This is a genomic window from Pseudomonas sp. R-28-1W-6, assembly GCF_009799925.1.
Taxonomy (GTDB): domain Bacteria; phylum Pseudomonadota; class Gammaproteobacteria; order Pseudomonadales; family Pseudomonadaceae; genus Aquipseudomonas.
In genome coordinates, this window is sequence record NZ_WELK01000004.1 from 281162 (window position 1) to 336233 (window position 55072).

At 66.7% G+C, this 55072-nt stretch carries 51 protein-coding genes and 1 pseudogene (1 of these 52 only partly in view); 27 read left to right on the forward strand and 25 right to left on the reverse strand.

Annotated features, from left to right (window positions below):
• From recR to F3I62_RS11120, 3 genes and pseudogenes are all read left to right on the forward strand, one after another.
• Positions 1 to 363: the 3' portion of a recombination mediator RecR gene (gene recR / locus F3I62_RS11110; RefSeq protein ID WP_160489700.1), read on the forward strand. Its footprint begins 237 nt before the window's first position; only the last 363 of its 600 coding nucleotides appear in the window; its start codon lies off the left edge, out of view; it ends in the stop codon at positions 361 to 363.
• Between the two features lie 119 nt (positions 364 to 482).
• Positions 483 to 749 (forward strand): annotated as a pseudogene (locus tag F3I62_RS20540) (hypothetical protein); the annotation flags it as partial.
• Positions 750 to 779: 30 nt separating this feature from the next.
• Entirely contained in the window at positions 780 to 1928 is a 1149-nt protein-coding gene (locus tag F3I62_RS11120) for an acyl-CoA dehydrogenase family protein (RefSeq protein WP_160489701.1), read from the forward strand.
• A 124-nt stretch (positions 1929 to 2052) separates the two neighbouring features.
• Here F3I62_RS11120 and F3I62_RS11125 read toward each other — a convergent pair whose 3' ends face one another.
• Together F3I62_RS11125 and fnr are read right to left on the reverse strand one after the other, a co-directional pair.
• A complete protein-coding gene (locus F3I62_RS11125) occupies positions 2053 to 2601 on the reverse strand; it encodes an adenine phosphoribosyltransferase (RefSeq protein ID WP_160489702.1) in 549 nt (182 codons plus the stop codon).
• Between the two features lie 35 nt (positions 2602 to 2636).
• On the reverse strand, positions 2637 to 3371 hold the full coding sequence (gene fnr / locus F3I62_RS11130) for a fumarate/nitrate reduction transcriptional regulator Fnr (protein ID WP_160079415.1): 735 nt from the start codon (positions 3369 to 3371) through the stop codon (positions 2637 to 2639).
• Positions 3372 to 3645: 274 nt separating this feature from the next.
• Between fnr and F3I62_RS11135 the strand changes: the two genes are divergently transcribed.
• The gene (locus tag F3I62_RS11135) at positions 3646 to 4047 is read left to right on the forward strand and encodes an Ig domain-containing protein (protein ID WP_160489703.1); all 402 of its coding nucleotides are present in this window, start codon (positions 3646 to 3648) and stop codon (positions 4045 to 4047) included.
• A gap of 53 nt (positions 4048 to 4100) precedes the next feature.
• Here the strand turns inward: F3I62_RS11135 and hemN are convergent, their stop codons facing one another.
• The 13 genes from hemN to ccoN (F3I62_RS11200) all read right to left on the reverse strand — a co-directional run bounded on the left by hemN (position 4101) and on the right by ccoN (F3I62_RS11200) (position 17678).
• Positions 4101 to 5483, reverse strand: a complete 1383-nt coding sequence (gene hemN, locus F3I62_RS11140; RefSeq protein WP_160489704.1) for an oxygen-independent coproporphyrinogen III oxidase — start codon at positions 5481 to 5483, stop codon at positions 4101 to 4103.
• A 150-nt stretch (positions 5484 to 5633) separates the two neighbouring features.
• Positions 5634 to 6317 (reverse strand): sulfite exporter TauE/SafE family protein, encoded by a 684-nt coding sequence (locus F3I62_RS11145; protein ID WP_160489705.1) that lies wholly within the window; start codon positions 6315 to 6317, stop codon positions 5634 to 5636.
• On the reverse strand, positions 6310 to 6516 hold the full coding sequence (gene ccoS, locus F3I62_RS11150) for a cbb3-type cytochrome oxidase assembly protein CcoS (protein ID WP_160489706.1): 207 nt from the start codon (positions 6514 to 6516) through the stop codon (positions 6310 to 6312). The genes F3I62_RS11145 and ccoS overlap by 8 nt, the downstream gene beginning before the upstream one ends.
• Positions 6517 to 6532: 16 nt before the next feature.
• A complete protein-coding gene (locus F3I62_RS11155) occupies positions 6533 to 8947 on the reverse strand; it encodes a heavy metal translocating P-type ATPase (protein ID WP_160489707.1) in 2415 nt (804 codons plus the stop codon).
• Between the two features lie 13 nt (positions 8948 to 8960).
• Entirely contained in the window at positions 8961 to 9461 is a 501-nt protein-coding gene (locus F3I62_RS11160; protein WP_160489708.1) for a FixH family protein, read from the reverse strand.
• A 13-nt stretch (positions 9462 to 9474) separates the two neighbouring features.
• The gene (ccoG, locus tag F3I62_RS11165) at positions 9475 to 10884 is read right to left on the reverse strand and encodes a cytochrome c oxidase accessory protein CcoG (protein WP_160489709.1); all 1410 of its coding nucleotides are present in this window, start codon (positions 10882 to 10884) and stop codon (positions 9475 to 9477) included.
• 141 nt (positions 10885 to 11025) lie between these two features.
• Entirely contained in the window at positions 11026 to 12003 is a 978-nt protein-coding gene (gene ccoP / locus F3I62_RS11170; protein WP_160489710.1) for a cytochrome-c oxidase, cbb3-type subunit III, read from the reverse strand.
• Positions 12000 to 12185, reverse strand: a complete 186-nt coding sequence (locus F3I62_RS11175) for a cbb3-type cytochrome c oxidase subunit 3 (RefSeq protein WP_160083272.1) — start codon at positions 12183 to 12185, stop codon at positions 12000 to 12002. Before F3I62_RS11175 ends, ccoP (F3I62_RS11170) begins: the two co-directional genes overlap by 4 nt.
• 6 nt (positions 12186 to 12191) lie before the next feature.
• Entirely contained in the window at positions 12192 to 12803 is a 612-nt protein-coding gene (ccoO, locus tag F3I62_RS11180) for a cytochrome-c oxidase, cbb3-type subunit II (protein ID WP_160489711.1), read from the reverse strand.
• Positions 12803 to 14245, reverse strand: coding sequence for a cytochrome-c oxidase, cbb3-type subunit I (gene ccoN / locus F3I62_RS11185; RefSeq protein WP_160079425.1), 1443 nt, complete (start codon positions 14243 to 14245; stop codon positions 12803 to 12805). Before ccoN (F3I62_RS11185) ends, ccoO (F3I62_RS11180) begins: the two co-directional genes overlap by 1 nt.
• 396 nt (positions 14246 to 14641) lie before the next feature.
• Positions 14642 to 15580, reverse strand: a complete 939-nt coding sequence (gene ccoP, locus F3I62_RS11190; RefSeq protein WP_160489712.1) for a cytochrome-c oxidase, cbb3-type subunit III — start codon at positions 15578 to 15580, stop codon at positions 14642 to 14644.
• A gap of 47 nt (positions 15581 to 15627) precedes the next feature.
• Complete coding sequence (ccoO, locus tag F3I62_RS11195) at positions 15628 to 16242, reverse strand: cytochrome-c oxidase, cbb3-type subunit II (RefSeq protein ID WP_160489713.1); 615 nt, start codon at positions 16240 to 16242, stop codon at positions 15628 to 15630.
• Positions 16242 to 17678, reverse strand: coding sequence for a cytochrome-c oxidase, cbb3-type subunit I (gene ccoN / locus F3I62_RS11200; protein WP_160489714.1), 1437 nt, complete (start codon positions 17676 to 17678; stop codon positions 16242 to 16244). Before ccoN (F3I62_RS11200) ends, ccoO (F3I62_RS11195) begins: the two co-directional genes overlap by 1 nt.
• Before the next feature lie 42 nt (positions 17679 to 17720).
• Between ccoN (F3I62_RS11200) and F3I62_RS11205 the strand changes: the two genes are divergently transcribed.
• Positions 17721 to 18395: an alpha/beta family hydrolase gene (locus tag F3I62_RS11205; RefSeq protein ID WP_256667742.1), complete on the forward strand. Its 675-nt coding sequence runs from the start codon at positions 17721 to 17723 to the stop codon at positions 18393 to 18395.
• Between the two features lie 173 nt (positions 18396 to 18568).
• On the opposite strand, the gene F3I62_RS11210 is transcribed toward F3I62_RS11205, so the two are convergent.
• The gene (locus F3I62_RS11210; RefSeq protein ID WP_160489715.1) at positions 18569 to 20134 is read right to left on the reverse strand and encodes a PAS domain-containing methyl-accepting chemotaxis protein; all 1566 of its coding nucleotides are present in this window, start codon (positions 20132 to 20134) and stop codon (positions 18569 to 18571) included.
• Between the two features lie 686 nt (positions 20135 to 20820).
• On the opposite strand from F3I62_RS11210, the gene F3I62_RS11215 reads away from it, so the two are divergent.
• The 12 genes from F3I62_RS11215 (at position 20821) to F3I62_RS11270 (ending at position 36811) form a co-directional block, all read left to right on the forward strand.
• A complete protein-coding gene (locus F3I62_RS11215; RefSeq protein ID WP_160489716.1) occupies positions 20821 to 22131 on the forward strand; it encodes a nucleotide sugar dehydrogenase in 1311 nt (436 codons plus the stop codon).
• Between the two features lie 91 nt (positions 22132 to 22222).
• Positions 22223 to 23704: a glycosyltransferase family 2 protein gene (locus F3I62_RS11220; RefSeq protein ID WP_160489717.1), complete on the forward strand. Its 1482-nt coding sequence runs from the start codon at positions 22223 to 22225 to the stop codon at positions 23702 to 23704.
• A gap of 78 nt (positions 23705 to 23782) precedes the next feature.
• Positions 23783 to 24937, forward strand: a complete 1155-nt coding sequence (locus tag F3I62_RS11225) for a PilZ domain-containing protein (protein ID WP_160489718.1) — start codon at positions 23783 to 23785, stop codon at positions 24935 to 24937.
• Positions 24934 to 26310, forward strand: coding sequence for a sel1 repeat family protein (locus F3I62_RS11230; RefSeq protein ID WP_160489719.1), 1377 nt, complete (start codon positions 24934 to 24936; stop codon positions 26308 to 26310). Before F3I62_RS11225 ends, F3I62_RS11230 begins: the two co-directional genes overlap by 4 nt.
• Positions 26307 to 27740 carry an alginate export family protein gene (locus F3I62_RS11235; RefSeq protein WP_160489720.1) on the forward strand — a complete coding sequence of 478 codons (1434 nt, stop codon included), beginning with the start codon at positions 26307 to 26309 and terminating at the stop codon, positions 27738 to 27740. The genes F3I62_RS11230 and F3I62_RS11235 overlap by 4 nt, the downstream gene beginning before the upstream one ends.
• Before the next feature lie 32 nt (positions 27741 to 27772).
• The gene (gene algG, locus F3I62_RS11240) at positions 27773 to 29320 is read left to right on the forward strand and encodes a mannuronan 5-epimerase AlgG (protein WP_178122509.1); all 1548 of its coding nucleotides are present in this window, start codon (positions 27773 to 27775) and stop codon (positions 29318 to 29320) included.
• Positions 29321 to 29330: 10 nt separating this feature from the next.
• A complete protein-coding gene (locus tag F3I62_RS11245) occupies positions 29331 to 30752 on the forward strand; it encodes an alginate biosynthesis protein AlgX (RefSeq protein ID WP_160489721.1) in 1422 nt (473 codons plus the stop codon).
• A gap of 87 nt (positions 30753 to 30839) precedes the next feature.
• Entirely contained in the window at positions 30840 to 32312 is a 1473-nt protein-coding gene (locus F3I62_RS11250) for an MBOAT family protein (protein WP_160489722.1), read from the forward strand.
• Between the two features lie 12 nt (positions 32313 to 32324).
• Positions 32325 to 33476 carry an alginate O-acetyltransferase gene (locus F3I62_RS11255; RefSeq protein ID WP_160489723.1) on the forward strand — a complete coding sequence of 384 codons (1152 nt, stop codon included), beginning with the start codon at positions 32325 to 32327 and terminating at the stop codon, positions 33474 to 33476.
• A gap of 27 nt (positions 33477 to 33503) precedes the next feature.
• Complete coding sequence (locus F3I62_RS11260) at positions 33504 to 34151, forward strand: alginate O-acetyltransferase AlgF (RefSeq protein WP_160489724.1); 648 nt, start codon at positions 33504 to 33506, stop codon at positions 34149 to 34151.
• 3 nt (positions 34152 to 34154) lie between these two features.
• Positions 34155 to 35276: a mannuronate-specific alginate lyase gene (locus F3I62_RS11265; RefSeq protein ID WP_372240116.1), complete on the forward strand. Its 1122-nt coding sequence runs from the start codon at positions 34155 to 34157 to the stop codon at positions 35274 to 35276.
• Positions 35277 to 35371: 95 nt separating this feature from the next.
• The gene (locus F3I62_RS11270) at positions 35372 to 36811 is read left to right on the forward strand and encodes a mannose-1-phosphate guanylyltransferase/mannose-6-phosphate isomerase (RefSeq protein WP_160489726.1); all 1440 of its coding nucleotides are present in this window, start codon (positions 35372 to 35374) and stop codon (positions 36809 to 36811) included.
• Positions 36812 to 36892: 81 nt separating this feature from the next.
• Here F3I62_RS11270 and acnA read toward each other — a convergent pair whose 3' ends face one another.
• The gene (gene acnA / locus F3I62_RS11275; RefSeq protein WP_160489727.1) at positions 36893 to 39568 is read right to left on the reverse strand and encodes an aconitate hydratase AcnA; all 2676 of its coding nucleotides are present in this window, start codon (positions 39566 to 39568) and stop codon (positions 36893 to 36895) included.
• 146 nt (positions 39569 to 39714) lie between these two features.
• Between acnA and rlmM the strand changes: the two genes are divergently transcribed.
• On the forward strand, positions 39715 to 40764 hold the full coding sequence (gene rlmM, locus F3I62_RS11280; protein ID WP_160489728.1) for a 23S rRNA (cytidine(2498)-2'-O)-methyltransferase RlmM: 1050 nt from the start codon (positions 39715 to 39717) through the stop codon (positions 40762 to 40764).
• On the opposite strand, the gene F3I62_RS11285 is transcribed toward rlmM, so the two are convergent.
• On the reverse strand, positions 40739 to 40918 hold the full coding sequence (locus tag F3I62_RS11285) for a hypothetical protein (RefSeq protein WP_160489729.1): 180 nt from the start codon (positions 40916 to 40918) through the stop codon (positions 40739 to 40741). The genes rlmM and F3I62_RS11285 overlap by 26 nt on opposite strands.
• A 78-nt stretch (positions 40919 to 40996) precedes the next feature.
• On the opposite strand from F3I62_RS11285, the gene tusA reads away from it, so the two are divergent.
• The gene (tusA, locus tag F3I62_RS11290; RefSeq protein WP_160489730.1) at positions 40997 to 41236 is read left to right on the forward strand and encodes a sulfurtransferase TusA; all 240 of its coding nucleotides are present in this window, start codon (positions 40997 to 40999) and stop codon (positions 41234 to 41236) included.
• Complete coding sequence (locus tag F3I62_RS11295) at positions 41236 to 41688, forward strand: gamma-glutamylcyclotransferase family protein (RefSeq protein ID WP_160489731.1); 453 nt, start codon at positions 41236 to 41238, stop codon at positions 41686 to 41688. Before tusA ends, F3I62_RS11295 begins: the two co-directional genes overlap by 1 nt.
• Here F3I62_RS11295 and F3I62_RS11300 read toward each other — a convergent pair.
• The 3 genes from F3I62_RS11300 to amrB all read right to left on the reverse strand — a co-directional run bounded on the left by F3I62_RS11300 (position 41646) and on the right by amrB (position 45666).
• A complete protein-coding gene (locus tag F3I62_RS11300) occupies positions 41646 to 43052 on the reverse strand; it encodes an MATE family efflux transporter (protein WP_160489732.1) in 1407 nt (468 codons plus the stop codon). The two genes, F3I62_RS11295 and F3I62_RS11300, sit on opposite strands and share 43 nt — an antisense overlap.
• Positions 43053 to 43220: 168 nt before the next feature.
• Positions 43221 to 44309, reverse strand: coding sequence for an AmmeMemoRadiSam system radical SAM enzyme (amrS, locus tag F3I62_RS11305; RefSeq protein ID WP_160489733.1), 1089 nt, complete (start codon positions 44307 to 44309; stop codon positions 43221 to 43223).
• Positions 44302 to 45666, reverse strand: a complete 1365-nt coding sequence (gene amrB, locus F3I62_RS11310) for an AmmeMemoRadiSam system protein B (RefSeq protein ID WP_160489734.1) — start codon at positions 45664 to 45666, stop codon at positions 44302 to 44304. The genes amrS and amrB overlap by 8 nt, the downstream gene beginning before the upstream one ends.
• A 142-nt stretch (positions 45667 to 45808) precedes the next feature.
• On the opposite strand from amrB, the gene pdxB reads away from it, so the two are divergent.
• A complete protein-coding gene (gene pdxB, locus F3I62_RS11315; protein WP_160489735.1) occupies positions 45809 to 46939 on the forward strand; it encodes a 4-phosphoerythronate dehydrogenase PdxB in 1131 nt (376 codons plus the stop codon).
• Between the two features lie 65 nt (positions 46940 to 47004).
• Here pdxB and F3I62_RS20160 read toward each other — a convergent pair whose 3' ends face one another.
• A complete protein-coding gene (locus F3I62_RS20160) occupies positions 47005 to 47181 on the reverse strand; it encodes a PA1571 family protein (RefSeq protein WP_178122510.1) in 177 nt (58 codons plus the stop codon).
• A 183-nt stretch (positions 47182 to 47364) separates the two neighbouring features.
• On the opposite strand from F3I62_RS20160, the gene F3I62_RS11320 reads away from it, so the two are divergent.
• From F3I62_RS11320 to F3I62_RS11345, 6 genes are read left to right on the forward strand one after another with little or no spacing between them, the layout of a single operon-like run.
• Positions 47365 to 48507: an ATP-NAD kinase family protein gene (locus F3I62_RS11320; protein ID WP_160489736.1), complete on the forward strand. Its 1143-nt coding sequence runs from the start codon at positions 47365 to 47367 to the stop codon at positions 48505 to 48507.
• Positions 48508 to 49134, forward strand: a complete 627-nt coding sequence (locus F3I62_RS11325) for a DUF1287 domain-containing protein (RefSeq protein ID WP_160489737.1) — start codon at positions 48508 to 48510, stop codon at positions 49132 to 49134.
• A gap of 39 nt (positions 49135 to 49173) precedes the next feature.
• A complete protein-coding gene (locus F3I62_RS11330; protein WP_160489738.1) occupies positions 49174 to 49608 on the forward strand; it encodes a thiol-disulfide oxidoreductase DCC family protein in 435 nt (144 codons plus the stop codon).
• Complete coding sequence (locus F3I62_RS11335; protein WP_160489739.1) at positions 49601 to 50002, forward strand: DoxX-like family protein; 402 nt, start codon at positions 49601 to 49603, stop codon at positions 50000 to 50002. The genes F3I62_RS11330 and F3I62_RS11335 overlap by 8 nt, the downstream gene beginning before the upstream one ends.
• A gap of 32 nt (positions 50003 to 50034) precedes the next feature.
• Positions 50035 to 51813 (forward strand): ABC transporter transmembrane domain-containing protein, encoded by a 1779-nt coding sequence (locus tag F3I62_RS11340; RefSeq protein ID WP_160489740.1) that lies wholly within the window; start codon positions 50035 to 50037, stop codon positions 51811 to 51813.
• Positions 51814 to 51829: 16 nt separating this feature from the next.
• Positions 51830 to 52948 (forward strand): saccharopine dehydrogenase family protein, encoded by a 1119-nt coding sequence (locus tag F3I62_RS11345; protein WP_372240117.1) that lies wholly within the window; start codon positions 51830 to 51832, stop codon positions 52946 to 52948.
• Between the two features lie 28 nt (positions 52949 to 52976).
• On the opposite strand, the gene rhtA is transcribed toward F3I62_RS11345, so the two are convergent.
• The 3 genes from rhtA to F3I62_RS11360 all read right to left on the reverse strand — a co-directional run bounded on the left by rhtA (position 52977) and on the right by F3I62_RS11360 (position 54947).
• Positions 52977 to 53861 carry a threonine/homoserine exporter RhtA gene (rhtA, locus tag F3I62_RS11350; protein WP_160489742.1) on the reverse strand — a complete coding sequence of 295 codons (885 nt, stop codon included), beginning with the start codon at positions 53859 to 53861 and terminating at the stop codon, positions 52977 to 52979.
• Positions 53862 to 53945: 84 nt separating this feature from the next.
• Positions 53946 to 54227 carry a pyrimidine/purine nucleoside phosphorylase gene (locus F3I62_RS11355; RefSeq protein ID WP_160081084.1) on the reverse strand — a complete coding sequence of 94 codons (282 nt, stop codon included), beginning with the start codon at positions 54225 to 54227 and terminating at the stop codon, positions 53946 to 53948.
• 177 nt (positions 54228 to 54404) lie between these two features.
• Positions 54405 to 54947, reverse strand: a complete 543-nt coding sequence (locus F3I62_RS11360) for an exonuclease domain-containing protein (RefSeq protein ID WP_160489743.1) — start codon at positions 54945 to 54947, stop codon at positions 54405 to 54407.
• Between the last annotated feature and the right edge of the window lie 125 nt (positions 54948 to 55072).

Consider the following 55072-nt stretch of genomic DNA (forward strand, 5'->3'; position numbering starts at 1 on the left):
AGCCTGCTGTGCGTGGTCGAGGGGCCGCTGGATGTGTTCGCCGTCGAGCAGACCGGCTATCGCGGGCGCTACTTCGTGCTCAAGGGCCATCTGTCGCCACTCGACGGCCTGGGCCCGGAGGCTATCGGCATCCCCGAGCTGCTGGCGCGGATCGAGGCAGGCAGCTTCGGCGAAGTGATCCTGGCCACCAACCCGACGGTAGAGGGGGAGGCCACCGCCCACTACATTGCCCAGCTGCTCGACGGCAAGGGCATCATTCTGTCGCGTATCGCCCATGGCGTACCGCTGGGAGGCGAGCTGGAACTGGTGGACGGCGGCACCCTGGCCCATGCCTTTGCCGGACGGCGGCCGATCGCCCACTGAGCCTCCGCCGGGGTACCGCACCGGCCACGTGGGAGCGGCTTCCGCCGCGAATGGCGCGGCGCAAAGCGCTCCCGTCAGCGCGGACTCTGTGCACCGGGGCGATGACGCTGGCATACATAGCCTGGGTCTTCGTGGATGGCGAGGATGGCCGTGTGCTCGGTCGCGAGATACCCGGCGTCGGCACTGCGGGCGAGCGTTTCTATCAGCTGCAGCTACCGATCCATGGCGGGCGTATCCTCGGTTCCCCCGGGTGGATGCCGATTGCCGTGCTCAGCGTCACCGGCGCAAGCAACGGGCGCGGCGCTTCGCCACCCGGCAGCGGGCAACGCAATCGTCGCCTGGCTTGGCCGATACGTCTTCTTGAAACCAAGCAAGCGCTCGGTTAAGGTCGATGCAACCTTATCCGGAGCTGCCTCATGACCGCCTTCCAGGACTATTTCGACGACTCCCATCAACTGGTTCGCGATTCGGTGCGCCGTTTCGTCGAGCGCGAAGTGCTGCCCCACGTGGCGGACTGGGAGGAGGCCGAGGAGTTTCCCCGCGAGCTGTACCGCAAAGCCGGTGCCGCCGGCATCCTCGGCATCGGCTACCCGGAACAGTTCGGCGGCAGCCACGAGGGCGACCTGTTCGCCAAGGTGGCGGTCAGCGAGGAGCTGATGCGCTGTGGCTCCGGCGGCCTGGTGGCCGGGCTCGGCTCGCTGGATATCGGCCTGCCGCCGGTGCTCAAATGGGCTTGCCCGCAAGTGCGCGAGCGCGTGGTGCCGCAGGTGCTGGCCGGCGAGAAGATCATGGCCCTGGCGGTGACCGAGCCGTCCGGTGGTTCTGATGTGGCCAATCTCAAGACCCGCGCCGTACGTGATGGCGATTTCTATCGTGTCACCGGCAGCAAGACCTTCATCACCAGCGGCGTGCGCGCCGACTACTACACGGTGGCGGTGCGCACCGGTGGCGAGGGGTTCGGCGGCGTCAGCCTGCTGCTGATCGAGAAGGGCACGCCGGGTTTCACCGTCGGCCGCTCGCTGAAGAAGATGGGCTGGTGGGCGTCCGATACCGCCGAGCTGTTCTTCGACGACTGCAAGGTGCCGCTGGGTAACCTGATCGGCGCCGAGAACATGGGCTTTGCCGGGATCATGGCCAACTTCCAGAGCGAGCGCCTGTCGCTGGCGATCATGGCCAACATGACCTCGCAGCTGGCCCTGGAGGAGACGCTGAAATGGGCTAATGATCGCCAGGCCTTCGGCAAGCCGATCGGCAAGTTCCAGGTGCTCAAGCACCGCCTGGCCGAGATGGCCACCCAGCTGGAGGTGTCACGCGAGTTCACCTACCGCCAGGCCGCCAAGATGGCCGCCGGCAAGAGCGTGATCAAGGAGATCTCCATGGCCAAGAACTTCGCCACCGACGTCTCCGACCGCATCACCTACGACGCCACGCAGATCCTCGGCGGCATGGGTTTCATGCGCGAGTCGCTGGTCGAGCGCCTGTACCGCGACAACCGCATCCTCTCGATCGGCGGTGGCACGCGCGAAGTGATGAACGAGATCATCAGCAAGCAGATGGGGCTCTGAGCCCCAGCCAGGCTGGCGCTTGTCGGCGAGTGGTCGTGCTGCTCTGCCGGCAGCTCCCGGCAGATGGGCACCGCGGCGGGTGCCTTTGCGTCGGTCGGTCTACGGGGCCTGGTGAAGGGGCGGCTTAACCTTCGTCGAGCTCGAAGGCGGTCAGGCAGAATACGGCGATGCCGCTGTCTTGCAGCTTCTGCGAGCCGCCCAGTTCGGGCAGGTCGATGATCGCCGCGGCTTCGTGAACCCTGGCGCCCATGCGCCGGACCAGGCGGGCGGCGGCGAGCAGGGTGCCGCCGGTGGCGATCAGGTCATCGAAGATCAGCACCGAGTCGCCTTCGCACAGGCTGTCGGCCTGCACTTCCAGCAGCGCCTCGCCGTACTCGGTCTGGTAGCTCTCGCTCAGTACCTCGGTCGGCAGCTTGCCCTGCTTGCGAAACAGGATCAGCGGCTTGTTCAGTTCGTAGGCGATGATCGAGCCGATCAGGAAGCCGCGCGCATCCATGGCCGCGATGTGGCTGAAGTCGTTTTCCACATAGCGCTGGATGAAGCTGTCGGCGACCATGCGCAGGGCGCGCGGCGACTGGAAAATCGGGGTGATGTCGCGAAACACCACGCCCGGCTTGGGGAAGTCCGGCACCGGACGGATCAGGGATTTGATAGTGAATTCGTCGAAGATCATCGTCAGATTCCTGTCGGCCGGTTCTGTGCAGGCTGTCAGCTGTCCACGTTGCCGCCCGCCAGGGCGCACAGCTCGATCGGGTCGAGGATGTGCACTTCCTTGCCTTCGGCGGCGAGCAGGCCGTTCTGCTGGAAGCGGGTGAACACCCGCGAGACGGTTTCCACCGCCAGGCCCAGGTAGTTGCCGACCTCGTTGCGCGACATGGCCAGGCGGAACTGGTTGGGCGAGAAGCCGCGGGCGCGGAAGCGAGCAGAGAGGTTGACCAGGAAGGTGGCGATGCGCTCGTCGGCGGTCTTCTTCGACAGCAGCATCATCATCTGCTGGTCGTCGCGGATTTCCCGGCTCATCACCCGCATCAGCTGGCGGCGCAGTTGCGGCAGCTGCACGGACAGTTCGTCCAGGCGCTCGAAGGGGATTTCACAGACCGAGGTGGTTTCCAGCGCCTGGGCGGAGACCGGGTACAGCTCGGTGTCCATGCCGGACAGGCCGACCAGCTCGCTGGGCAGGTGGAAGCCGGTGATCTGCTCCTCGCCGCCGTCGCTCAGGCTGAAGGTCTTCAGCGCACCGGCGCGCACCGCGAATACCGAGGCGAAGGCATCGCCCTGGCGGAACAGGAACTCGCCCTTCTTCAGCGGGCGGCCGCGTTTGACGATCTCGTCGAGGGCATCCATGTCCTCCAGGTTCAGTGACAGCGGGAGGCACAGCGCCGCCAGACTGCAATCCTTGCAATGGGCCTGGTGCGGGGTGTGCACCTTGATGGTCTCGGGCATCACGGGGGTTCCTGCTGGCTAAACACGCATAGGTGGCAAGGGTAACGCATGCCCGGTCCATCTAGCCAGCCTAGAACGGTGGCCTGACAGTTCGTTCAGGTTTCGACCGCTAAGGCCGTCGGACCCGGTCCGGCGAGAGCGACGGCGGTTGGCGTGCAGTACGAGGCCGCGCGTGCCGGTTGCACCCAGGCCGCGGCGGGTGAAAGATGGGCGCACCGTTGTGCGCTTTAGCCGCAGCGGCATTTTGCCCACCCCGCACAGGCCAAGGATCGGCATGCCCCAGAAACTCTTCGCGTTACTCGGTTGTACCCTGCTGCTGGCAGGTTGTGAGGTACTGTTCGTGGCCAACACCCTGGTCGGCTGCGCCATGCGCCCGGAGATGGATATCCTGCCGCGGGAGCTGCCGGCGGCGCGAGCGGGTGAGCCTTATTGGGTGCGCATCGAGGTGGTCGACACCAGCTCGCCGCTGACCGGCATCCATGTCAGCCCCAGGCAGCCGCTGCCGGCCGGCCTGACGCTGGAGCATGCGGAGCGTGCCGCGCATGGCGTGATTGCCGGTACGCCACTGACCCCCGGGGTGTATCCGCTGCGGGTCTATGCCGGTAGCTACGGTACCCAATGCGTGGGCAAGAAAGCCGAGCGGTCGTACCGGCTGGAGGTGCTGGCGGCGCATTGAACCTGCTCGGCGGCTGGCCTGGCGCGCCCCCCGCGCACCGGGCCTGCCGCCGCTCAGATTACCCGGGAGAAACGCTGCTGGTTCTGTTGTTCCAGGTAGCGATCGAACAGCATGCACACCGAGCGCACCAGCAGGCGGCCGGCCGGGCGCACATCGATGCCCTTGTCGCTCAGCTCGATCAGGCCGTCGCGCGCCAGCTGTTGCAGCTGCGGCCAGAGGCTGGAGAAGTAGCCGCGGAAATCGATGTTGAAGCGGTCTTCGATCTGCTGGAAGTCCAGCTGGAATTCGCAGATCAACTGCTGGATCACCGCGCGGCGGATGCGGTCGTCTGCATTGCACACCAGGCCGCGCAGGGTGGCGAGCTGGCCGTTGTCGATGCTCTGCTGGTAGTTGCCCAGGTCGCTGCTGTTCTGGCAGTAGAGGTCGCCGATCTGGCTGATGGAGGACACGCCGAGGCCGATCAGGTCGCAGTGGCCGTGGGTGGTGTAGCCCTGGAAGTTGCGCTGCAGGGTGCCGTCTTCCTGGGCCGTGGCCAGCTCGTCGTCGGGCAGGGCGAAGTGGTCCATGCCGATGTAGCGGTAACCGGCGGCGGTCAGCTGCTCGATGCTGCCTTGCAGCATGGCCAGCTTGTCGGCCGGGCAGGGCAGCTCTTCGCTGTTGATCCGCCGCTGCGGCAGGAAGCGTTCCGGCAGGTGCGCGTAGTTGAACACCGACAGGCGATCCGGTTGCAGGGCGATGACTTCGGCCACGGTGCGGGCGAAGCTTTCCGGGGTCTGCTTGGGCAGGCCGTAGATCAGGTCGATGTTCACCGAGCGGAATTGCAGGGTCCGCGCCGCTTCGACGATGGCACGGGTCTCTTCCAGGCTCTGCAGGCGGTTGATCGCCCGCTGCACGGCCGGATCGAGGTCCTGTACGCCGAGGCTGACGCGGTTGAAGCCCAGCTCGCGGAGCAGGCCCATGGTCGACCAGTCGGCCTCGCGCGGGTCGATCTCGATGCCGTAGTCGCCGGAGTCGTCGTCCAGCAGGCTGAAGTGCTCGCGCAGATGGGCCATCAGCCGGCGCAGTTCGTCATGGCTGAGGAAGGTCGGGGTGCCGCCGCCGAAGTGCAGCTGCTCGACCACCTGCTGGCGGTCCAGGTGGCAGGCGATGCTGGCGATTTCCTTTTCCAGGCGCTCGACATAGGGCAGGGCGCGGCCGCGATCCTTGGTGATCACCTTGTTGCAGGCGCAGTAGTAGCAGATGTTGGCGCAGAACGGCACGTGCACGTACAGGGACAGCGGACGCAGGGCCTTGCGGCTGTCGCGCAGGGCATGCAGCAGGTCGAAAGAGCCGACATCGCTGTGGAACTGCACGGCGGTCGGGTAGGAGGTGTAGCGCGGGCCCGGCAGATCGTAGCGGCGAATCAGGTCGGTGTCCCAGCGGATGGCGTCGAGCATGCGGTTGTCCCTGCAAAGGCAAGCAATGGTTGCGAGTCTAGGCAGCGCGCGGCAGAAGGGTCTTGACCTGGATCAGGGTGGCGGTGGCTGACGGCTTCGGCGGCTCGGCGCGCTGCGCAACTGTGCGCTGTTTAACGCCGGGGTCGCCGCTCAGTGCCCCATCAGCCAGTGCTGGTGAGGGCCGGGCAGGGTCCACAGGCCGAACAGGATGACCACCAGGCCGCCGGCCATGCGTACGCCGCGCCGGCGCAGCAGGGCGGTCAGGCGTTCGGCGGCCATGCCGGTGGCCAGCAGCACCGGCCAGGTGCCGAGGCCGAAGGCCAGCATCAGCAGGCCGCTGTCCAGGGCCGAGCCCTGGCTGGCCGCCCACAGCAGGGTGCTGTAGACCAGGCCGCAGGGCAGCCAGCCCCAGATCGCGCCGAGCAGCAGGGCGCGCGGCACGCTGCTGATCGGCATCAGGCGGCTGGCGATCGGCTGCAGATGGCGCCAGAGATGGCGGCCGAGGCCTTCGATGCGGGTCAGGCCGCTCCACCAGCCGGCCAGGTACAGGCCCATGGCGATCAGCAGCCCGGCGGCGATGACCCGCAGGACCATGGCCGCCGGACTGCTGGCCACGGCCCAGCCGGCCAGGCCGATCAGCACGCCGGCAGCCGCGTAGCTGAGGATGCGGCCGAGGTTGTAGGCCAGCAGCAGGCGCAGGCGCCGGGCGCGCTGCTCGGCGGGGATGGCCAGGGTCAGGGCACCCATCAGGCCGCCGCACATGCCCAGGCAATGGCCGCCGCCGAGCAGGCCGAGGATCAGCGCGGAAACCAGCAGCGGCGCCAGTTCAAGCACGGGGCTCGTCCTGCTCCGCGGGCTTGTCGGCTTCGGCGATGCCGGCCTTGTGCTGCGGGTCTTCGTCGTCGAACAGGATGCTGTGCGCCGGGCTGTCGAGGTCGTCGTACTGGCCGTTGTCCACGGCCCAGACGAACAGCCAGATGGCGAAACCGACCAGGGCCACGGCAACCGGAATCAGGATATACAGCGCGGACATGGTGGCTCCGATGGGCTTAGGGGCGAGTCGCCGGGGTGCGGGTCAGGCGCAGGGCGTTGAGTACCACCAGCAGCGAGCTGACCGACATGCCGAAGGCGGCCCACAGCGGAGTGACCAGGCCTGCGGCGGCGAACGGCAGTACCAGACCATTGTACAGGCTGGCCCAGGCCAGGTTCTCGACAATGATGCGCCGCGTACGGCGAGCCATGGCGAAGGCCTGCACCAGGCTGCCCAGGCGATTGGACAGCAGCACGGCGTCGGCGCTGGTCTTGGCCAGGTCGGTGGCGCTGCCCATGGCCACGCTGATGTCGGCGCCGGCCAGCACCGGTACGTCGTTGACCCCGTCGCCGAGCATCAGCACGCGGTGGCCGTCTTGGTGCAGCTGCTGCAAGACGGCCAGCTTGGCATCCGGGGTCAGGCCGCCGCGGGCGTCGCTGATGCCCAGCTGGCGCGCCACTTCGCCGACCATCGGCGAGCTGTCGCCGGACAGCAGGATGATGTTCCAGTGCTGGGCGCGGCAGGCGGCGAGCAGCTGCGCGGCATCGGCGCGCAGGCGATCATCGAGGACGAACCAGGCCAGCGGGCCGCGTTCATCGCCGAGCAGCAGCCACTGGCCGTGCTCGCCGGGAATCGGCGGGGCGCTGCGCGCGGCCAGCGCGGCCACGTAGGCGGGCTGACCGATGCGCAGGCGGCGGCCGTCGACCAGGCCTTCCAGGCCCTGGCCGGGTTCGCTGCGCAGCTGCTCGGCGCCTTGCTGGCTGTGGCCGAAGGCGCGGGCGATGGGGTGTTCGGAGCCGTGTTCGAGGGCGGCGGCCAGGGCCAGGCAGGCGTCGCTGTCGAACTCGCGCAGGGTGAGGATGCGGTCCAGGGTCAGGCGGCCCTCGGTGAGGGTGCCGGTCTTGTCGAAGATCACCGTATCGATCTGCTTCAGCCCCTCCAGCACGTGGCCGCGGGTGAGCAGCAGGCCGAGCTTGTGCAGGCTGCCGGTGGCGGTGGTCAACGCAGTCGGGGTGGCCAGGGAAAGGGCGCAGGGGCAGGTGGCGACCAGCAGCGCGAGGACGATCCAGAACGCGCGCTGCGGGTCGATCTGCCACCAGACCAGGCCGACCACGGCCGCCACGCCGAGCACGATCAGCAGGAACCACTGCGCCACGCGGTCGGCCAGCTCGGCGATGCGCGGTTTGTCGGCCTGGGCGCGTTCCAGCAGGCGGACGATGGCGGACAGCCGGGTATCGGCGCCGAGGGCCTGGACTTCGACGGTCAGCGGGCTCTCCACGTTGAGGGTGCCGGCTGTCACAGTATCTCCTTCCGCGCGGGGTAGCGGCAGGTACTCGCCGGTGAGCAGCGACTCGTCGACGCTGGACTGGCCGCTGTGGATGCGCCCGTCCGCCGGCAGCAGGCCGCCGGGCGGCACCAGCACGCGGTCGCCGACGCGCAGTTCGCGCAGCAGGATGCGCTGGCTCTGGCCGGCCTGATCCAGGCGCAGGCAGGAGGCTGGCAACAGGTTGACCAGCTGCGCGGTGGCCGCCGCCGTGCGCTCGCGGGCGCGCCGTTCCAGGTAGCGGCCGGCCAGCAGGAACAGGGCGAACATGCCGACCGCATCGAAGTACAGCTCGCCAATGCCGGTGACCGTGGACCAGATGCCGGCCACGTAGGCGCCGCCGATGGCCAGCGACACCGACACGTCCATGGTCAGGTGGCGGGTGCGCAGGTCGCGCAGGGCGCCGCGGAAGAACTGGCCGCAGCAGTAGAAGACGATGGGCGTGGTGAGGAACAGGCTGGTCCAGCGCAGGATCTTGTCCAGCTCGGGCGACAGGTCGATGTTGAACTCCGGCCAGGTGGCCATCGCCGCCATCATCACCTGCATCCACAGCAGGCCGGCGACGCCGATCTGGCGCAGGGCCTTGCGGTTCTCCTCGGCCAGGCGTGCGCTGGCGGCGTCGGCCTGCCAGGGGTGGCCGGCGTAGCCGATCTTGCGCAGTTCCTTGAGCAGCTGGCTGAGCGGCAGCTGGCTGTCGGCCCAGCGCACCTGCAGGCGCTGGCTGGACAGGTTGAGGCTGGCTTCGGCGACGCCGTGCAGGGTGCGCAGGTGTTTCTCGATCAGCCAGCCGCAGGCCGCGCAGCTGATGCCTTCGATCAGCAGCACGGTTTCGCTGAGTTCGCCCTGGTGCTGGACGAAGGGCTGTTGCACTTCGCTGCGGTCGTACAGCTCCAGCTCGTCGCTGAGGGCCTTGGGCAGGGCCTGCGGGTTGATCGCGCTGTCGCTGCGGTGGCGGTAGTAGTTTTCCAAACCGCCGGCGACGATGGCCTCGGCCACCGCCTGGCAGCCCGGACAGCACAAGGCCCGCGTCTCGCCGAGTACACGGGCCTCGAAGCGGCTGCCGGCGGGAACCGGCAAGCCACAGTGGTAACAGGGGAGGGGACTGCTCATGGGCGCGGATCGGTTACTCGCCGAGCTGGACCGACTGGCCGCTGGCCAATTGCTCTTCCTCGAACAGGCGCCAGTCCTGGCCGCCTTCCTGGCCGATCAGCTCGACGAAGCGGCGGCCCTCGACCAGATCCGGCATCTGCCCGAAGTAGCTGCCATCGCCCTGCAGTTGCAGGATCACCCGGCGATCACGCTCGGGCTGGGTCGGCGAGATCAGGTTGAGCACCAGCTGCGGCGGGTTGCTGTAGCCCTGCAGCTGCAGGTTGGCGGTACCCTTGTCGTTGTCCAGTACCAGGCTGGCCTTGAGCTTGAGGCGGCTGGCCAGGTTCTCGCGTTCCAGCGAGGTGTTGATGCCCTTGCCGACGTCGTAATAGTTGTCGGCGATCAGGCCCGGCGGGTTCTTGGTCGCGATCACCAGCATGGTGGTGCCGAGAATCACGGACATGCCGAGAATGCCGAGGATGAACCAGACCCAGAATTCTTTGTACCAGGGTCTGACGAGGCTATCGGGTTGCATGCAATTTCCTTGGTTAGCGGACGCTGGGGCCGATAAAGCGGCTGACAGAGTCGCTCTGGATGGTCGGGTCTTCGACCGCCTGGATCTTGAAGCGGATCTCGTTGGTGCTCGACGGCAGTTTCTCCGGCGGGATGGACAGCTCCACGGGTACCGAGAGTACCTCGCCTTCGGCGGCCTTGAGTTCGCGCTTGCCTTCGTAGACCAGGCCGTCGAGGCCTTCGGCGCTGACCATGAAGGTCAGGTCGCGCTGGGCCTTGTTCATCAGCTTGAGGGTGTAGACGTTCTCGATGAAGCCCTGTTCGTTCTCGCGGAACAGCACGCGGTCCTTGAGCACGTCGAGCTCGACCAGCGAGCGGTGGGCGACGGTCCAGCCGAACAGGCCGATCATCGCGATCAGGGCGATGGCGTAGCCGATCAGGCGCGGGCGCAGCAGGTGGGTCTGCTGGCCGGACAGGTTGTGCTCGGTGGTGTAGCTGATCAGGCCTTTCGGGTAGTTCATCTTCTCCATGATGCTGTCGCAGGCGTCGACGCAGGCGGCGCAACCGATGCACTCGATCTGCAGGCCGTCACGGATGTCGATGCCGGTCGGGCAGACCTGCACGCACAGGGTGCAGTCGATGCAGTCGCCGAGGCCTTCGGCCTTGTAGTCGGCGGTCTTCTTGCGCGGGCCACGGGTTTCGCCACGGCGCGGGTCGTAGGAGACGATCAGGGTGTCCTTGTCGAACATCACGCTCTGGAAGCGTGCATAGGGGCACATGTAGATGCACACCTGCTCGCGCAGCCAGCCGGCGTTGCCGTAGGTGGCCAGGGTGAAGAAACCGACCCAGAAATAGGCCCAGCCGTCGGCGCTGCCGTCGAGCAGGCCCGGCACCAGGTCGCGGATCGGCGAGAAGTAGCCGACGAAGGTCAGACCGGTGACCAGGCCGATCAGAATCCACAGCGAGTGCTTGGCGGCCTTGCGCAGGAATTTCTGGCCGCTCATGGGCTGCTTGTCCAGCTTCATGCGCTGGTTGCGGTCGCCTTCGGTGACCTTCTCGCACCACATGAAGACCCAGGTCCATACGCTCTGCGGGCAGGTGTAGCCGCACCAGACTCGCCCGGCGAACACGGTGATGAAGAACAGGCCGAAGGCGCAGATGATCAGCAGCCAGGACAGCAGGGCGAAGTCCTGCGGCCAGAAGGTGGCGCCAAAGATGTAGAACTTGCGCTCGGGCAGATCCCACCAGACTGCTTGCCGGTCATTCCAGCTGAGCCAGGCGGTACCGAAATAGAGGATGAAGAGGAGGGCCCCGCCACCTACTCGAAGGTTGCGGAACAGGCCGGTAAAGGCGCGGGTGTAGATTTTCTCACGGCTGGCGTACAGGTCGACGCTGCCTTTGGCATGTTGCGGGGTGAGATTCTTGACGGGAATTTGTTCGCTCATCGGCTCGTACCACGGCGGTAGGTGATTGCTCCGGTCAGTACCTGCCGACTGGAGTCAGGGCGTCACGCATGCCTATATAGTACGCCGAAACGAGCTTTGTCCGGGTGCGACCTTGGGTCGCGCACCCGGACAAATGGCGGTTTACTTCTCGACTGTTTCCGGCTTTGCGCCGTGCGACAGGCTGTACACGTAAGCGGCCAACAGGTGCACCTTGTCTTCGCTACCCACGTACTGCAGCTGCGCCGGCATGTTGCCGTTGCGGCCGTAGCGGATGGTCTGCTGCAGCTGGGCATAGCTGCTGCCGTAGATGAAGGCGCTCGGGTTGGTCAGGTTCGGTGCACCCATGCTCGGGGTGCCCTTGCCGTCCGCGCCGTGGCAGGCGAAGCAGGTGCTGGAGAAGATCTTGCGACCGGCTTCGATGTCGGCGGTCACGCCTTCCGGCAGCTTGCGCCCGGCCAGTTCGGTGAGCACATAGGCAGCGGCGTTGCGCACGCCATCTTCGCCGATGGTCGGAGCCTGGGCAGGCATCATGCCGTGACGGCCGGCAGTGATGGTCTGCTTGATGTCGGCCGGAGTACCGCCCCAGCGCCACTCGTTGTCGGTCAGGTTGGGGAAGCCGTAGGCCCCCTTGGCGTCGGAGCCGTGGCAGACCGAGCAGTTGGAGGCGAACAGGCGGCCCCCCATCTTCAGGGCTTTCTCGTCCTTGGCCACTTCCTCGATCGGCATCTTGGCGTACTGGGCGTAGATCGGCGCGTACTGCTTGTCAGCGCGCAGCATCTCCTTTTCCCACTGGTGCACGCCGGTCCAGCCTGGCTCGCCGTTGGCGAACGGCTTGCCGTCGCCCACTTCGTTGTAGCCCGGCAGCAGGCCTTTCCAGGTACCCAGGCCCGGGTAGAGCACCAGGTAGCCGAGGGCGAAGACGATGGTGCCGATGAACAGCATGAACCACCACTTCGGCAACGGGTTGTCGTATTCGGCGATGCCGTCGAACTCGTGGCCGAGGGTTTCTTCCGTGGCTTCCTGGCGTTGCCCCTTGCGCACGCTGAAGATCAGCACGGTAAGGGCGACGATGGTGCCCAGGCTCAGCACGGTGATGTACAGACTCCAGAAGGTAGTCATTCTTTATTGCTCCCAGAAGCTTGTTCGTCACGCTTTTTGGCGGGGGCGTCGTCGGCGAAGGGCAGGTTGGCGGCTTCGTCGAAGCTGTCCTTGCGTCTGCTGCTGTAAGCCCAGAGCACCACGCCAATGAAAGCGATGAAAACCACGGCGGTGCCAATACCGCGAAGCGTCCCGATATCCATCATGCGTTACCGTTTGTTCTTGATTGAGGTGCCCAGACCTTGCAGGTAGGCGACCAGCGCCTCCATCTCGGTCTTGCCTTTCACGGCTTCTGCCGCACCGGCGATATCGGCGTCGGTGTAGGGCACGCCCATGGAGCGCATGGCTTCGAGCTTGGTGGCGGTGTTTTTGCCATCCAGCTTGTTCTCGACCAGCCATGGGTAAGCCGGCATCTTCGACTCCGGTACCACGTTGCGCGGGTTGTACAGGTGCGCACGGTGCCATTCATCGGAGTAGCGGCCGCCGACGCGGGCCAGGTCCGGGCCGGTACGCTTGGAACCCCACAGGAACGGGTGGTCCCAGACGCTTTCACCGGCGACCGAGTAGTGGCCGTAGCGTTCGGTTTCGGCGCGGAACGGACGGATCATCTGCGAGTGGCAGCCGACGCAGCCTTCGCGGATGTAGATGTCGCGACCTTCGAGTTCCAGGGCGGTACGCGGCTTCATGCCCTCGACCGGGGTGTTGGTGACATCCTGGAAGAACAGCGGAACGATCTGGGTCAGGCCGCCGATGCTGACGGCGATGACCATGAACAGAGCCAGCAGGCCGATGTTCTTCTCGACTATTTCGTGGCTTTTCATCAGTGAGCGACCTCGGCAGGGATGCGGGCGGCGGCTTCGTATTCAGCCGGTTTGGCCGCGCGCACGGTGCGGTAGGTGTTGTAGGCCATCAGCAGCATGCCGGCGACGAAGAAGGCACCGCCGATAGCGCGGACCAAGAAGCCGGGGTGGCTGGCTTCGAGGGCTTCAACGAAGGAGTAGGTGAGGGTGCCGTCTTCGTTGACTGCACGCCACATCAGGCCCTGGGTGATGCCGTTGACCCACATGGAAGCGATGTACAGCACGGTGCCGATGGTCGCCAGCCAGAAGTGGGCGTTGATCAGGCCGACGCTGTGCATCTGCTCGCGACCGAAGACTTTCGGGATCAGGTGGTACAGCGAGCCGATGGAGATCATCGCCACCCAGCCGAGGGCGCCGGCGTGCACGTGGCCGATGGTCCAGTCGGTGTAGTGGGACAGGGCGTTGACGGTCTTGATGGCCATCATCGGGCCTTCGAAGGTGGACATGCCGTAGAAAGCCAGGGATACCACCAGGAAGCGCAGGATGGGGTCGCTGCGCAGCTTATGCCAGGCGCCCGACAGGCTCATCATGCCGTTGATCATGCCACCCCAGCTCGGAGCCAGCAGAATCAGGGACATGGCCATGCCCAGGGACTGGGCCCAGTCCGGCAGGGCGGTGTAGTGCAGGTGGTGCGGACCGGCCCAGATGTACAGGGTGATCAGCGCCCAGAAGTGCACGATGGACAGGCGGTACGAGTAGATCGGGCGACCGGCCTGCTTGGGTACGAAGTAGTACATCATCCCCAGGAAGCCGGTGGTCAGGAAGAAGCCCACGGCGTTGTGGCCGTACCACCATTGCACCATGGCATCGGTCGCGCCGGCGTACAGCGAGTACGACTTGAACAGGCTGACCGGCATTTCCATGCTGTTGATGATGTGCAGCATGGCAGTGACCAGGATGAAGGCACCGAAGAACCAGTTGCCCACATAGATGTGCTTGCTCTTGCGCTTCATCACGGTGCCGAAGAACACCACGGCATAGGTGACCCAGACCAGACCCAGGAGGATGTCGATCGGCCATTCCAGCTCGGCGTATTCCTTGGAGCTGGTGTAACCCAGCGGCAGGGTGATCACGGCCAGCACGATCACGGCTTGCCAACCCCAGAAGGTGAAGGCGGCCAGACCGTCGGAAACCAGGCGGGCCTGGCAGGTACGCTGCACCACGTAGTAGGAGGTGGCGAACAGGGCGCAACCACCGAAGGCGAAGATGACTGCGTTGGTGTGCAGCGGACGCAGGCGTCCGAAGCTGGTCCAGGGGAGGTTCAGGTTGAGTTCTGGCCACACGAGTTGTGCGGCAATGAACACGCCTAGACTCATCCCGATGACGCCCCAGATTACCGTCATGACGGCGAACTGGCGGACCACCTTGTAGTTATAAGCAGTCTGACTGATTGCTGTGCTCATGCTAGGGGTTCCACGGTTAATGGAGGTTTTTTGGGGGGTAAAAATCGGCGGCAAGTATGGAGAAATGAGGTACCCATTGCAACGCTACATGCCTGTGCGATCAAGGTTTTAGCGGCTTTTGCCGGGCCTTTGCGGGGGGCAATAAGCAACGCAGTTGCGAAACTTTCGCACCTGAAGAGGCGCTGCGCGGAAGAAGGAATCGCTTGTAATTGTTACTGCGTGCGACTGTCAGCAGCTTAGCCCATGTCAAACGCCAGGGTGTGCTGCTGGTCGGAGGGGTGCGACGCTCGGTCGCACGGGGAAATGCCGCCTGCGGCGGGCGCGGCAGGCGGTTCGGGCGGGATGTGTCGTTTGCCTGTGCGGCGGCGTCGGGCGACGCCGCGCGTTGTCGCGGGCTTACTTGGCCGCGGTTTTCTCGACCTGGGCGGACAGGCTGTACACGTAGGCGGCCAGCAGGTGCACCTTGTCTTCGCTACCCACGTACTGCAGCTGCGCCGGCATGTTGCCGTTGCGGCCGTAGCGGATGGTCTGCTGCAGCTGGGCATAGCTGCTGCCGTAGATGAAGGCGCTCGGGTTGGTCAGGTTCGGTGCACCCATGCTCGGGGTGCCCTTGCCGTCCGCGCCGTGGCAGGCGAAGCAGGTGCTGGAGAAGATCTTGCGACCGGCTTCGATGTCGGCGGTCACGCCTTCCGGCAGCTTGCGCCCGGCCAGTTCGGTGAGCACGTAGGCGGCGGCGTTGCGCACGCCATCTTCGCCGATCATCGGAGCCTGGGCCGGCATCATGCCGTGACGGCCGGCGATGATGGTCTGCTTGATGTCGGCCGGAGTGCCGCCCCAGCGCCACTGATTGTCGGTCAGGTTGGGGAAGCCGTAGGCGCCCTTGGCGTCGGAGCCGTGGCAGACCGAGCAGTTGGAGGCGAACAGGCGCCCCCCCATCTTCACGGCTTGCGGGTCCTTGGCCACCTCCTCGATGGGCATGGCGGCGAACTTGGCGTAGATCGGCCCATACTGCTGCTCGGCCTTGTCCATTTCGCGCTGCCACTGGCCGACCTGGGTCCAGCCGTTCTCGTAGCCCGGCAGCCAGCCTTTCCAGTTGCCCAGGCCCGGGTAGATGGCCAGGTAGCCGGCGGCGAAGATGATGGTGCCGATGAACAGCATGAACCACCACTTGGGCAGCGGGTTGTCATACTCCTCGATGCCGTCGAAGGCATGGCCCATGGTCTGCTCGGTGGTGCCTTTGTTCTCGCCGCTGCGGGTGGCGAATACCAGCCACAGCAGGGCGACCAGGCTGCCGAGGGTGAGCAGGGTGATGTAGCCACTCCAGAAAGAGGTCATGGCTGTGTACTCCGTGACAGAAACAGGAAGGGGTGAATGACCATGACTTACCTCTTGTTCTTCAGGCTGGTGCCGAGGGCCTGCAGGTAGGCGACCAGCGCCTCCATCTCGGTCTTGCCGCTGACGGCCTCGGCGGCGCCGGCGATGTCCGCATCGCTGTAGGGCACGCCGAGGGTGCGCATGGCTTCAAGCTTGGCGGCGGTGTCCTTGCCGTCCAGCTTGTTCTCGACCAGCCAGGGGTAGGCCGGCATCTTCGACTCCGGCACCACGTTGCGCGGGTTGTACAGGTGCGCGCGGTGCCAGTCGTCGGAGTAGCGGCCGCCGACGCGGGCCAGGTCCGGGCCGGTACGCTTGGAGCCCCAGAGGAACGGGTGGTCCCAGACGCTTTCACCGGCCACCGAGTAGTGGCCGTAGCGCTCGGTTTCGGCGCGGAACGGACGGATCATCTGCGAGTGGCAGCCGACGCAGCCTTCCTTGATATAGATGTCGCGGCCTTCCAGCTGCAGCGCGGTGTAGGGCTTCATGCCCTGTACCGGCTCGTTGACCACGTCCTGGAAGAACAGCGGGACGATCTGGGTCAGGCCGCCGATGCTCACGGCCAGGACCATGCACAGGGCCAGCAGGCCGACGTTCTTCTCGAGTATTTCGTGTTTGCTGCTCATCAGTGGGCTCCCTCAGTGATCAGCGCGCCAGCGTCGTATTCGGCCGGTTGCACGGCGCGTACGGTGCGCCAGGTGTTGTAGGCCATCAGTAGCATGCCGGTGAAGAAGATCGCCCCGCCCAGTACGCGCACCACGAAGCCGGTGTGGCTGGCTTCCAGGGCTTCGACGAAGGAGTAGGTGAGGGTGCCGTCTTCGTTGACCGCACGCCACATCAGGCCCTGGGTGATGCCGTTGACCCACATGGAGGCGATGTACAGCACGGTGCCGATGGTCGCCAGCCAGAAGTGGGCGTTGATCAGGCCGACGCTGTGCATCTGCTCGCGACCGAAGACTTTCGGGATCAGGTGGTACAGCGAGCCGATGGAGATCATCGCCACCCAGCCGAGGGCGCCGGCGTGCACGTGGCCGATGGTCCAGTCGGTGTAGTGGGACAGGGCGTTGACGGTCTTGATGGCCATCATCGGGCCTTCGAAGGTGGACATGCCGTAGAAGGCCAGGGACACCACCAAAAAGCGCAGGATGGGGTCGCTGCGCAGCTTATGCCAGGCGCCCGAGAGGGTCATCATGCCGTTGATCATGCCGCCCCAGCTCGGCGCCAGCAGCACCAGGGACATCACCATGCCGAGGGACTGGGCCCAGTCCGGCAGGGCGGTGTAGTGCAGGTGGTGCGGACCGGCCCAGATGTACAGGGTGATCAGCGCCCAGAAGTGCACGATCGACAGACGATAGGAATACACCGGGCGCCCGGCCTGCTTGGGCACGAAGTAGTACATCATCCCCAGGAAACCGGCGGTGAGGAAGAAGCCCACGGCGTTGTGGCCGTACCACCACTGCACCATGGCGTCGGTGGCGCCGGCGTACAGCGAGTAGGACTTGGTCAGGGTGACCGGCAGCTCCATGTTGTTGACCAGGTGTAGGATCGCCACGGTCAGGATGAAGCCGCCGAAGAACCAGTTGCCCACGTAGATGTGCTTGGTCTTGCGCTTCATCAGGGTGCCGAAGAACACCACGGCATAGGAGACCCAGACGATGGTGATCAGAATGTCGATCGGCCATTCCAGCTCGGCGTATTCCTTGGAGCTGGTCCAGCCCAGGGGCAGGCTGATCGCCGCGAGCACGATGACCAGCTGCCAGCCCCAGAAGGTGAAGGCGGCCAGGCTGTCCGAGATCAGGCGGGTCTGACAGGTGCGTTGCAGCGAGTAGTAGCTGGTGGCAAACAGGGCGCAACCACCGAAGGCGAAGATCACCGCGTTGGTATGCAGGGGTCGCAAGCGGCCAAAACTGGTCCAGGGTAGGTTGAAGTTGAGTTCGGGCCAGGCCAGTTGCGCGGCGATGAACACGCCGAGCCCCATCCCGACTATGCCCCAAACCACCGTCATAATGGCGAACTGGCGGACCACCTTGTAGTTGTAGGCGGTTCTGCTGGTTGTGTTCATGTGTTGGGCTTCCATCCACGGTTTATGAAAAGCAGGGCAAGCATGGGTAATGGCACGGTGACAGTTATTGACGGAGGTCAATGCACAGTGGGTGAGTGGCTCCTGGACGGGTGTGACAGGCTGTCGCAAGTCGATCTGATCCTGGCCCACGGCGCCGGCGCGCCGATGGACAGCGCGTTCATGGCCGGCATGGCGGGGTTGTTGGCGGCGCGCGGCATCGCGGTGCTGCGCTTCGAATTCCCCTATATGACGGCGCGCCGCGAGGATGGACGCAAGCGCCCGCCCAATCCCCAGGCGCAGCTGCTGGAGAGCTGGCGCCAGGTCTATGCCTCCGTGCGCGAGCAGGTGCCGGGGCGGCTGGCGATCGGCGGCAAATCCATGGGCGGGCGCATGGCCAGCCTGCTGGCCGACGAGCTGGGCGCCGACGCGCTGGTGTGCCTGGGCTATCCCTTCCATGCCGTGGGCAAGCAGGACAAGCCGCGGGTCGCCCACCTGGCCGGCTTGCGCACGCCGACCTTGATTGTCCAGGGCGAGCGCGACGCCATGGGCGCGCGGGCCACTGTGGCGGGTTATGCCTTGTCGACAGCGGTCGAGCTGCACTGGCTGGCGGCCGGCGATCATGACCTGAAGCCGCTTAAGGCGAGTGGCTTCAGCCACGAGCAGCATCTGCAGGCGGCGGCGGATGCGGTGGCGGCATTTCTGCGGCGCCTCGGCTAGACGCGGGCTCCGCGCGCCAATGGCGATGTTTCGCCAGCGAAGCCCGCTGCTGCGCATCCCTGGGGAAATCAGCAGTCTGGTTTTAGTGGCAGCGGTGACCGGCTTCGGGGTGTGCAAGACATGAAAAAGGCCGGCACCCGCGAGGGTGCCGGCCTTTTTGGGGGGCGCGTGGCTCAGCGGTTGAAGCGCTCCACCAGGGAGTACTGGTCCTGCGCGGTGGTGGTCAGCTCCTCGCTGAGGTTCGCCGTGTTCTGCGCTTCGCCGGCGGTCTGGTCGGCCAGCTGGGCAATGGTGGTGATGTTCTGGTTGATTTCGTCCGCCACGGCGCTCTGCTCCTCGGCGGCGGCGGCGATCTGGTTGGCCATGTCGGCGATATTCGCCACGGCCTCGCTGATGCCCAGCAGGGCCTGGTCGGCCTGCTGCACACGTTCGACGCCTTCGTCGGCCTGCTTGCGGCCGATCTCCATGGTCATCACCGCCTCTTCGGCGGTGCGCTGCAGCTTGGCGATCAGGGCGTGGATCTGCCCGGTGGATTCGGCGGTGCGCTGGGCCAGCGAACGCACCTCGTCGGCCACCACGGCAAAGCCGCGGCCCATCTCGCCGGCGCGGGCGGCTTCGATGGCGGCGTTGAGCGCCAGCAGGTTGGTCTGGTCGGCAATGCCCTTGATCACGTCGACCACGCCGCCGATCTCGTTGCTGTCCTGGGCCAGGCGCGACACGGTTTCGCCGGTTTCGCCCACCGACAGCGACAGGCGCTGGATGGCGTCGCGGGTTTCCGCGGTGACATTGCGCCCTTCGCCGGTCAGGCGGTTGGCTTCCTGGGTGGCGATGGCGGTGCGCGCCACATTGCTGGCGACCTCAAGCGTGGTTGCGGCCATCTCGTTGACCGCGGTGGCAACCTGTTCGGTTTCCACGCGCTGGCGCTCCAGGCCGGCGGAGCTGTTGTGGGCCAGCTGGTCGGCTTGGCGGGCCTGCTGGGTCAGGCGCTCGGCGGTATCCTGCAGGCGGGTCAGGCAGGTCTTCAGGCGGGCTTCCTGGCTGAGCATGGCCATTTCCAGGCGCGCCTCGGCGCCATGGCTGTCGGTGTACATCTGGGCGATCAGCGGGTCCGAGGTGGTCTGCTCGGCCAGGCGCAGCAGGCGCTTGATCCCGCGGTTCTGCCAGGCCAGGCCGGTCAGGCCCAGCGGCACCGAGAACAGGGCGGCGAGCAGGAAGCCCCAGGTCGAGCCCATCCAGTGACCGATCAGGAAACCGATCTGGCTGATCAGGATGAATGGCAGCCAGGCCTGCAGCAGCGGCAGCCAGCTGTCGCGGCTGGGGATCGCCGCTTTACCGGCGTTGATCCGTGCGTACAGGGCCTGGGCGCGGCTCACCTGCTCGGCGGTCGGCTTGATCCGTACCGATTCGTAGCCCACCACCTGGCCGCCCTCGAGCATCGGGGTCACGTAGGCATTGACCCAGTAGTGGTCGCCGTTCTTGCTGCGGTTCTTGACGATGCCCATCCACGGGCGGCCCTTCTTCAGGGTGGTCCACATGTGCTCGAACACCGCCGGCGGAACATCCGGGTGGCGCACCAGGTTGTGCGGCGCCCGGATCAGTTCGTCGCGCGTGAAACCGCTGATCTCGATGAAGGCCTGGTTGCAGTAGGTGATCTGACCTTTTGCATCGGTGGTGGAGATCAGGCGCTGCTGGGCAGGGAAGGTGCGCTCGCGCTGGGTGATGGGCTGGTTGTTTCGCATGCGTGTCGATTCTTCGGCGAGGGGCTTGTCAGAGTGGATCGGCCGTGAACTGTGAAAATTGAGCGGTCGATCCTAACGTTCGTAACCGATTGTAACCTGTCCGGATAGATAAGAATAATTTGGCGCCAACTTTTTATTTGGGCTGGCTGTTTATATATGCAGTCAATGGAAAATAGCTGAAGTATTCGGTGGATATTAATGTCTCGTTCATCTGGCGTGGCTAATGGTGTCCTATATATCGCTGCTTTTGTCATTATATATGGCGTCAGAAAAATGGCATTAGCCTGTTTTCAATATGCTTTACGTCGCGCGTATTACCTTGCGTAATGCCTGTTTTTTAGGTGTTACTTTCTAATCCGCCTTCTGTATGATCCATTCCAGAGCGCTTGCATCATGTTGGTGCCAGAAAAATGGCATCTGTGAAGTGCTTCACGCGTTACTCTTGGTAACTAGGTTACTGTTTTAAAAAGGAATAACTTAACAACTGTCACACGAGGAACTTAGTGTCTTCGTGTGGCATTGGTTTTGCTCTGATCAAGTTGAACTTTCTCTGCCTCGGATAAGGCAGAAGTCGACTGGTTGGTGAAGGGACTCGAGGGTTTTGTCGTACCTGTAGTCGGTCTCGCGAGATAGGCGGATCAGCCGTGTGGCTGCCGCATCGATCAACGCAAGGAGGAGATCGCCAAATGCGCATCAGCATTTTTGGGCTTGGCTATGTAGGAGCTGTGTGTGCCGGTTGCCTGTCGGCCCGGGGGCATCAGATCATTGGTGTGGATATTTCGGCGCTGAAGATCGACCTGATCAACAGCGGTAAGGCGCCAATCGTCGAGCCGGGGCTCGAGGAGCTGCTGCAGCAGGGCATCAAGAGCGGCAAGCTGCGCGGTACGCTGGACATGCGCGAGGCGGTACTGGAGACGGATATCTCCTTCCTCGCCCCGCCGACGCCGAGCAAGCGCAATGGCGACCTGGATGTGTCCTACATCGAGGAAGTCTGCCAGCAGATCGGCCGGGTTCTCCCGGAAAAGAGCACTCGCCACACCGTGGTGGTACGCAGCACCGTGCTGCCAGGCACGCTGCGCAACGTGGTCATCCCGACCCTGGAGAAGTACTCGGGCCTCAAGGCCGGCGAGGACTTCGGCGTGGCGGTCAACCCGGAGTTCCTGCGCGAGAGCACCGCGATCAAGGACTACGACTTCCCGGCCATGACCGTGATCGGCGAGCTGGACAAGACCTCGGGCGACCTGCTCGAAGCGATCTACAGCGAGCTGGACGCGCCGATCATCCGCAAGACCATCGAGGTCGCGGAGATGATCAAGTACACCTGCAACGTCTGGCACGCGGCCAAGATCACCTTCGCCAACGAGATCGGCAACATCTCCAAGGCGGTCGGCGTCGACGGTCGCGAGGTGATGGATGTGATCTGCCAGGACCACAAACTCAACCTGTCCAAGTACTACATGAAGCCCGGCTTCGCCTTCGGCGGCTCCTGCCTGCCCAAGGACGTGCGCGCCCTCAACTACCGCGCCACCCAGCTCGACATCGAGTCGCCGCTGATCAACTCGCTGATGCCGAGCAACGAAGCCCAGGTGCGCAACGCCTACAACCTGATCGCCAGCCAGGACAAGCGCAAGATCGCGCTGCTCGGCCTGAGCTTCAAGGCCGGCACCGACGACCTGCGCGAGAGTCCGCTGGTGGAACTGGCCGAGCAGCTGATCGGCAAGGGTTTCGACCTGAAGATCTTCGACCGCAACGTCGAATATGCCCGCGTCCACGGCGCCAACCGCGAATACATCGAGTCGAAGATTCCCCATGTCTCATCGCTGCTGCGCTCCGACCTGCAGCAGGTCGTGGCCGATGCCGACGTGATCGTGCTGGGCAACAGCGACGAACTGTTCGAGACCGTGGTGCAGAACCTGCCGGCGGGCAAGAAGCTGATCGATCTGGTCGGTTTCATGCGCCACTGCAGTGACGACGTCAAGGAAGGCCTCTGCTGGTAGCGACTGCTGCAGCGTTGAACATGCACAGGGCGTTACAACAAGAATAAGAACGCCCCCGTTGCAGAGTCGAAACTCAAACGGGGTTGGTTACATGGAAGATACTCGGGGGCGCCTGCGCAATGCCGCGGGTTGGCTGTTCTATCTCAGCGCGTTGGGTGGCATGGCGTTACTGCTGCCGCACAGCGTGTTCGATCCGCAATCCACCGATTTCCTCCTGCTGCTGGGTGCAGTGGGGATTTGGCGCTATTCGGTGGGCATCACCCACTATGTGCGCGGGATGATTTTTCTCTACCTGATGTTCCCCTACTACCGGCGCAAGGCGCGCAAGCAGGGGGCGGATGCCGATCCGTCGCACGTGTTCCTGATGGTCACCAGCTTCCGCATCGATGCCTTGACCACCGCCGAGGTCTATCGCTCGGTGATCGAGGAAGCGATCAACTGCGACTACCCGTGCACGGTGGTCTGCTCGATCGTCGAGCTGTCCGATGAACTGCTGGTCAAGAACCTGTGGCATCGCCTGAATCCGCCAGAGCGGGTCAAGCTGACCTTCGTGCGGATTCCCGGCACCGGCAAGCGCGACGGCCTGGCCCAGGGCTTCCGCGCCATCTCGCGGGCGCAGCCGGACGACCGGGCCGTAGTGGCCGTGGTCGATGGCGACACCGTGCTGAGTGCCGGCGTGGTGCGCAAGACCGTGCCGTACTTCGGCCTGTTCGAAAACCTGGGTGGCCTGACCACCAACGAGTTCTGCGAAGTGCGCGGCGGCTACATCATGCACGAGTGGCACAAGCTGCGCTTCGCCCAGCGCCACATCAACATGTGCTCGATGGCCCTGTCCAAGCGCGTGCTGACCCTGACCGGGCGCATGTCGGTGTTCCGCGCCGAGGTGGTGACCAGCCCCGGCTTCATCGCCGACGTGGAAAACGACCACCTGCAGCACTGGCGTCTTGGCCGCTTCAAGTTCCTCACCGGCGACGACAAGTCCAGTTGGTACAGCCTGATGCGTTTGGGCTACGACACCTTCTACGTGCCGGATGCGACGATCAATACGGTCGAGCACCCGCCGGAGAAGAGCTTCATCAAGGCCAGTCGCAAGCTGATGTTCCGCTGGTACGGCAACAACCTGCGGCAGAACTCGCGCGCCCTCGGCCTGGGTCCGTCGCGCCTGGGCTGGTTCACCAGCCTGGTGCTGCTGGATCAGCGCATCTCGATGTGGACCAGCCTGCTGGGGCCGAGCGTGGCGATCATCGCCAGCATCAAGTACGGCTTCGCCTACCTGCTCATCTACCTGCTGTGGATCGGCCTGACGCGGCTGGTGCTTACCCTGCTGTTGCTGGCCTCCGGGCATGAGATCGGGCCGGCCTACCCGTTGATCCTCTATTACAACCAGATCGTCGGGGCCCTGGTGAAGGTGTACGTGTTTTTCCGCCTCGACCAGCAGTCCTGGACCCGCCAGAAGACCAAGCTCAATCGCGACCTGGCCAGCTTCCAGCGCTGGTTCAACACCTGGTCGTCGCGGGCCATGACCTTTTCGGCGGGCAGTATTTTCGTCGCTGCCTTGATGTGGGTGGTGTAAGCGGCAACGGATGGCCGAAGGCCACTTGATGCCCGAGTTAACTCATTAATTTAAAAGGGAAAAGCCATGAGTGCAGTGATGAGTCCAAGCAGCAACAGCAATGTTGTCCACGAGTCGGAGGCCCAGCGCCAGTACGCGCGTCTGAAGCTGCCGGCGAAGATCGTCTACCGCAGCCCGCAGGGCCAGGATCTGGAAGCACCGCTGCTGGATCTGTCGGCTGGTGGTTTCAGCTTCGAGCCCAATTCCGGGCTGATCAGCGAAGGCCAGCACCTGCGCGGCAAGCTGATGTTCGAGATCGAAGGCATCGGTTTCGCCATGGACGTGGAGTTCCAGGTGCGCTCGCTGCAGGGCGGCAAGCGCGTCGGTTGCGAGTTCCACAACCTCAAGCCGCGCGAAATCTCCGCGCTGCGCTACCTGATCAGCGGCTTCCTCAGCGGCGAGCTGGTCACCGTCGGCGACCTGATCAGCACCCTGCAGCGCGAGAACTTCACCAAGGCGCGCAACAACAAGGCCGACGGCCCGGTCAGCCCGCTGGCGCGCCTGCGCGCCCTGGGCCTGAGCCTGGCGATCTTCCTGGTCGGGGTCAGCGCCTGCAGCTACGTGCTCTATCAGCTGTACGACATCTACTTCGTCACCCATGCCGACTCGGCCCAGGTCATGGTGCCCGGGCAGCAGGTGGCCATGCCGCGCGAAGGGTCGGTACAGAGCCTGGTCAAGGTCGGCGACACGGTGGCCAAGGGCGCGCCGGTGGCGACCTTCTCCGCGACCATGCTGGATGCCCTGAAGGGCGCGCTGCCGGAGGCGGAGATGACCCCGGACAACCTCGAGCGCCTGTTCAGCAAGAGCTTCCAGGGCACCCTGACCAGCCCCTGCGACTGCCGCGTGGTGGCGCAGCTGGTCGGCGACGGGCAGATGGCGGTCAAGGGCACGGCCGTGTTCACCCTGGCCCCGGCCGACAGCGTGGCGACCGTCGAGGCGCGCTTCCCTTACCGGGCCTTCGATGAGCTGCAGCCGGGCACCCAGGTCAGCTTCCTGGTGGGCGGCGAGACCGAGCCGCGCAGCGGCGTGATCAGCAGCATGGCGCTGCAGGACGGCGGCCTGGCCTCGGACATCCGCGTGATGATCGAGCCGGCACTGCCGCTGGCCAGCGAACTGGCCAAGCGCCCGGTGGACGTACGCATCCAGCCGCTGGGCGGGCTGTGGTCGAGCAACAGCCTGGCTGCCGGCAAATGAAAAGGCTCAGCCTGGCACTCGGGACCCTAGGCCTCGGCCTGCTGTCGGGCTGCGTGAGCCTGCCCGACCTGCAACTGGCCAAGCAGGCGAAAAACGCCGGCGATCTGGCGACCGCGCAGGCCAACTTCCAGGCGCTGGCGGCGCAGGGCTATGTCGACGCGGAAATCGGCCTGGCCGACATCCTCGTGCGCAGCGCCTCGGTGGCGCAGCAGGAGCAGGGCGCAGCGCTCTATCGCGGCGCTTTGGGGCGCTCGCCCCTGGCGCCGGTGCGCCTCGGCAAGTGGCTGGCCAGCCAGCCGCAGTTGAGCGTGGAGCAACGCCAGGAGGCCGAGCGCCTGCTGCGCCAGGGTCTGCAGGAGGGCGACCGCAGCGCACTGTTGCCACTGGTGCAGGTGCAGCTGCTCGACCCGCAGAAGGTCGGCAGCGGCGAGATCGACCGTGAGCTGGCGCACTGGCAGGCCCAGGGGCTGGGCGAGGCGCAGCTCGGCATGATCCAGCTGTACCGCGTGCGCGGCGACTATGCGCAGCACCAGATGCAGATCCGGCAAACCTGCGAGGCCTGGCTGGCCCAGGTCAGCGAGTGCTACCCCGAGTTGGCGGCGATCTACCAGCAGCAGACCGATAGCGCGGCCCTGGAAGCCCTGCTGGTGCGCCTGCGCGAGGACTATCAGGCCGGCACGGTGGTGCCCGACCGCCTGCAGGCGGTGGCCAAGGTGCTCGCCGACCCGGCCAACGGCGAGCCGGCTCCACAGACCGCCAAGGAGCTGTTCGAGCTGATCGCTCCCGTCCATGCCGACGCCTGGGTCAGCCTGGCGGAGCTGACGCAGAGCTACCCGGACCTGGGGGGCGCCAGCGAAATCCAGGCCTACCTGGAGCAGGGCGTGGCGGCGGGTTCCTCGCGCGCGGCCATGACCCTGGGGCAGCACTACATGAAGGGCCAGATCCTCCCGGGCGATCCCCTGGCCGCCGAAAAATACCTGCTGCAGGCCTTGCCGTACGAGCCCAAGGCGCACTTCTTCCTCGGCAAGATCTACAGCGAAGGGCAGCTGGGCGACATCGACCCGGACAAGGCCCTGGAGCACCTGCTGATCGCCGCCCGCAGCGGCAACGCCAGTGCCGACGTGGCCCTGGCCCAGCTGTTCGGCGCCGGCAAGGGCATCCGCATCAATGCGGTGTACGCCTACACCTTCGCCACCCTGGCCAAGCAGCAGGGCGCGCCCCAGGGCCAGGCGCTACTGGAACGCCTGGCGCCGCGCCTGCAAGCGCAGGACTACCCGCAGGTGGAAAGCCTGCTGGCCCGCGAGCTGCGTGCCCGCGGCGGCGAGCAGCTGAGCATCCGCAATTCGACCCATCCAATGCAGGGAATGCTATGACTTCGACCAACCGTTGCGCCGCCGTTTTCGCGTGCACGGCCGGCCTGCTCGGCAGCCCGCTCCTGTGGGCGGCCGAGGCGCAGCCCGGGCTGTCCTACGGGGCCAATCTGAAGATCACCGCGCAGTCGCTCGACGACCGCGACCTGGGTACCCGTGATGGCGGCGACTTCAATGGCGTCGGCCTGAGCGTGCGGCCCTGGGTCTACGGCCTGCGCGGCGACTGGAGCGCCTACCTGATGGCGGAGGCCTTCGTCGCCAGCGATGTGATCGAATCCGATACCAGCGAGTCCGACACCATCGACTCCACCGATGCGCGCGAGCGCGACGACAACTTCCTCGCCCTGCACGAGTTTTGGGTCGACTACGGCGGCCTGACCGCCTATCCCGGCGAGTCCCTGCGCCTGGGCCGGCAGAAGATCCGCAGCGTCGACGGCCTGTGGTGGGACAGCAATATCGAGGCGCTGCGCTGGAACTTCGATACCACGCTGCTCAACGCCCATGTCGGCATCGCCGAGCGCTTCAGTGACTACCGTACCGACCTCGACGACCTGGCGCCGCAGGACGAGGATCGCCTGCACCTGCTGGGCGATCTCTCCACCCAGTGGCGGCCGGGGCACTGGGCCGGGCTCAAGTTCCACCACAGCGACGATAACGGCAGCCTGCCGAACCCGGGCGAAGAGGTGGACCAGCTGAGCAAGACCTACAGCGGCCAGCTGACCTGGCTGGGCATCGAGGCCAATGGCGACTTCTACAACTACCGCAGCAGCCTGCCGCTGAGCTACATGGCCAGCCTGACCTGGCTGACCGGCGACGCCGACGTGCTCAGCACGCGCACCGTCGACGGCGTACGCCGGGCCGCCGGCGAGAGCAACCAGGATGTCGATGCCTGGGCCCTGGATCTCGGCCTGCGCTGGAACATCGATGAGCACTGGCGGCTCGGCGCCACCTATTCGCGCGCCAGTGGCGGCGGCGATGGCGACGACTCCGAGCAGTTCGTGCAGACCGATCTGCAGAGCAACCGCGCCAACTTCACCGGCACCAACTCCACCGTCAACCGCTTCGGCGAGGCCTATCGCGGCGAGCTGAACAACCTGCAGGCGGCCAGCTTGTTTGGCGCCTGGCAGCTGAACAAGGACTACGACGCCAGCCTGGTCTATCACCGCTTCTGGCGGGTGGATGACCAGGCCGACAGCGCCAGCGGCCTGCAGGCGGCGCTGGAGCCGGGGGAGAAGGACCTGGGCCAGGAAGTCGATCTGGTGCTGACCCGTTACTTCAACGAGGGGCAGATGCCCGCCGAACTGGGCTGGCTGGGCGCGAAGTCGGCGCTGGTGCGTTTTCGCGGCGGTTTGTTCCTGCCGGGCGACGCCTTTTCCCGCGACAGCGATTCGAACATGCACCGCGCCGTTGTCGACGTGGTCTGGCGTTACTGAGGTGGCCTGAAGTGAACATGGAGACTGGCAAGATGGATTCACCTACAGCGTTCAGGCAACTGCTGCGCCATGGCCTGCTGCTGGCGGGCGGGCTGGCTTTGGCCGTGGCTGCCGAGGCCGCCGAGGTCAAGCGCCAGGCCTATCGGGTGTCGAGCATTCCGGTCGAGTCGCTGCAGCGCGAGGCGCCCCGGCTGCCCGACCTGAGCGGCTACACCGCCGAGGCGGTATACGCCAAGGTCCAGGCCAAGCCCGCCGGGCGCGTGGTGGTGCGCGGCATGATCGAGCAGAACCCGCTGGTGGAGTTCACCGGTGGCGACGAGCGCCTGCGCGAGTGGGTCAAGCGCCAGGGCGAGATGCCGCAGGTGGTGTTCATCGAGGGCGGCTACGTGACCCCGGCGGACCTGGCGCGCAGCCTGCCGCAGAAGTATTTCCGCGAGACCGAGCCGGGCGTGTACCTGGCCCGCCTGCCGATCGTGGTCAGCCAGGGCGCGACCCTGCACATCGGCAAGGAGACCAGGGATTTCCGCCTGTCCAGCGAACGCGGCGCGTTCCTGATCAACGACGGCAAGCTGTTCATCACCGACAGCCGCCTGACCGCCTGGCGCGAGGCCGAGAACCAGCAGGACTGGTTCCGCAAGAAGGGCAAGTTCCGCCCGTTCCTCAACTCCTGGGGCGGCACCGAGACCTACATCGTCAACAGCGTGGTTTCCAGCCTCGGCTACACCGCGAGCAAGTCCTATGGCGTGTCGATCTCGCAGTACAGCCCGGCGATGCACCCGATCATGCAGCGCGGTCATCCCACCGGCTGGCTGCTCAACTCGATGTTCGACGACATGTGGTACGGCTTCTACTGCTACGAGGCCTTCGACGTGGTGCTGCGCGGCAACACCTACCGCAACAACCTGGTCTACGGCATCGACCCCCATGACCGCTCGCGACGCCTGATCATTGCCGAGAACACCGCCTACGGCACGGTGCAGAAGCACGGCATCATCATTTCGCGCGAGGTCAACGACAGCTGGATCTTCAACAACCGCTCCTACGAGAACCACCTGTCCGGCATCGTCATCGACCGCACCAGCGTCAACAACGTGATCGCCTACAACGAGATTTACCGCAACCAGTCCGACGGCATCACCATCTACGAGAGCGGCCAGAACCTGCTGTGGGGCAACAAGGCCTTCAACAACGGCCGGCACGGCATCCGGGTGCGCAACAGCGCCGAGGTCGAGCTGTACGAGAACCTGGCGGTGGCCAACGGCCTGCTCGGCATCTACGGCCACGTCAAGGACCTCAACGGTACCGACCGCGACCTGGCGCTGGACCCCTTCGACATGAACCTGTCGATGACCGTGGTCGGCGGGCGCCTGGTGGGCAACCAGACGGGCGCCATCTCGGTGGTGGCACCGCAGAGCGTGAAGCTCTACCAGCTGGACATGCTGATGCCGAGCAAACCCACAGGTATCGGCATGTTCGGCGCGCTGGCCGACGACAAGAACCAGATTCTCGACCTGCTCGTGCGGCAGAAGAAAGCCGTGCTGGTCCTGCCGCTGGACCAACTGGCGCAATTGCAGAAGTGAGGAGCGAGCGATGACACGGAATTCAAGCGTGAAAGCGGCCGGCCTGCTGGCCTCGCTGGGGCTGTTCGGCCTGCTGGCCGCCACCGCCCGTGCCGAAGAGGCGCCGCAGTACAAGATCGAACGGTGCTGCGAAATCTGCCCGCAGGCGCTGCAGGACAGCACCTATACCGGTGACATGGGCGAGTTCACCAAGTTGGTGCAGGGTCGTGAAGACTGGCTGTTCCGCAGCAAGATCGACCTGATGACCGATATCGGCACCACGGCCGAGGGCTATCAGCACCTGCAGCGCCTGCGCGATGCCCTCAAGGAGCGGGGCGTGGAGCTGGTCATGGTCTACCTGCCGCCGCGCGGCCTGGTCAGCCCGGAGATGCTCAGCGCGCAGAGCCGCAGCGGCTACGATGCCGAGCTGTCGCGCAAGAACTACCTGGCGACCACCGCGCGCCTGCGCAGCCTGGGCATCCGCGTGCCCGACCTGTCGGCGCTGCTGGAACAGCCGGCGGCGGTGCGCGAGACGCTGTTCTTCAAGCGCGACAACCACTGGACGCCCCGTGGCGCCGAACTGACGGCGCAGTTGCTGGCCGCCGAGCTGGGCAAGTCGGAGGTGTTCAAGAGCATTCCACGCAAGGAGTTCGTCACGCGCAAGGAGGGCGTGCGGCACAAGATCGGCTCGCTCAACCAGGCCTTCGGCAAGATCTGCGGCAACGGTTACGCCAACGAATACTTCACCCGCGTGGCCACCGAGCCCAAGGATGAAAGCTCCGAGCTGTTCGGCGAGACCGCGGCGCCCGATGTGGTGCTGGTGGGCACCAGCTTCAGCTCCGCGCAGTACAACTTCGATGGCTTCCTCAAGCAGTACGCCAGCGTCGATGTGGACAACCGCTCGGTAACCGGCGGCGGCTTCCACAGCGCCATGCTGCAGTACCTGGGCAGCCAGGACTTCCAGAACGACCCGCCGAAGATCCTGGTCTGGGAGATCAACAGCTACTACGACCTGGCCATGTCGATCTTCTACCGGCAGATCATGCCGATGCTCGCCAACGGCTGCCAGGCCTCGCCGGCGGCGCTGAGCCAGAAGGTGGCCCTGCACCCCGGGGTCAACCAGATTCTGGTGAACACCGCGGTCAAGCCGATCCGCAGCGAGGACTATGTCGCCGATATCCAGTTCAGCGGCGGCAATGTGCGCGACCTGCGCAGCTCGTTCCTGTACATGAGTGGCTCGCGCGACAACCTGAACATTTCCCGCGCCCCGGAAGTGGAGGCCGACGGCCGCTTCGTCTTCGGCCTGCGCGATGACCCGGAGTGGTCGGGGCAGACCCTGCTGTCCCTGGAGATCGAGATGCCGGCGGACACCCCGGCCGGCATGCAGGTCGAGGCCAGCATCTGCCCGCGTCGCGACAATTCCGGGGCGGCCTTGCAGGCCCGCGCGGACTAACCAAGCCGGACGCGCCGGTGCCCCACGGGCACCGGCTTACCCCCGAGGGATCGGGGGGAGGGCGTGGCTTAATCGGAGAGTGAAGGCATGGTTTTTTCATCCAACGTATTTCTGTTCCTGTTCCTGCCGATATTTCTCGGCCTGTACTACCTGAGCGGCAATCGCTACCGCAACTTGCTGCTGCTGGTGGCCAGCTACATCTTCTACGCCTGGTGGCGCATCGACTTCCTCGCGCTGTTTGCCGCGGTCACCCTGTTCAACTACTGGATCGGCCTGCGGGTCGGCACGGCCGGGGTGCGCACCAGGACCGCACAGAAATGGCTGATCCTCGGCGTGGTGGTCGACCTCGGCGTGCTGGGCTACTTCAAGTACGCCAACTTCGGGGTCGACAGCCTCAATGCGATCATCGCCTCGTTCGGCATCGAGCCGTTCGTGCTCACCCACATCCTGCTGCCGATCGGCATCTCGTTCTACGTATTCGAGTCGATCAGCTACATCATCGACGTGTACCGCGGCGATACCCCGGCCACCCACAACCTGATCGACTTCGCCGCGTTCGTGGCGATCTTCCCGCACCTGATCGCCGGCCCGGTGCTGCGCTTTCGCGACCTGGTGGACCAGTTCAACCACCGCACCCACACGCTGGACAAGTTCGCCGAAGGCTGCACGCGCTTCATGCAGGGCTTCATCATGAAGGTGTTTATCGCCGACAGCATCGCGCCGATCGCCGACCATTGCTTCGCCCTGGCCAACCCCAGTACCGGCGATGCCTGGCTCGGGGCCCTGGCCTACACCGCGCAGCTGTATTTCGACTTCGCCGGCTACAGCAGCATGGCCATCGGCCTGGGCCTGATGATGGGGTTCCGCTTCATGGAGAACTTCAACCAGCCCTATATCAGCCAGTCGATCACCGAGTTCTGGCGGCGCTGGCACATCAGCCTGTCCACCTGGCTGCGCGACTACCTGTACATCAGCCTGGGCGGCAACCGCGGCAGTACCTTCGCCACCTACCGCAACCTGTTCCTGACCATGCTGCTGGGCGGCCTGTGGCATGGCGCCAACTTCACCTATGTGATCTGGGGCGCCTGGCATGGCATGTGGCTGGCCATCGAGCGCGCCCTGGGCGTCGACGCCGCGCCGCAGCGCATCCGCCCGCTGAAGTGGGCCTTCACCTTCGCCCTGGTGGTGATCGGCTGGGTGATCTTCCGCGCCGATAACCTCGACGTGGCCTGGCGCATGTATGCGGCCATGTTCAGCTTCGGCGACTGGCGCCTCTCCGAGCTGACCCGCGCGCAGCTGACCAGCCTGCAGGTCGCCACCTTGCTGCTGTCCTATGCGGTGATGGCCTGGTGCGGCATTCGCCAGTTCCATGCCCAGCCGCTGGCCGGCGCGCCCAAGGCACGGGCCGCGGACGCCATGCCGGCGGGGGGCGCCGCGGTGGGCGTGGCGCTGAGCTACCGCGCGCTGCTGTTCCATGCCGCGGTCCTGCTGCTGTTCGCCGCCGCGGTGCTGAAGCTGTCGGCACAGAGCTTCTCTCCCTTCCTGTATTTCCAGTTCTGAGGAGGCGCCGTCATGTCGCGTACCGCCAATATCCTGTACAGCCTGCTGTTCATCGGCTTGCTGCTGGCCCTGTCGCTGGCCTCGCTGCCGGCGCTGCTGAGCTTCTCCGCGGCCAGCGAAACCCCGCTGCTGAACGGCAAGCTGGCGCATGCCATCGAGAAGCACTACGACAAGCAGTTCCCGCTCAAGGCGTTCGGCACCAACGCCTGGGCCGCCCTGGAGTTCACCCTGTTCGGCGAAGGCCGCCCCGGCGTGGTGGTCGGGCGCGAGGACTGGCTGTTCACCGACGAGGAGTTCAAGCCGGCCAGCAAACCGCAGCAGCTGCAGGACAACTGGCGGCTGATCGCGGCCGTGCAGGAGGAATTCAAGCGCCGCGACATCGAACTGGTGCTGGCCCTGCTGCCGGCCAAGGCGCGCCTGTATCCGGAGCAGCTGGCCGCGACCAAGCCGGTCGCCGCCCAGCAGGCGCTGTATGCCCAGGCCCATGCGCTGATGCAGACGCAGCAGTTGCCCGGCCCGGATCTGCTGCCGGCGTTGCAGCAGGCCAAGAGCGCGGCCGCGGTGTTCCTGCGTACCGACACCCACTGGACGCCGCATGGCGCCGAGGTTACCGCCAAGGCGCTGGCCGACTATCTGGCCGCCCGGGGGGACTGGCGGCGTGGCGAGCAGCGGTTCGTCACCCGCACCAGCGATAGCCAGCCGCACAAGGGCGACCTGCTCAGCTTCCTGCCCATGGAGCCCTATTTCGCCGCCCTGCAGCCGCAGGCAGAGAGCCTGCAGCCGCGGCATACCGAGGCCGCGGAGGCGGGCGCGGAGACGGCCGCCGACCTGTTCGGCGACGCCCAGCCGCAGGTGGCGCTGGTCGGCACCAGCTACAGCGCCAACCCGAAATGGAACTTCGCCGGCGCGCTCAAGCAGGAGCTGGGCAGCGACCTGCTCAACTATGCCGAGGACGGCCATGGCCCGCTGGTGCCGATGTTGCGCCTGCTGCAGCGCGAGCGGGCGGAAACCGCCGAGCTGCGCCTGGTGATCTGGGAGTTCCCGGAGCGCTACCTGATGCTGCCGAGCGACCTGTCCGGTTTCGACAGCGCCTGGCTCGAGCGCCTGCGCGGCAATGAGCAGCTGGCGCTGCGCGATCCCGTTAAACCCGTGACGGCTCCCTGAGTCGTCCTGTCTGCCGAGGAAACACCCATGTCGATGATTCGTACCCTTAACCGCTCCGGCCGTCTGGGCAGCCTGTTGCTCAGCCTGTGCGCGCCGCTGGCCATGGCTGACGAAGCCACCCTGTACGGCCCGGTTGCCCCGGACGGTTCGGCCTTCGTGCGCAGCTACAACGCCGCCAATGAAACCCTGGATGCCAACCTGGGCAACCTGCACTTCAGCGATATCGCGCCGAAGGGCAGCAGTGACTACGAGTTTCTTCCCGCCGGCAGCTACAGCGCCAAGGCGGGCGGCAAGAGCCTGGCCGTCAGCCTGGCCGAAAACACCTACTACACCCTGGTGCGCCTGCCGGGCGGCGAACTGAGCCTGATCGAGGAACCGCTGTTCAAGAACCGGCAGAAGTCGCTGCTGCGCCTGCAGAACCTGTCCGACAGCGCGCTGACGCTGAAGACCGCCGACGGCAAGACCGAGGTGATCAAGGCGGTAGCCGGCCAGGCCCGGGGCGAGCGCGAGATCAATCCGGTCAAGGTGCGCCTGGCGCTGTTCGCCGGCGAACGCAAGGTCAGCGACCTCAGCCCTCTGGTGATCGAGCGTGGCGAAGTGGTCAGCCTGTATGTCACCGGCAGCGCCGACAAGCTGTCGCCGGTGTGGGTCAAGCGTCCGGTCACCACCGACTGAGGAATGGCCATGAAGCTTGCGGATCGGACATTGGCGGTGCTGCTGCGTGGCGGGCTATGCCTGGCCTTGCTGCTGGCCCAGGGCTGCTCCTGGGAGCGCGGCGGGGCCACGCTGGTGCCGCCAGCCGGCTACCTGCGCAGTGCCGCGGCGCCGCAAGGCAAGGTGCCGAGCTGCCCGCCGGTGCCGCCGCCCTATACCGGCGAGCTGTACTTCCCGAGCAAGTACGCCGGCTCCGATGCCGCCCGCGACAAGATCAACAGCGAGGCCGCCGCCCGCTATGCGCAGCTCACCGAGGATGTGCGCCAGCTGGAGAACGGCAGCAACCGCCTGGTCGGCCGCTACCTGGAAACGGGCCAGCAGGCCTATGCCGATTGCGCGCTGAGCTGGCTGGACACCTGGGCCGAGGCCGAGGCGCTGCTCAGCGAGCGTTACAACCACACCGGCAAGTCGGTGCGCAAATGGGCCTTGGGCAGCATCGCGGGCGCCTACCTGCGCTTGAAGTTCTCCCGCTCGCAGCCGCTCGCGGGGCAGGCCGAACAGGCCGAACGCATCGAGGCGTGGCTAGGCGAACTGGCCGATCAGGTGGTGATCGACTGGAACGCCCAGCCGCTGGAGCGGCGCAACAATCACCAGTACTGGGCCGCCTGGTCGGTGATGGCCACGGCCGTGGTGCTCGATCGGCGCGACCTGTTCGACTGGGCCGTGGAGCAGTACCGGCACGGCATGCAGCAGGTCGACGGCGAAGGCTATCTGCCGCTGGAGCTGTCCCGGCAGACCCGCGCACTGGCGTACCACAACTACAGCATGGGGCCGCTGGTGATGATCGCAGCGTTCGCCAAGGCCAATGGCCTGGACCTGCGCGGCGAGAACGACGCGGCCCTGCAACGCCTGGCGCTACGCCTGCAGGCCGGGCTGCGCGAGCCGAAGATATTCCAAGAAAAAACCGGTTACCCGCAGACCCTGGAGGACCTGCAGGACAGCAACAGATTTGCCTGGCTGGAGCCTTACTGCGCGCTGTACCCGTGCTCGGAGAGCACGGACGCGTGGCGCCGCTCGATCGAGCCGCTGAGCACCTACCGGCTCGGCGGTGACATGACCCAGCTGTTTTCCGGGCAACTGCCTTGAAAGTGATTCCTGATGCAGTTCCCGCTGCCCGGTACATCCGTTCCGGCGGCGAGACAGGTCGAGATTTAAACGGATATTAAATTGGAGACAGACCCATGATCCCGGTCATTCTTTCTGGTGGTAGCGGCTCTCGCCTGTGGCCTTTGTCGCGCAAGATGTACCCCAAGCAGTTCCTCGCCCTCACCGGCGAGCTGTCGCTGTTCCAGCAGACCCTGCAGCGCCTGGTGTTCGAAGGCATGCAGAAGCCGCTGGTGGTGTGCAACCTGGAGCATCGCTTCATCGTCAACGAGCAGTTGGCGAAGATCGGCATCACTGCCCAGGGCATGCTGCTCGAGCCGTTCGGGCGCAATACCGCGCCGGCGGTGGCCATGGCCGCCCTGCAGCTGCTGGCCGAGGGCCGCGACGAGCTGATGCTGATCCTCCCGGCCGACCACGTGATCAGCGACGAGCTGAGCCTGCGCAAGGCCCTGGAGCTGGCGCGCATCGCCGCCGAAGAGGGCGAGATGGTGCTGTTCGGGATTCCCGCGGACCGTCCGGAAACCGGCTTCGGCTACATCAAGGCGGCGCGTGGCGAAGAGGGCGAGACCCTGGTTCCCGGTGCTTACCGCGTCAAGCAGTTCGTCGAGAAGCCCGACCCTGTGCGCGCCAGCGAGTTCGTGCGCAGCGGCGGCTACTACTGGAACAGCGGCATGTTCCTGTTCCGCGCCAGCCGTTACCTCGACGAGCTGCGCACTCATGAGCCGGATATCTACGACACCTGCGTGCTGACCCTCGAACGCAGCAAGAGCAGTGGCGGGGTGCTGACCATCGACGCCGGCACCTTCGAGTGCTGCCCGGACAACTCCATCGACTATGCTGTGATGGAGAAGACCGCGCGTGCCTGCGTCGTGCCGCTGTCGGCCGGCTGGAGCGATGTGGGTTCCTGGTCGTCGCTGTGGGACGTGCAGGAGAAGAACAGCGACGGCAACGTGATTAAGGGCGATGTGGTCACCCACAACAGCCACAACAGCTTCGTGCACGGCACCTCCAAGCTGGTCACCCTGATCGGCATGAACGATGTGGTGGTGGTCGAGACCAAGGATGCGGTGATGGTCGCGCACAAGGATGCCGTGCAGGACGTGAAGAAGATGGTCAACGCCCTGGATGCCCTGGGCCGCCAGGAAACCCAGAACCACTGCGCGGTGTACCGTCCCTGGGGCAGCTATGACTCGGTGGACAACGGCACGCGCCACCAGGTCAAGCACATCACCGTCAAGCCGGGCGCGCAGCTGTCGCTGCAGATGCACCACCACCGCGCCGAGCACTGGATCGTGGTGTCCGGCACGGCGCAGGTGACCTGCGACGACAAGGTGTTCCTGCTCACGGAAAACCAGTCGACCTACATCCCGATCGCCTCGGTGCACCGCCTGAGCAACCCGGGCAAGATCCCCCTGGAGATCATCGAGGTGCAGTCCGGCGGCTATCTGGGCGAGGACGACATCGAACGCCTGGAGGACGTTTACGGGCGTACGCCCAAGGCCACCGTGCCGAGCTGATCGGCACGCCTGGAGTTAGCGGCGGGCAATCCGCCGCCACTCTCAGAACCTGTTTACGATCTCTTGATCGTAGACAGGTTCTCAGTGGGCCAGCATCTGCCGCAGCACATGCTGCAGGATGCCGCCGGCCTTGAAGTATTCCACCTCGTTCTGCGTGTCGATGCGGCACAGCACCTCGACCTCCTCATGGCTGCCATCGGCGCGCAGGATATCCAGCGCCAGGCTCATGTGTGGGCGCAGGCTGACGCCATCCAGGCCGCCGATGGTGACTTTCTCCGTGCCATTCAGTTGCAGCGTCTTGCGGCTCTGCCCCGGGCGGAACTGCAGCGGCAGCACGCCCATGCCGACCAGGTTCGAGCGGTGGATGCGCTCGAAACTCTCGGCGATCACCGCCTTGACCCCCAGCAGGTTGGTGCCCTTGGCCGCCCAGTCGCGGCTGGAACCGGTGCCGTATTCCTGGCCGGCGAAGATCACCAGCGGCACGCCCTCGTCCTGGTAGCGCATGGCCGCATCGAAGATCGCCAGCTTGTCGCCGCTGGGCAGGTGCAGGGTATTGCCGCCTTCCTCGCCGCCGAGCATCTCGTTTCTGATGCGGATATTGGCGAAGGTGCCGCGCATCATCACCTCGTGGTTGCCGCGCCGCGAACCGTAGGAGTTGAAATCGGCCGGGGCCACGCCGTGCTCGGCCAGGTAGCGCCCGGCGGGGCTGTCCTTCTTGATGTTGCCGGCGGGGGAGATGTGGTCGGTGGTCACCGAGTCGCCGAGCAGGGCGAGGATGCGCGCGCCGTGGATGTCGCCGACATGCGGCGGGTCGTCGGCGATGCCTTCGAAGAACGGCGGGTGCTGGATATAGGTGGAGTCGGCCTGCCACTGGTAGGTGGCCGCCTGCGGCACGGCGATGGCCTGCCACTGCGCGTCGCCGCTGAACACCGCGGCGTATTCCCGGCGGAACATGGCGCTGCTGACCTGGGCCACGGCCGCGCCGATTTCCGCCTGGCTTGGCCAGATGTCGCGCAGGTACACCGGCGCGCCGTCCAGGCCGGTGCCCAGCGGCTGGCTGCTGAGATCGATGCGCACCGTGCCGGCCAGGGCGTAGGCCACCACCAGCGGTGGCGAGGCCAGCCAGTTGGCCTTGACCAGCGGGTGCACGCGGCCCTCGAAGTTGCGGTTGCCGGACAGCACCGAGGCCACGGTCAGGTCGGCGCCTTGGATCGCCGCCTCGATCGGTTCGAGCAGCGGCCCGGAGTTGCCGATGCAGGTGGTGCAGCCGTAGCCGACCAGGGCGAAGCCCAGTTGATCCAGGTAGGGCGTCAGCCCGGTGGCGGCGAAGTATTCGCTGACCACCTTGGAGCCGGGGGCCAGCGAGCTCTTCACCCAGGGCTTGCGGCTCAGGCCTTTCTCCACGGCCTTCTTCGCCAGCAGGCCGGCGGCCATCATCACGCTGGGATTGGAGGTGTTGGTGCAGGAGGTGATGGCGGCGATCACCACGGCGCCGTCCTCCAGCTCGTAGCGCTGGCCGTCGTGCGCGACGCTGGCGCTGGCGACCTTGTCCCTGCCCTGCAGTGCCAGCAGGTCGGCGAAGGCCTGGCCCACCTGCGGCAGCGGCACGCGGTCCTGCGGGCGCTTGGGCCCGGCCAGGCTGGCCTCGACGCTGGCCATGTCCAGCTCCAGGCCGTCGCTGAACAGCGGCTCATGGCCCGCTTCGCGCCACAGGCCCTGGGCCTTGCTGTAGGCCTCGACCAGCTTGACGGTGGCCTCCGGGCGGCCGGACAGGCGCAGGTAATCGAGGGTGATCCCATCCACCGGGAAGAAGCCGCAGGTGGCGCCGTATTCCGGGGCCATGTTGGCGATGGTGGCGCGGTCGGCCAGGGGTAGCTCGGCCAGGCCGTCGCCATGGAATTCGACGAACTTGCCGACCACGCCCTTCTTGCGCAGCATCTGGGTGACGGTCAGCACCAGGTCGGTGGCGGTGATGCCCTCGCGCAGCTTGCCGCTGAGCCTGAAGCCGATCACCTCGGGAATCAGCATCGACACCGGCTGGCCGAGCATGGCCGCCTCGGCCTCGATGCCGCCGACGCCCCAGCCGAGCACGCCGAGGCCGTTGATCATGGTGGTGTGCGAGTCGGTGCCGACCAGGGTGTCGGGAAAGGCGAAGGTCTGGCCATCTTCCTCCCTGGTCCACACGGTGCGCGCCAGGTATTCCAGGTTGACCTGGTGGCAGATGCCGGTGCCCGGCGGCACCACGCGGAAGTTGGCGAAGGCGTTCTGCCCCCAGCGCAGGAAGGCATAGCGCTCGCCATTGCGCTGCATCTCGATGGCGACGTTCTGGCCGAAGGCGCTGGGCGAGGCGTACTGGTCGACCATCACCGAGTGGTCGATCACCAGGTCCACCGGCGACAGCGGGTTGATCTGCTGCGGGTCGCCGCCGGCGGCGGCCATGGCTGCGCGCATGGCGGCCAGGTCGACCACCGCCGGTACGCCGGTGAAGTCCTGCATCAGCACGCGGGCCGGGCGGAACTGGATCTCGTGGTCGCTGCGCCGCTGCTTCTGCCAGTCGACCATGGCCTTGATATCGAAAACGCTGACCGTGGCGTTGTCTTCCCAGCGCAGCAGGTTTTCCAGCAGCACCTTGAGCGACAGGGGCAGGCGGCGGATATCGCCGAGGCTCTTGGCCGCCTCGTTGAGGTCGTAGTACTGGTAGCGCTGGCCGTCGATCTCCAGGCTGCGCTGGCATTTGAGGCTATCCAGGGAGGGCATGGCATTTCTCCTGGGCGGTCAGGAGCCGCTGAGGGGGGAACTAGTGAAACTAGACCGTGGAGTCAACTCTCGCCACTTTCCCCGACGCGGCGTGCGCGCCGCGTCGGGCCGACTCGGCTATCATGCGCGCCCCGAGGAGAACCGCGATGAATACCCTGCTACTGCACTGCCGCCCGGGCTTCGAAGGTGAAGTCTGTGCCGAGATCAGCGAACACGCCGCGCGCCTGGACGTGGCCGGCTATGCCAAGGGCAAGGCCGGCAGCGCCCATGCCGAGTTCGTCTGCAGCGAGGCCGATGGCGCCGAGCGGCTGATGAAGGGCCTGCGCTTCAATAAGCTGATCTTCCCGCGCCAGTGGGCCCGCGGCAGCTATGTGCAGTTGCCGGAAAGCGATCGCATCAGCGTGCTGCTGCAGGCCCTGGCCGATTACCCGCAGTGCGGCAGCCTGTGGCTGGAAGTGTTCGACAGCAACGACGGCAAGGAACTGTCGAACTTCTGCAAGAAGTTCGAGGCGCCGCTGCGCAAGGCGCTGGCGGCGGCCGGCAAGCTGGTCGACGAGCCGAGCAAGCCGCGCCTGCTGCTGACCTTCAAGAGCGGCCGCGAGGTGTTCCTCGGCATCGCCGAGGCCAACAACCAGGCACCCTGGCCGATGGGCATCCCGCGCCTGAAGTTCCCGCGCGAGGCGCCGAGCCGCTCGACCCTCAAGCTGGAGGAGGCCTGGCACTATTTCATCCCGCGCGAGCAGTGGGATACGCGCCTGTCGGACGAGATGACCGGCGTCGACCTCGGCGCCGCCCCCGGCGGCTGGACCTACCAGCTGGTCAAACGCGGCATGCTGGTCACCGCCATCGACAACGGGCCGATGGCGCAAAGCCTGATGGACACCGGCCTGGTCCAGCACCTGATGGTCGACGGCTTCACCTGGAAGCCCAAGCAGCCGGTGGACTGGATGGTCTGCGACATCGTCGAGAAGCCGGCGCGCAACGCCGCCCTGCTGGAGACCTGGATCGGCGAGGGCCTGTGCCGCGAGGCGGTGGTCAACCTCAAGCTGCCGATGAAACAGCGCTATGCCGAGGTGAGCAAGCTTCTGCAGCGCCTGGAGGACGCCTTCGCCGCACGCAAGATCAAGGTCTCGATTGCCTGCAAGCAGCTCTACCACGACCGCGAGGAAGTCACCTGCCACCTGCGCCGCCTGTAGCCTGGCGGCAGGCCCAGTAGGTCTGTTTATGCCCGCGGGCCTGGTAGTCGCGGGCCAGGCGCTCGGCCTCCTCGCGGCTGAGGCCTGCGCGCAGGACGAATTCATTGCCGTTATCGTCCAGGCGTTTGACGCACCAGTCTTCCGCTTCGCGCATGAAAGTTCCTCTGTCGCCTGGCGGCTGGGCGGACGCCCAGCTTTGCGCGACAATGGCGGCCTGTTTCCGGAGTACCCCATGTCCCTGCAACCCGACGCCATTCTCGACGCCACCGGCCTGAACTGCCCCGAGCCGGTGATGATGCTGCACAACAAGGTGCGCGACCTGCAAGCCGGCGGCCTGCTCAAGGTGATCGCCACCGATCCCTCGACCCGTCGCGACATTCCCAAGTTCTGCATGTTCCTCGATCACCAGCTGGTCGAGCAGAGCGAAGAAGGCGGTACTTACCTGTACTGGATTCGCAAGAAGGCCGAGTAATGCCGTACTACTTCGCCTATGGCTCCAACATGAACCCGGCGCGCATGCAGGCGCGTGGGTTGCGGGTGGAGGAGGCGCTGTCCGGGCATTTGCCGGGCTTTGCCCTGTGCTTCAACAAACGCGCGCATGACCATCCCGGTCGTGCCTACGCCAATATTCGCCACCAGGTCGGCGGCGTGGTCGAAGGCGTGCTGTATCGCCTGGCCGACCAGCACGAGATCTTCAAGCTGGATCACTTCGAAGGCACCCCGGTGTATTACAGCCGCGAGCGCCTGGCGGTGCAGACCGAGCGGGGGCCGATCACCGCCTGGGTCTATATCGCCAACCCGTTCTGGCGCAGCGAGGGTCTGGCGCCCAGCCGCACCTACCTGGAGCACCTGCTGGCCGGCCGGCCCTATCTGTCGGCGGACTACTGGGCGGCGCTGGCCGCCACCGCCGCGCTCGACGACTGAGCGCGGATGCGCCGCCGCGCACTGCGCGCCAGGCGAATGCCGAGCAGCACGGCGGCGCAGGTCAGGCCGACCACCAGGCCCTGCCACAACCCGCGCGGCCCCGACGGCTCGCCGAACCAGTCGGCCAGGCCCAGGCCGTAACCCACCGGCAGACCGATGCCCCAGTAGGCGAACAGGGTGTAGAGCATGGTCGCACGGGTGTCCTGGTAGCCGCGCAGGGCGCCGGCGGCAGTGACCTGGATGGCATCGGAAAACTGGAACAGCGCCGAATAGACGATCAGGCTCGACGCCACCGCGATCACTTCCGGGGCGGCGGTATAGATCTGCGCGATCTCGCTGCGCCACAGCAGCATCAGGCTGGCCGACAGGCAGGCATAGGCCAGGGCGCTGGCCATGCCCACGCCGGCGGCGAAGCGCGCCTCGCGCGGCTGGTCGCGGCCGAGCGACTGGCCGACGCGCACGGTGGCGGCCATGCCCAGGGAGTAGGGGATCATGAACACCAGCGAGCTGAAGTTCAGGGCGATCTGGTGGCCGGCCACCACCGTGGCGCCCAGGCCGCCGATCAGCAGGGCGATCACCGAGAAGATGCTGGCCTCGGCGAACACCGCCACGCCGATCGGCACGCCGATCGACAGCAGGCGCCTGAGCACCGGCCACTGCGGCCAGTCGAAGCGGGCGAACAGCCGGCTGGGGCGGTAGTAGGGCGCCCAGTTCACCCACCAGAGCATGCCCAGCAGCATGCTCCACATGACGATGCCGGTGGCCCAGCCGCAGCCCACGCCGCCGAGGGCCGACAGGCCGAGCTTGCCGTAGATCAGCACGTAGTTCAGCGGGATGTTCAGCAGCAGGCCGCCGATGCCCAGCATCATGCTCGGCCGGGTATGACCCAGGCCGTCGCTGTAGCAGCGCAGCACGTGGTACAGGGCCACGGCGGGGAAGCCGCAGGCCACCCCGCGCAGGTAGCCCATGGCCGGCTCGACCAGGCTGGGGTCGACCTGCATCAGGTGCAGCACCGGCTCGGCATTCCACAGCAGGGCGGCGGCGCCACCGCCCACGGCCAGGGCCAGCCACAGCGCCTGGCGCACCAGCGGGCCGATTTCCTGCTGCTGGCCGCTGCCGAAGCGTTGCGCCACTTTCGGCGTGGTCGCCAGCAGGATGCCGGTCATCAGCAGGAACACCGGCACCCACAGCGAGTTGCCCAGGGCCACGGCGGCCAGGTCGCGCGGGCTGACGCGGCCGGCCATCACGGTGTCGACGAAGCCCATGGCGGTGTGCGCCAGCTGCGCGATGATGATCGGGGTGGCCAGCGCCAGCAGGGCGCGCAGTTCGGCGCGGATGCGGGCGGGACGGGTGAGGGCAGGCATGGGCAGATCCGGCGACAGGGCCGGGAATTCTACTCCGCCGACGCGCCGGCGGCATCAATCTTGTCCGGGTGGACAGCTGTGGTGAGCGGCCTGCGCATAGGGTGCACCGTGCGCACCGTGGCCCCGCCGGTGCGCGGGGCGCACCCTACAGAAGATCGGCGCCCTGGCTCAGGGCGCATCGCTCAGGCGCACGGGAATCCGCCGCTGCCCGAACGAGCCGGCGTAGCGGCCGAAGCGCCCGGCGATGGCGGTGTGGCAGTGCGGGCAGTGCCCGGACTCGCTCACCTGGTAGTCGAGGATGTGGTACCAGTCGCGCACGATCAGCGGCTTGGCGCAGCCCGGGCAGAAGGTGGTGCCGCCGGCGCTATCGTGCACGTTGCCGGTGTAGGCGTAGTGCAGGCCCTGGTCGCGGGCGATCTGCCGCGCCCGGCTGAGGGTCGCCGGCGGCGTCGGCGGGATCTCGCGCAGCTTGAAGTCGGGGTGGAAGGCGGTGAAGTGCAGCGGCACGTCCGGCCCCAGTTCGCGGTAGACCCAGCGGCACAGCGCCTCGATCTCGGCGGTCGAGTCGTTGTGGCCGGGGATCAGCAGGGTGGTGATCTCGGTCCATACGTCGGTTTCGTGGCGCAGGTAGACCAGGGTGTCCAGCACCGGTTGCAGGTGCGCGCCGGTGAGCTTGAAGTAGAAGTCCTCGGTGAAGGCCTTGAGGTCGACGTTCGCCGCATCCATCACCGCATAGAACTCGCGCCGCGCGTCGGCATGGATGTAGCCGGCGGTCACCGCCACCGGGTGGACGCCGTGCGCGCGGCAGGCCAGGGCCGTGTCGATGGCGTATTCGGCGAAGATCACCGGGTCGTTGTAGGTGAAGGCCGCGCTGGCGCAGCCCGCGCTCAGCGCGGCCAGGGCGATCTGCTCGGGGCTGGCCTGGTCCATCAGGCGGTCCATGTCGCGGGACTTGCTGATGTCCCAGTTCTGGCAGAACTTGCAGGCCAGGTTGCAGCCAGCCGTGCCGAAGGACAGCACCGAGGTGCCGGGATGGAAGTGGTTGAGTGGCTTCTTCTCTATAGGGTCGATGCAGAAGCCGGAGGAGCGGCCGTAGGTGGTCAGCACCATCTGCTCGCCTTCGCGCATGCGCACGAAGCAGGCGCCGCGCTGGCCGTCGCGCAGCTTGCAGTCGCGCGGGCAGAGGTCGCACTGGATGCGGCCGTCGGCCAGCGGGTGCCACCAGCGCCCGGGGTAGTAGCTGGACGGCTCACTCATGTCCGGCCTCCCGCCACTTGCTGACGCCGTAGCGCCCCAGGCGGATCTCCGCGTGCCAGAAGTCGGCCGGCAGGCCGGCCTTGCGCTTGAGTTGGGCGAGGAAGTCGGCCGGTTCGGGCAATTGCTCCCAGACCTGAGGCAGGAAGGTGCCGCGGGCCTGGCGGAACTCCAGGAGCAGGCCGTCCTGGCCCGGGCGCAGGCGCTCCAGCAGCTGCTGTTCGCTGGCGACCGCCAGTTCCTCGATGGCCGAGAGCAGCGACACCTCGATGCGCGTGCGGCCCAGTTCGGCGCGCTGCAGCGCGGGGAAACGCCAGTCGCTGCTGGCCGCCGCCACCGCATTGGCGCGCACGTCGTCGAGCAGCGGCCGGTGCGCCTCCAGACTGCCGATGCAGCCACGCAACTGGCCCTGCTGGGTCAGGGTGACGAAGGTGGCGCCCGGCTGGCGCAGCCAGGCGCGCTCGGCATGGCCATGGCGATGGCCGGGGCCGCCCAGATGACGGGAAATCGCATCGCGGGCCAGCTTCAACAGTGTCTCGCCGCGGGCATCTTCGCTCTTGGCCGGCGGCGTGTCGTAGAAGGCGATGGCCGCATAGCCGACGACCCGCGACGGGTCGCCGGCGGTGTCCCCGGAGTTGCGCAGGTCGAGCAGCTCGGCGTGCAGCCCGTGCCGGGTCGCGCAGCTGAGCAGGCCGTTGACCGGCGTGGCGCCGCAGGCCTGGGCATGGTCCAGGCCGGGCCGCGCGGCGAGCATCTGTTGCACCGTGGCGGCGTCGGTTTGCCGGGCCTGGGCATAGGGCAGGTAGTGCGAGAGGTCGGAACTGATCAGGATCAGGGTCTCGGCGCCACCCCACAGGCGTTCCAGCACCTCGGCCACCTCGGCGGTGCTGGCATCGCCGACGGCCAGCGGCAACAGCTGGAAATCGCCCAGCGCCTCCTGCAGGAAGGGCAGTTGCACCTCCAGGGAGTGCTCCAGGGCATGGGCCGCGTCGCTGACGCAGACCTGCGGCAGCCCGCTGATGGCGGCCATGCCGATGGCGTCCAGCGTGACCTGGCCCAGCGGGGTGGCGAAGGCCTGCGTCGAGGGCAGGGCCAGGCCGCGTACCGCCACCCGGTGCGTCGGCCCCAGCAGCACCACCCGGCGGATGCGCCCGGCCAGCGCCGGCAGGCGCGCATAGGCCTGCGCGGCCACCGGGCCGGAATAGGGGTAGCCGGCGTGCGGCACGATCAGCGCCTTGGGCGCTGGCGTGGGGCCGGTCGGCGCGGCGGCGGCCAGCAGGGCCTGGACCTCGCGTTGCAGTTGCTGCGGGGCAGACGGATAGAACAGGCCGGCGACGGCGGCTGGGCGGATCGTGTGCATGGAAAAACCCTCGTCTTCAGGGCTTAGATAGGGACATGGCGCAGAAGTGCAAGGGTGACTGGTTAAAAATTAACCAGCTGCGTGGACGGGACAAGCGCAGCGGCGCTTCCGTAGAATGGCGGCCCGACTGCCGGAGTTCCCCATGCGCATCCTTGCCGACGAAAACATCCCCCTGCTCGACGAGTTCTTCGGCGGGTTTGGCCAGATCAGCCGCCACCCGGGGCGCAGCATCGAGCGCGCGACTGTTGGCGATGCCGAGGTGCTTCTGGTGCGCTCGGTGACCCGCGTCGACCGCGCCTTGCTGCAGGGCAGCCGGGTACGTTTCGTCGGCACCTGCACCATCGGCACCGATCACCTCGACCTCGAGTATCTGCGCGAAGCCGGCATCGCCTGGTCCAGCGCCCCCGGCTGCAACGCCCGCGGCGTGGTGGACTATGTGCTGGGCTGCCTGCTGGCGCTGGCCGAGCAGACCGGCAAGCCGCTGGCCGAGCGCTGCTATGGCGTGGTCGGCGCCGGCCAGGTCGGCGCGCGCCTGGTCAAGGTGCTGCGTGGCCTGGGCTGGGATGTGCGGGTCTGCGACCCACCGCGGCAGGCGGCCGAGGGCGGCGATTTCGTCGACCTGGCCAGCATCCTGCGCGACTGCGACGTGATCAGCCTGCACACCCCGCTGGATGCCGGCACCCGCCACCTGTTCGGTGCAGGCGAGCTGCAGCGGCTGCGCGCCGGCAGCTGGCTGATCAACGCCAGCCGCGGCGCGGTGGTGGACAACCAGGCGCTGCGCGCGCACCTGCACGGCGGCGCGGACCTGCAGGTGGCACTGGATGTGTGGGAAGGCGAGCCGCAGGTCGATCCTGAACTGGCCGCGCTGTGCCGGATCGCCACCCCGCATATCGCCGGCTACAGCCTGGACGGCAAGCTGCGCGGCACCGCGCAGATCTACCAGGCCTACTGCGCCGCCAATGGCCTGGCCGAGCAGGTGCAGTTGGACGATCTGCTGCCGCCGGCCTGGCTCGGCGAGCTGCGCCTGGATGCCGGCGCCGCGCCCGACTGGGCACTGGCCACCCTGTGCCGGGCGGTGTATGACCCGCGTCGCGACGATGCGGACTTCCGCCGTTCGCTGGTCGGCGACGCGGCGCAGCGCAAGGCGGCCTTCGATGCCCTGCGCAAGCACTACCCCTATCGTCGCGAGATCGACGGCTTGCGCGTCGCCGTGCCGGGCGAGGCGCCAGCCCTGCGCCAGCTGGTGGCGGCGCTGGGCGCCAGGTCGATTTGACGGGCAAGAAAAACCCGGGCTTATGGCCCGGGTCGGATGGCCCAGAGGGCAAGAGGGGGAAAGCTTCAGGCCTGTCTGGCGGCGGACCAGTTCTTCTCCAGTTCGCGGCAGGCGCGCTGGATCATGCCTTCGGTGATCGGTACTTCGCGGCCCTGGGCATCGATGACGGCGCCGCCCACGGTCTGTTGCGGTTTCAGCGTGGCGACGCGCTGACGGTTGGAACTGCTGTCTTGCAAACGCATGGCGGGTCTCCTCTTCGGGTCAATGCGCGCAGTCTAGGGCGCCTATGTGAACGCGCGGTGACAGTCCGCTGCGCCAGCAAAACCTCGGGAGCGCGAGGCCTTGTTCATGGCTCCTGGGGCAGTGTCGGGCAACCGCCGCGAGCCGCCCATCCGACTTTATAGGCAGTGATAGCAGGAGCCTGCATGAGCAGCACCTTTCACATCGGCTTGATCATCAACCCCCTGGCCGGCCTGGGTGGGGCCGCCGCGCTCAAGGGCAGCGACGGGGTGGCCGCTGAGGCCCTGGCGCGCGGCGCCGAGCCGCGCGCCGCCGAGCGCACGCGGATTGCCCTGGAATGCCTGCGGCCGGTGGCCGGGCGCCTGCAGTTCCTCAGCTTTCCCGGGGCGATGGGCGCCGATCTGCTCGGCGAGCTGGGCTATGCCCACCGCGTGCTGGGCGATCTGGGCGAGGGCACGACCAGCGCCGCCGATACCCAACGTGCCGTGCAGGCCCTGCAGGACGCCGGCTGTGCGCTGATCCTGTTCGCCGGCGGCGACGGCACCGCCCGCGACATCTGCGCCGCGGTGCGCGAGGACCAGCCGGTGCTGGGCATCCCGGCCGGGGTGAAGATCCATTCCGGGGTCTACGCCATCAGCCCGCGCGCCGCCGGCGAACTGGCCCGGCGCCTGGTCGAAGGCGGCCTGGTGCGCCTGGCCAGCGGCGAGGTGCGCGACCTCGACGAGGCGGCGCTGCGCGACGGCAAGCTCAGCGCGCGCTGGTACGGCGAGCTGACGGTGCCGGTGGAAGGCAGCTTCATGCAGCACGTCAAGCAGGCCGGCATGGAATCCGAGGAGCTGGTGCTGGTCGACCTGGCCGACTGGCTGCAGGAAAGCTGGGAACCTGGCGTGCGCTACGTCTTCGGCCCCGGCTCGACCCTGCACGGCCTGGCGCAGAACCTCGGCCTGCAGACCAGCCTGCTCGGCGTCGACGTGATCGAGAACGGCGTGGTGCTGGCCCGCGACGTGACCGAGGCGCAGCTGTACGAGCTGGTCGCTGAGCATCCGGCGCGCCTGCTGGTCACCGCCATCGGCGGCCAGGGCCATATCATCGGCCGCGGCAACCAGCAGATCAGCCCGCGGGTGCTGCGCGCCATCGGCCTGGAACACCTGCGGGTGATCGCCACCAAGCGCAAGCTCGGTACCCTGGAGGGCCGCCCGTTGCTGGTGGACAGCGGTGAGCCGGCGCTGGACGAGGCCTTCCCCGATGCGGTTCGGGTGTGGGCGGGGTACAAGGAAGAGCTGCTCTATCCCGTGGGGTGGGCAGACCCGGCACGACAGGAGGATTGAATGGGCCAGGGTTGCACATGGATTGAGCACTATCGGGCATTGCAGCGCGCCGTTCTGGTCTGTCTGTGCCTGTGCCTGTGCCTGGCGCTGCCGGCCTGGGCGCAGCCGATCCAGCCGCAACAGCTGGTCAGCGCGGCGCGCCAGCAGGTCGGCGTGACCCTGGGCTACGACCCGGTCTATCGCCGGCTCGACTATCCCGGCGGCGACGTGCCGCTGGCCACCGGGGTGTGCACCGATGTGCTGATCCGCGCCCTGCGCGCCCAGGGCCTGGATCTGCAGCAGGCGGTGCACGAGGATATGCGCGCACATTTCTCCGCCTACCCGCAGAGCTGGGGGCTGAAGCGCCCGGACCGCAATATCGACCACCGCCGGGTGCCCAACCTGATGACTTGGCTGCGCCGCCAGGGCCTGGCCCGGCCTTCCAGCGCTGCGGCTTCGGCCTATCTGGCCGGCGACGTGGTGACCTGGGACCTGGGCAACGGCCTGAGCCATATCGGCATCGTCTCCGACCGCCGCACCGCCCAAGGCGTACCGCTGATCCTGCACAACATCGGCCGCGGCACCCGGGAAGAGGACATCCTGTTCGCCTTCAAGGTGACCGGGCATTACCGCTTTGCCAGCCGCTGATTGGGCTAGCATGCAGGCAACACGGCCAAGGAATGCGCGATGACAGGCAACCGGTTTCCACCCCATATCCAGCCCGCCGAGCGGGTGGTGCTGTTCGACGGCGTCTGCCGGTTGTGCAACGGCTGGGCGAAGTTCCTCATTCGCCATGACCGCGAGCGGCGCTTTCGCCTGTGTTCGGTGCAGTCGGCGGAGGGCCAGGCGATCCTGCAGTGGTTCGGCCTGCCGACCGGGCATTTCGACACCATGGCCTATGTCGAGGGCGCCGAGCTGTTCGTCCGCTCCACGGCACTGCTGCGCATCCTCGCCCAGCTGCCAGCTCCCTGGCGCCTGCTGGCCGGGTTGCGCCTGATCCCGCGAGCGCTGCGCGACTGGGGTTACGACCGCATCGCGCTGAACCGCTACCGCCTGTTCGGGCGCCATGACAGCTGCCTGCTGCCGTCGGCCGACCATGCGCGGCGTTTCCTGCATGATTGAGCCGCGCCTGCAGCAGATCGCCCTGTTGGCCCGTGTGGCGCTAGCGCTGATGTTCGTCTGGCACGGCCTGGTGCCGAAGATCCTCTGGCTCAGCCCCGACGAGGTGGCGATGATCCAGGCCCATGGCTTCCACTCGGTCGCGCCGATCGCGCAGCTGGCCGGGCTGGGCGAGATCGCCCTGGGCCTGTTGCTGGTGCTGCTGCGCCGCCAGCGCTGGCCGTTGCTGCTGGTGGCCGCGGTATTGCTGGGGCTGCTGCTTGATGTGGCGTGGTTCAGCCCCCATCTGTTGTTCCAGGCCTTCAATCCGCTGTCGACCAATCTGGCGGGGCTGGCGCTGTGCCTGCTGGCCTGGTTGGCGGAGAAACCGTTGCCCGGTCCGCTTCAACCCCACTGATTCCGGGCCGCTGGCCTGTCTGCGAGTGCCGCATGCCGTCGATCCTGTCCACCCGTCAGCGTACCGCCCTGCGCATGGCCGCCCGCTTCGTCGCGCCCTACCGCTGGCGGGTGATCAGCGCCTTGCTGGCGCTGATGTTCACCGCCGCCGTCACCCTGTCCATGGGCCAGGGCATCCGCCTGCTGGTCGACCAGGGCCTGGCCACCCAGTCGCAGCAGGCATTGAACCAGTCCATCGGGCTGTTCTTCGCCCTGGTGCTGGCCCTGGCGGTCGGCACCTTCACCCGTTTCTACCTGGTGTCATGGATCGGCGAGCGCTTCGTCGCCGATATCCGCAAGCGGGTGTTCAACCACCTGATCGAGCTGCATCCGGGCTTCTACGAGAGCAACCGCGCCTCGGAAATCCAGTCGCGGCTGACCGCCGACACCACCCTGCTGCAGACCGTGATAGGCTCGTCGCTGTCGATGGCGCTGCGCAACATCATCATGATGCTCGGCGGCATCGTCCTGCTGTTCGTCACCAACCCCAAGCTCAGCGCCATCGTCATAGTCGCCTTGCCGCTGGTGGTGGCGCCGATCCTGATCTTCGGTCGGCGGGTGCGCGCGCTGTCGCGGCAGACCCAGGACCGCGTGGCCGATGTCGGCAGCTATGTCGGCGAGACCCTCGGCCAGATCAAGACCGTGCAGGCCTACAACCACCAGGCCCAGGACAAGACCCGCTTCGGCCAGACGGTGGAGGCGGCGTTCGACACCGCGCGCAAGCGCATCAAGCAGCGCGCCTGGCTGATCACGGTGGTCATCGTCCTGGTGCTCGGCGCGGTCGGGGTGATGCTCTGGGTCGGCGGCATGGACGTGATCGCCGGGAAGATTTCCGGTGGCGACCTGGCCGCCTTCGTGTTCTACAGCCTGATCGTCGGCATGGCCTTCGGTGCGGTCAGCGAGGTGATCGGCGAGCTGCAGAGCGCCGCCGGCGCCGCCGAGCGCATCGCCGAACTGCTGCAGACGGAGAATGCCATCACCGCGCCGAGCGCCGACCTGCAGCACCTGCCGGCCCGCATCAGCGGCGCCCTGGAGCTGCAGGCGCTGCGTTTCGCCTACCCGTCGCGACCGGGGCACTTCGCCGTGGATGGCATCAGCCTCAAGGTGCGCGCCGGCGAGACCCTGGCCCTGGTCGGGCCGTCGGGGGCCGGCAAGTCGACCCTGTTCGACCTGCTGCTGCGCTTCTTCGACCCGCAACAGGGGCGCATCCTGGTCGAGGGCGTGGCCATCGACCGGCTCGATCCGGCCGACCTGCGCCGCTGCTTCGCCCTGGTCTCGCAGAATCCGGCGCTGTTCTACGGCACGGTGGAAGACAACCTGCGCTATGGCAAGCCTGAGGCCAGCCAGGCCGAGGTCGAGGCGGCGGCGCGCGCGGCGCATGCCCATGAGTTTATCCAGCGCCTGCCGCAGGGTTACCAGACCCATCTGGGCGATGCCGGTCTGGGTCTGTCCGGCGGCCAGCGTCAGCGCCTGGCGATTGCCCGCGCGCTGCTGGTGGATGCGCCGATCCTGCTGCTGGACGAGGCCACCAGCGCCCTCGATGCGGAAAGCGAACACCTGATCCAGCAGGCCCTGCCGACCCTGATGCAGGGCCGCACCACCCTGGTGATTGCCCACCGCCTGGCCACGGTGAAGAGTGCCGACCGCATCGCGGTGATCGAACAGGGTAGGCTGGTGGCCATCGGCAGCCATAACGAACTGGTGGCGAGCAACCCGCTGTATGCGCGGCTGGCCGAACTGCAGTTCAATAGCGACAGCAATGACGCGGACTGAACAGGGAGCAGGGCCGGTGGCTGAGAGGGATTTCACGGTGGTGGTGCTGGGCGGCTACGGCAATTTCGGCACGGTGATCGTTCGGCGCCTGCGCGGCATCGCCGGCATCCGCGTGTGGGTGGCCGGGCGCGACCTGGCCAAGGCCGAGGCCCTGGCGGCAGAGACCGGCAGCCAGGCGGTGTGCCTGGACATGAACCAGGCCGATCTGGCCGAGCGTTTGCGCGAGCTGGGCGCGCAGCTGCTGATCTCCACCGCCGGGCCGTTCCAGAGCCAGGACTACCGGGTGGCCCGGGCCTGCATCGCGGCCGGGGCGCACTACGTCGACCTGGCCGATGCGCGTGCGTTCGTCTGCGGCATCAGCGAGCTGGATCAGGCCGCGCAGGCCGCCGGGGTTCTGGTGTGCGGCGGCGCCAGCTCGGTGCCGGCGCTCAGCGCGGCGGTGATCGACCAGCTGCTGCCGCGCTTCAGTCGCCTGGACGGCATCTGGCACGGCATCAGCTCCTCGGAGAAGACGCCGGGCGTATCGACCCTGGCCGCGGTGCTCGACTACTGCGGCAAACCCTTCCCGCAGTGGCGTGATGGCGCGTGGCAGACGGTGTACGGCTGGCAAGACCTGAGTGCCCATGATTTCCCGGCGCCGCTGGGGCGGCGCTGGGTGATCAATTGCGATATTCCCGACCTGCAGCTGTTTCCCACGCGCTATCCGGGCGTGCAGTCGGTGCGCTTCTCCGCCGGTGTCGGGTTGCGCCTGACCCAGTTCGGCACCTGGCTGCTGTCCTGGCTGGTGCGCGCCGGCCTGCTGCGCAGCGCGGTGCCGCTGGCGGCCCGGCTGCGCCGGGGCGCGGTGCTGCTGGAGCCGTTCGGCGACGGCCTGAGCGGCATGTTCGTGCGCCTGCAGGGGCTGGACCCGGACGGGCGGGCGCAGACCCTGTGCTGGGACATCCAGGCGCTGCACAACGACGGGCCGAACATTCCCTGCATGGCCGCGGTCGCCCTGGCGCGCAAGCTGGCGGCCGGCAGCCTGGCGGCACGGGGTGCGCAGCCCTGCGTCGGCCTGTTGTCGCTGGACGAGTACCTGCGCGAGCTGGACGGGCTGGCGGTCAGCAGCGCGGTGCGCGAGCTGCCGGCGCCCTAGGCAGCGCTTGTCGGCCTGGAAGCGGGGTTCAGGCTTCCAGGCGCCGTGACGCTACCTTGGGCTTGATGGTCGCCGCCGCGCCAGCCGAGGCGAGGATGATGGCGCCGATGGCCAGCCACTGGTGCGCGGTCAGGCGCTCGCCGAGGAACAGCAGCCCGGAAAGGGCGGCAATCGCCGGTTCCATGCTCATCAGGGTGCTGAACGTACGCGCCGGCAGGCGGGTCAGGGCGATCATCTCCAGCGAGTAGGGCAGCGCCGACGACAGCACGGCGACGGCCAGCGCCACCGGCAGCAGGTCGAGGGAGAACAGCGCCCCTCCCGCGCTGTACAGGCCCACCGGGGTCACCAGCAGCGCCGCGACCAGGGTACCCAGCGCCACGGTATGTGCGCCGTGTGCGGCGCCGGCCTTCTGCCCGAAGATGATGTACAGCGCCCAGCACAGCCCGGCCGCCAGGGCCAGGGCCATGCCCAGCGGGTCGAGCGGGGCGGCGGACTGCTGGGTCGGCAGCAGCAGCCAGATACCGAATACCGCCATGGCGATCCACACGAAGTCGAGCAGCCGGCGCGAGGAGAGCAGCGCCAGGCCCAGGGGGCCGGTGAACTCCAGGGCCACGGCGATACCCAGCGGAATGGTCTTGATCGACATGTAGAACAGCAGGTTCATGCCGCCCAGGGCCAGGCCGTAGCCCAGCAGCGAGCGGCAGGAGGCCAGGCTCAGGCGCGCCCGCCAGGGGCGCATGATCAGGGTCAGGATGATGGCGCCGAAGCACAGTCGCAGCGCGGTGGTGCCTTCGGCGCCGACCAGCGGGAACAGGCTCTTGGCCAGGGAGGCGCCGCCCTGGATGGAGGTCATCGCCACCAGCAGCAGGGCGACGGGCAGGATGATCTGGCTGAACGGATGGGCGCGAGGCATGACGGGTTCCGCAGGGTCGGGAATAGACAGAGGCTTAAATGAAAAAACCGGCCACCAGGGCCGGTTTCTCTGCCGCCGCGGCGCTTAGCGATATTCGCAGAGGTAGGCGGTGTCGACGGCGACCTTGAGCTGGAACTTGCTGTTGCCCGGCACGGTGAACTGGCTGCCGGCGGCGAAAGTTTCCCAGTTGTCGCTGCCCGGCAGCTTGACGGTCAGGGCGCCGGCGACCACGTGCATGATCTCCAGCTGGCTGGTGCCGAATTCGTATTCGCCGGGAGCCATGACGCCGACAGTGGCCGGGCCTTCGCTCATGGCGAAGCCGATGGATTTGACGGTGCCGTCGAAGTACTCGTTGACCTTGAACATGCGGGGTTCCTCGAAGGGGGTGAAAAAAGGCCCGCCAGTATGCCGAAGGTGGGCGAGGGCGTCATCCGCTTTGCGGGCCCTGGCAGCGCCTAAGGCTGTTGGCGCCAGGCCGGGTGCAAGCGTGGCTGTGTCCAGGCTCGCCGTGTCGAGTCCTCTGCAGCGTGCCGGGTGCGCGGTCTAGTGGGCGAAGATCAGCGGCAGCAGGCGCGCGGTGTTGCGCGCGTCTTCCAGGGCGCGGTGCTGCTGGCCCTGGAAGCTCAGGCCGGCCAGCTGCAGCGCGGTGTGCAGGCCGACCGCGCGCTTGAGCTGGCGGGCTTCGGCAAAGCGCTGCTTGAGGTTGACGTGGCCGAGCCGCTCCAGGCTGCTCTGCAGGCCGTGGCGCTGCCATTCCAGCACGAACTGGCGGCGGTCGTAGTCGCCCCAGCTACCCCAGCCGGCCAGCTTGTCCCGGTAGGGGGCCAGCCAGCGTTCGAACTGCGGCCAGATCGCCGCGAGCGGCGCGGCGCTGTCGACCTGGGCCTGGCTGATATGCGTCAGTTCGCGGCAGAAACTGGTCAGGCAGGGGCGGCGCAGCGGACGGACGAAACGCTGGAAGTGGTCCAGCTCGCGGCCGTCGGCGGCGACCAGGGTGGCGCCGATTTCGATGATTTCCATGTCTTCCACTGGCCAGCCACCCTCTTCGGTGGTGGCTTCCAGATCGATTACCAACCAATGCGGCATAGGCCCTCCGTTGCGTCCGGCCAGTATGGGAGTTCCCCGCCGTTTGGGCAAAGCCGAGCGCCTGGGACGGGCATCCGTACAGTTTTTCCGTCTCGCTGTGCTGGCCGAGCCCCCCGGGTGGCAGG

What these genes read in the sequence shown, in the direction of transcription:
- F3I62_RS11120 (WP_160489701.1), top strand. Translation starts at nt 780, where the DNA reads ATGACCGCCTTCCAGGACTATTTCGACGACTCCCATCAACTGGTTCGC.
- F3I62_RS11125 (WP_160489702.1), bottom strand. Translation starts at nt 2,601, where the DNA reads ATGATCTTCGACGAATTCACTATCAAATCCCTGATCCGTCCGGTGCCG.
- fnr (WP_160079415.1), bottom strand. Translation starts at nt 3,371, where the DNA reads ATGCCCGAGACCATCAAGGTGCACACCCCGCACCAGGCCCATTGCAAG.
- F3I62_RS11135 (WP_160489703.1), top strand. Translation starts at nt 3,646, where the DNA reads ATGCCCCAGAAACTCTTCGCGTTACTCGGTTGTACCCTGCTGCTGGCA.
- hemN (WP_160489704.1), bottom strand. Translation starts at nt 5,483, where the DNA reads ATGCTCGACGCCATCCGCTGGGACACCGACCTGATTCGCCGCTACGAT.
- ccoS (WP_160489706.1), bottom strand. Translation starts at nt 6,516, where the DNA reads ATGTCCGCGCTGTATATCCTGATTCCGGTTGCCGTGGCCCTGGTCGGT.
- F3I62_RS11155 (WP_160489707.1), bottom strand. Translation starts at nt 8,947, where the DNA reads ATGAGCAGTCCCCTCCCCTGTTACCACTGTGGCTTGCCGGTTCCCGCC.
- F3I62_RS11160 (WP_160489708.1), bottom strand. Translation starts at nt 9,461, where the DNA reads ATGCAACCCGATAGCCTCGTCAGACCCTGGTACAAAGAATTCTGGGTC.
- ccoG (WP_160489709.1), bottom strand. Translation starts at nt 10,884, where the DNA reads ATGAGCGAACAAATTCCCGTCAAGAATCTCACCCCGCAACATGCCAAA.
- ccoP (WP_160489710.1), bottom strand. Translation starts at nt 12,003, where the DNA reads ATGACTACCTTCTGGAGTCTGTACATCACCGTGCTGAGCCTGGGCACC.
- F3I62_RS11175 (WP_160083272.1), bottom strand. Translation starts at nt 12,185, where the DNA reads ATGGATATCGGGACGCTTCGCGGTATTGGCACCGCCGTGGTTTTCATC.
- ccoO (WP_160489711.1), bottom strand. Translation starts at nt 12,803, where the DNA reads ATGAAAAGCCACGAAATAGTCGAGAAGAACATCGGCCTGCTGGCTCTG.
- ccoN (WP_160079425.1), bottom strand. Translation starts at nt 14,245, where the DNA reads ATGAGCACAGCAATCAGTCAGACTGCTTATAACTACAAGGTGGTCCGC.
- ccoP (WP_160489712.1), bottom strand. Translation starts at nt 15,580, where the DNA reads ATGACCTCTTTCTGGAGTGGCTACATCACCCTGCTCACCCTCGGCAGC.
- ccoO (WP_160489713.1), bottom strand. Translation starts at nt 16,242, where the DNA reads ATGAGCAGCAAACACGAAATACTCGAGAAGAACGTCGGCCTGCTGGCC.
- ccoN (WP_160489714.1), bottom strand. Translation starts at nt 17,678, where the DNA reads ATGAACACAACCAGCAGAACCGCCTACAACTACAAGGTGGTCCGCCAG.
- F3I62_RS11205 (WP_256667742.1), top strand. Translation starts at nt 17,721, where the DNA reads ATGGGTAATGGCACGGTGACAGTTATTGACGGAGGTCAATGCACAGTG.
- F3I62_RS11210 (WP_160489715.1), bottom strand. Translation starts at nt 20,134, where the DNA reads ATGCGAAACAACCAGCCCATCACCCAGCGCGAGCGCACCTTCCCTGCC.
- F3I62_RS11215 (WP_160489716.1), top strand. Translation starts at nt 20,821, where the DNA reads ATGCGCATCAGCATTTTTGGGCTTGGCTATGTAGGAGCTGTGTGTGCC.
- F3I62_RS11220 (WP_160489717.1), top strand. Translation starts at nt 22,223, where the DNA reads ATGGAAGATACTCGGGGGCGCCTGCGCAATGCCGCGGGTTGGCTGTTC.
- F3I62_RS11225 (WP_160489718.1), top strand. Translation starts at nt 23,783, where the DNA reads ATGAGTCCAAGCAGCAACAGCAATGTTGTCCACGAGTCGGAGGCCCAG.
- F3I62_RS11230 (WP_160489719.1), top strand. Translation starts at nt 24,934, where the DNA reads ATGAAAAGGCTCAGCCTGGCACTCGGGACCCTAGGCCTCGGCCTGCTG.
- F3I62_RS11235 (WP_160489720.1), top strand. Translation starts at nt 26,307, where the DNA reads ATGACTTCGACCAACCGTTGCGCCGCCGTTTTCGCGTGCACGGCCGGC.
- algG (WP_178122509.1), top strand. Translation starts at nt 27,773, where the DNA reads ATGGATTCACCTACAGCGTTCAGGCAACTGCTGCGCCATGGCCTGCTG.
- F3I62_RS11245 (WP_160489721.1), top strand. Translation starts at nt 29,331, where the DNA reads ATGACACGGAATTCAAGCGTGAAAGCGGCCGGCCTGCTGGCCTCGCTG.
- F3I62_RS11250 (WP_160489722.1), top strand. Translation starts at nt 30,840, where the DNA reads ATGGTTTTTTCATCCAACGTATTTCTGTTCCTGTTCCTGCCGATATTT.
- F3I62_RS11255 (WP_160489723.1), top strand. Translation starts at nt 32,325, where the DNA reads ATGTCGCGTACCGCCAATATCCTGTACAGCCTGCTGTTCATCGGCTTG.
- F3I62_RS11260 (WP_160489724.1), top strand. Translation starts at nt 33,504, where the DNA reads ATGTCGATGATTCGTACCCTTAACCGCTCCGGCCGTCTGGGCAGCCTG.
- F3I62_RS11265 (WP_372240116.1), top strand. Translation starts at nt 34,155, where the DNA reads ATGGCCATGAAGCTTGCGGATCGGACATTGGCGGTGCTGCTGCGTGGC.
- F3I62_RS11270 (WP_160489726.1), top strand. Translation starts at nt 35,372, where the DNA reads ATGATCCCGGTCATTCTTTCTGGTGGTAGCGGCTCTCGCCTGTGGCCT.
- acnA (WP_160489727.1), bottom strand. Translation starts at nt 39,568, where the DNA reads ATGCCCTCCCTGGATAGCCTCAAATGCCAGCGCAGCCTGGAGATCGAC.
- rlmM (WP_160489728.1), top strand. Translation starts at nt 39,715, where the DNA reads ATGAATACCCTGCTACTGCACTGCCGCCCGGGCTTCGAAGGTGAAGTC.
- F3I62_RS11285 (WP_160489729.1), bottom strand. Translation starts at nt 40,918, where the DNA reads ATGCGCGAAGCGGAAGACTGGTGCGTCAAACGCCTGGACGATAACGGC.
- tusA (WP_160489730.1), top strand. Translation starts at nt 40,997, where the DNA reads ATGTCCCTGCAACCCGACGCCATTCTCGACGCCACCGGCCTGAACTGC.
- F3I62_RS11295 (WP_160489731.1), top strand. Translation starts at nt 41,236, where the DNA reads ATGCCGTACTACTTCGCCTATGGCTCCAACATGAACCCGGCGCGCATG.
- F3I62_RS11300 (WP_160489732.1), bottom strand. Translation starts at nt 43,052, where the DNA reads ATGCCTGCCCTCACCCGTCCCGCCCGCATCCGCGCCGAACTGCGCGCC.
- amrS (WP_160489733.1), bottom strand. Translation starts at nt 44,309, where the DNA reads ATGAGTGAGCCGTCCAGCTACTACCCCGGGCGCTGGTGGCACCCGCTG.
- amrB (WP_160489734.1), bottom strand. Translation starts at nt 45,666, where the DNA reads ATGCACACGATCCGCCCAGCCGCCGTCGCCGGCCTGTTCTATCCGTCT.
- pdxB (WP_160489735.1), top strand. Translation starts at nt 45,809, where the DNA reads ATGCGCATCCTTGCCGACGAAAACATCCCCCTGCTCGACGAGTTCTTC.
- F3I62_RS20160 (WP_178122510.1), bottom strand. Translation starts at nt 47,181, where the DNA reads ATGCGTTTGCAAGACAGCAGTTCCAACCGTCAGCGCGTCGCCACGCTG.
- F3I62_RS11320 (WP_160489736.1), top strand. Translation starts at nt 47,365, where the DNA reads ATGAGCAGCACCTTTCACATCGGCTTGATCATCAACCCCCTGGCCGGC.
- F3I62_RS11325 (WP_160489737.1), top strand. Translation starts at nt 48,508, where the DNA reads ATGGGCCAGGGTTGCACATGGATTGAGCACTATCGGGCATTGCAGCGC.
- F3I62_RS11330 (WP_160489738.1), top strand. Translation starts at nt 49,174, where the DNA reads ATGACAGGCAACCGGTTTCCACCCCATATCCAGCCCGCCGAGCGGGTG.
- F3I62_RS11335 (WP_160489739.1), top strand. Translation starts at nt 49,601, where the DNA reads ATGATTGAGCCGCGCCTGCAGCAGATCGCCCTGTTGGCCCGTGTGGCG.
- F3I62_RS11340 (WP_160489740.1), top strand. Translation starts at nt 50,035, where the DNA reads ATGCCGTCGATCCTGTCCACCCGTCAGCGTACCGCCCTGCGCATGGCC.
- rhtA (WP_160489742.1), bottom strand. Translation starts at nt 53,861, where the DNA reads ATGCCTCGCGCCCATCCGTTCAGCCAGATCATCCTGCCCGTCGCCCTG.
- F3I62_RS11355 (WP_160081084.1), bottom strand. Translation starts at nt 54,227, where the DNA reads ATGTTCAAGGTCAACGAGTACTTCGACGGCACCGTCAAATCCATCGGC.
- F3I62_RS11360 (WP_160489743.1), bottom strand. Translation starts at nt 54,947, where the DNA reads ATGCCGCATTGGTTGGTAATCGATCTGGAAGCCACCACCGAAGAGGGT.